Raw genomic sequence first — 57,671 nt, 5'->3', positions numbered from 1 at the left:
GCTATGGACAGATATGAGGAACACTGCGCAAATTTAAAAGAGGCAGTCAGAGGCTTTGTAAAGGAAGATGTGGCGCTTGCTTTTTCCGGAGGAGTGGACAGCAGCCTGCTCTTAAAGCTTCTGTGCCTTGCGGCAGAGAAAACCGGGAAAAAGGTGGCGGCATTTACGATGGTGACAAAACTTCACCCGTCTGGGGATGCCAAAATTGCGGAGAGAGTTGCCGGGGAAGCGGGAGCCGTTCACCGTGTCATTCATGTGGATGAACTTTCCCATGCGGGGATCATGGACAATCCGGAAAACAGGTGTTATCTGTGCAAGAGATATCTGTATACAAAACTGCTGAAATCGGCGAAAGCGTTGGGGATACAGACTGTACTGGAAGGAACCAATGCGGATGACCTGAACGCCTACCGTCCGGGAATCCGGGCAGTAAAAGAGCTGGGAATTCTCAGTCCTCTTGTGCAGGCCGGGATGACCAAAGCCGATATCCGCAGGATGGCATCGGAATATGGGATTTCTGTGGCAGAGCGGCCGGCAAGTCCCTGTCTTGCCACGAGATTTCCCTATGGGACCAGACTGTCTTGGGAGAAAATGAAGATGGCAGAGGAAGGGGAGAAGTTTCTGAGAACATTGGGCTTTTACAATGTTCGTGTCCGTATTCACGGAGATACGGCGAGGATCGAAGTGGACGAGAAAGATCTTCCCGGTCTGGTCAAAAACAGAGCGGCTGCGGTAAAGCGGCTGAAAGAAATAGGCTTTACATACATTACGGTGGATCTGGAGGGATTCAGGTCCGGCAGCATGGACACTCACTTGAAACAGGGAAAGGAGAAATAGGATATGCATATGGCAGATGCGCTTGTGGCCCCTGCGGTGGCAGGCACCATGTATGCCTGTTCTGCGGCGGCAGCAGGATGGGCGGTAAAAAAAGTACAGGAGGAAGATGACCCGAAAAAAGTTCCGCTGATGGGGGTCATGGGAGCCTTTGTGTTCGCAGGACAGATGATCAATTTTACGATCCCGGGAACAGGTTCTTCCGGGCACCTGTGCGGAGGAATGCTCGCGTCGGCAGTACTGGGACCATTTGCGGGATTCCTGACCATGATCGGGGTACTGCTGATCCAGTGCCTTCTTTTTGCGGACGGAGGGCTTCTCGCACTTGGATGCAACATTTGGAACATGGCGTTTTACGGCTGTTTTATAGGAGCCGGGCTTCTCTGGAGGCGGTTCATGAAAAACGGACCGGATAAAAGGAAAATTACATATGCATCCGTTATCGGATGTATCCTTACCTTACAGCTGGGAGCACTTTCCGTGACAGCAGAGACACTTGCTTCGGGCATTACAGAGCTGCCTTTTGGAGTGTTTGCAGCTGCTATGCAGCCGATCCATCTGGCCATCGGACTGGTGGAAGGACTGATCACTGCTGCGGTGCTCTGTTTCCTGTACGAGGCCAGGCCGGAGCTTATCTGGACCGGAGACTCCGGGAAATCTGCGGCAGGCGCAAAGAAGCCGAAGCTCTCTTTCCGAAAAGTGCTGCTTGCACTTGCAGGCGCATTTGTACTGATCGGAGGCGCATTATCCCTGGCTGCATCCTCAAATCCGGACGGGCTTGAATGGTCTATACAAAAAATCACAGGATCCGCGGAGCTTGCGGCTTCCGGTCCGATTCACGCTGCGGCCGAAAGGATTCAGGGCCTGACCTCCCTCCTGCCGGATTATTCTATCCCGGATCGGGAGACGATGCTTGGAACTTCTCTGTCAGGCATCTTCGGAGGAATCGCGGTGATCGTGTTATGCACAGCCGTCTGTTACCTGTTCGGCCTGTTTAGGAAGAAAGGGAAACATGAGCAGAATCAATGAGGCAGTACATGAAATACACCATCTGGATGCCATGGCCCAAAGAGAGGGGCGGATCAACAGGATTCATCCTCTGAGTAAGCTTCTCGTGACGGTCTGGTATATCGCTTTTACCATGTTATTTCCGGCCTGTGACCTGAGCGGAACCTTTTGTATGATCCTGTATCCCGCAGTAATCATGCGGGCAGGAAACATTTCTGTGGTCAGAAGCATAAGAAAATTAGGTCCGGTTCTTCTGCTCGTCTGTGCGGTGGGGATCGCGAATCCGTTTTTTGACCGGGCCGTACTCTTTCGGGCAGGACCTTTGCCTGTAACTGGCGGCATGATCTCCATGGCGACGCTGATGCTCAAAGGAGTTTTTGCGGTGCTGGCGTCTTACCTGCTGATCCTGACAACGTCCATGGAGAGCATCTGTTATGCTCTGCGTCTCCTGCATGTGCCGAAGATCATGGTGACCATGGTGCTTCTGATCTATCGGTATGTGATCGTGCTGCTGAAAGAAGCCGAACGGATCTCCCAGGCGTACTCATTGAGAGCGCCGGCTCAGAAGGGAATCCATTACCGGGCATGGGGGACCCTGCTGGGACAGCTGATGTTAAGAAGCATCGACCGGGCCCAGACGGTCTATGAGAGCATGCTGCTCCGGGGCTTTGACGGAAGCTTTCATCTGTCAAAGAAACAGAAAATGGACCCGGGCAGTGCCGTTTATCTGGCAGGCTGGCTGGGTATCGTTGTCTTGCTGCGGTATGTTTCTGTTTTTAAACTTGCCGGAAGCCTGCTAAAATAAAATACGGAGGAAGTATGAACAAAATAGAAGTAAACGGTCTCACTTTTTCTTATGAAAAAAGAGCTTCATCAGGCAGAATAAATGTGCTTTCCGATTTAAGCTTTACGGCAGCGGAGGGAGAGCGCATCGGCCTGATCGGGGCTAACGGAGCGGGGAAGTCTACACTGCTCAAACTCATGGTAGGGCTTCTGACAGATTATGAAGGAGATATGAGAATCGGCGGGGTCAGTGTGGAGAAAGATTCTCTGGCGGATATCCGAAGAAGGATGGGATATGTATTTCAGGACTCGGAAAGCCAGCTTTTTATGTCTACGGTATACGAGGATGTGGCTTTTGCGCCGCGCAATTACGGGCTCTCTGAGGAGGAAACAAGAGAGAGGACGATGAGAGCACTGGAGAGTGTCCATATGGAGCAGATGAAAGACAGGCATATCTACCGGCTGTCCGGAGGAGAGAAAAAAAGGGCATCCATCGCATCAATCCTGTCCATGGAGCCGGAGGTGATCCTTATGGATGAGCCGTCGGCGGCTCTGGACCCGAAAAACAGGCGCAGCCTGATTCATCTCCTGAACGGACTTTCCGGGACGAAAATCATTGCGTCCCATGACCTGGATTTCATCTATGATACGTGTGAGAGGACTATCCTGATCGCAGACGGAAGACTTGCAGCAGACGGACCTACGGGAGAAATATTAAGGGATCAAACACTTTTGGAAGACAATGGGATGGAACTGCCGCTGTCATTTTCCAGGACTTTGAATTGAATGGAGGAATGTATTTTGACGATCGCAGAAGTGAGTAAGAAGTATGACATAACCGCAGATACGCTGAGATATTATGAAAGGATTGGGCTGATACCCGCTGTCCCGAGGAAGCCGAACGGCATCCGGGACTATGACCAGGCATCCTGCCAGTGGGTGGAACTGATGAAGTGCATGCGGAAAGCCGGGGTGCAGATCGAGGCACTGATCGAATACGTAGCGCTGTTTCGTCAGGGTGACGAAACGATGGATGCCCGGAAAACGATTCTCATTGAACAGAGAAAACGTCTGGTACGGAAAATGCAGGATATACAGGAAACACTGGAACGCCTGGATTATAAAATAGAGATGTATGAGCAGGGGAAAATGACAAGTGACTATCAGCTGCATATCAAAGACTGCCAAAAATGATTCTGTTTCACATTTAATTGAGCTGCCGGTCCCGGCAGCTCTTTTGGATGATCATAAAGATTCTGTTCTTCTGCAGATGCACATGTAAGAAAAACTGTCTGTACTTCCGTTTATCGGGCTGGCTTCCAGTGATATAGCGAATGATTCTTTCTGAGGAAAATGTATGTTGACAGAAGCCTTAAATTCTGAATTTTTTTTCATAGCTTTTAAAAGGTCCTGTCTTATCTGTCTTAGATTTTCAGGATACACGGTATCGTTGTAAAAACGGGTTCTGACATACTGGTCCAATGATTCTGCCGTATAGCCATATTCCGCAAAAAAGCCCTCAGAGAGCAGCCTGAATTCAATTCTGCCTTCTCTTATTCGAAGCAGGAAAATACTTTCCGGAAGATGGACAAACAGATGGCTCATTCGGTTTCGGAGATTGACAGTCTCTGTAATGTCCGTGATGATCCCCTGTAAAAACTGCCGGCCCTGATACTCCATATACCTGCTTTGATCTATGACCCAGATGTATCCGTTTTTGCTGAGCATACGGTATTCAAAATTGACTATCACATCCTGCCGCTCAAGTTCTTCTACTCCGGCTGACACCAGGTGTCTGTCGTCAGGGTGGACCATGTTCATAAACTTATTGCCGAAGCGGTCCTTTATCTCCTGTCTGGTAAAGCCAAAGATCTGGAGGAATCGGTCACTTATATAGAGAAAATCATAATCCGGAGTGTCTTCACACCGGTGATAGCCTCCGGGCATATCATTGTTCAGGAATGCCAGCTCCTGGGATTTACGCATCAGTATGGCATTGCGCTCCGCCAGCTGCTGCTGGACGCTCATCGGTTCAGAAATATCAGTGCAGGCACTGACGATAGCAAAGCGGCCGTCTTCTGCTTCTATGACCTTTCCTTTGTCCAGGGACCAGAACCAGGAACCGTCTTTTTTGGGCATCCGGTATGTAGTCGTATACTCAAGCCCGGCGTAGTATTCCGGCCCGATATCTTTTGCCACCTGTTCCCTGTCATCCGGATGAATGGTATTGATGACTCTGCCGTCTATGGCCTGCTCGAATTCTTCAAAGGAACCGTAGCCCAAAAGCCGGACCATTTCATGGTTGGCGAAATAGAGAGGGAAACCGTCTTCACAGTAGCCGCCGATCATTCCTCCCGGCGACATCTGGGCGAAGATGGAGGCAGCAGTCCTGCGGTTTTCTTCCGTAAGTTTCATAAAGGACGGATCTTTTTCCGAGATATGGACAACAGCAGACAGAGCCCGCTGGGATGCATTCAGCCTCTGTTCTCTCTGTTTCTGCTCAGTCACGTCACTGATGGAACCATAGTAGAGTTTATCCCCTCCCTGTTTCTTCAGAAGGTACACATGCATATGAATCCAGATGGTGCTCCCGTCATCTTTAAGACGCCGGACGTCCGCTTCGGCTCCGTTTAAAATACTGCGGTCAGCGCTGTCGAATAAATCAAAGACTGTCTGATGATCTTCTTCATAAATATTTTCCAGGATGATTCTGCGCTGTTCTTCCAGATCAACGGCATTGGAACCCGTAACTTTAAAATATTGTTCATTACAGCGCACAAGTTCGATTTCACGTCCATGGATTTTATAAAAAGCTACACCGCCCATAATATTATTCAGCATTGCCTCACTGACAATATTCTCATTTAGCAGCTCTTTAATATGGAGACGTTCCAGCTGGCGTGCCTTGATGCCTCTGAGATCGAGATTGTTCTTATCGGCCAGTAAAGGCTCAAACACGCTGATGGGCATAGGATGGTAGAAGTAGTAGCCCTGTCCATAGGTACAGCCCATATTTAAAAGATAATCCATCTGTTCCTTTGTCTCAACGCCTTCGGCTATGATTTTCATACCCATGAAACGGGCCATGCTGATAATGGCTTCCAAAATGCCGTATCCTTTTTCAGCGCTCTGTTCATCCATCTCCAAAAATTTCATATCAATTTTTAAGACATCTACGTTGACGTCTTTCAGCATGTTCAGGGAAGAGTAACCGCTTCCGAAGTCATCCATCAGGACAGTAAATCCAGAGGCTCTGAGTTTTTCAATCGTATCGTTGATGAGCTCGTATTCTTCCGTATAAGCGCTCTCTGTAATTTCGATCTCGATCAGATGCGGTTCCAGACGGTATTTTTCTGTAAGATCCTTAAAAGTCTGTACGATGTCCAGTGAATAAACATCTACCCTGGAAACATTGACAGAGATCGGAATGGCTCTGTGGCCCCGGTCAATCCAGTCTCTGACCGAACGGCACACCCTGTCCCACACATAAAGATCCAGATTTGTAATAAATCCGTTGCTTTCCAGAAGCGGGATAAATTCTCCCGGAGATATCATGCCGCGTTTTGGGTGATTCCAGCGGACCAGAGATTCCAGACCGATGATCTTTCCGGTAGCCATGTTGCACTTCGGCTGAGCATAAAACGTAAATTCTTCCTGTTCCAGGGCATGCTGGACTTCCGACAGGAGAATATGGTTATTCTTCATTTTCTGCATCATGCCGCTGCCATAAATACAGGACCTCTTTGTGTAATTTCCTTTGACAGAAGACATGGCAATGGCTGCACGGTCATACATGGTCTGAATGGGTACGCCGCAGTCTTCGATCATATATAAACCAAAGGCAGGCAGAAACCCTACATTGCCCTGATAGTGCCTGATATAACCCATGATCTTTTGCTGGAGAGAAGAAATAACTGCCTGATCGTTGGGGAGAATAATACAGAAATCATCGTCTCCCATATAGCCGGCGATCCCTTCGTGCTCCTCCTGTGCCTTTTTCAGATGGAGGCCGATGTCTATGAGAAACTGGTCACCCGCCTCCTGTCCGTACCATTCATTGAAAAGCTTGAAATGTTCTATGTCAATGACCATGAGACAGTGCTCATGTGTTCCTGATGTCTGCAGCAGCCGGACTGCTTTCTGAACGAATATATTTTTTCGGTAAAGTCCTGTCAGAGGGTCAATAGAAGTGGAAGGAAGCGGCTTATGTTCCTTGATTTCCAGGCTTTTTTCCTTCTGCTCATGAATGTCCTGAACAAAACACATAATGATCTGGTCATCATCTCTGCTCTGGCGGACAGCCACGGCAGTCTGGGCAACCCAGCAGTAGCTGCCGTCTTTTTTTGCTTTCCGGAACTGGCCTAAAAGAAACGGAGACGGAGACGCGCTGCTGAGCCGTTCCATGATCGTATCCAGATTCCAGAAGTCAAGATAGTCCGCAATATCATCGGGATGAACTAATTCCCGGGATATAACTTCTGCCATCATCGTGGATAAAGATCCCTCTTCTGAGGGAATAATATATTTGTCAGAAAGATGAAATAAAACTTTGAAGGAATCTTTTGTGAGATTCAGTTCAAATAATTCGTCATAGGCAGAGAGATTCGTGAGGTTATAAAATAAATTTTTATTGCCCTCATAGATGGCTTTGGACAGGACAACGTGACAGAGCCCTTTCCCCGGCCAGTCTATCGTGCCGGTGCTCACATCGATCCACTGATGAATCTTCTTATTATAAAAGAGCGTGCTTTCATTCTCAGATACATGAAGAGGACAGCCGCCGCACGGTGCTTTCTCCCCGCAGAAGACTTCATAGCATATATCGCCGCAGCAGATCTGTGGAAAGACCTGCTGAAGCTCCCTGTTGAAATGCACGATCCTGTAATGATCGTCAATGATATAAATACTCGTTTCCGAAGTAAAATTATTAGAATTCATATGTATATTCCTGTCAGGCGGATTTACTATATAGTACTTTATTATTATAGTATTTTTTGTGTAAATCAGTCAATCACAAGAGAGGAAATATAGAAAAAGAGAAAAATAAATTGACAAGACAGACAAAACTGAACTATAATGATCCAAAAAGCGTAGATTGAGAAAAGTAGCATAAATTATCGCTTCCAGTGAGCGGGAGACAGTGGGAACTCCGCAGAGTGAATTTATGTGAAGAACACTCAGGAGCTGTAATCTGAACATCCTAAGGATTAGTAGGTGCGCCGCAGGCTGTGCGTTATTCAGCATACCAGAGAGGCTGCAGGGCAGCAAATCAGGTGGTACCGCGGAACTTGTACAGTTGTCCGTCCTGAATGATTTTTTAGGATAGACGACTTTTTTTATTACAAAAAAGTTTATCACGATGAAAGTAAAAGGAGAAAAAGAAATGTCAGATATGTACCGCAGCAAGACTATGGATAAGATTTCTGAGAGTGATATCGGGTCCCAGTTAAAGATTGCCGGGTGGGTGGAAAATATCCGAGACCACGGCGGAGTTTCATTTATTGATTTAAGAGATATGTACGGCGTCATGCAGGTCGTGTTAAGGGATGCAAGTCTTTTAAATGAAGTGAGAAAAGAAGAATGCCTTTCCATCGAAGGGATCATTGAGCACAGGGACGAAGAGACTTACAATCCGAAAATTCCTACGGGAACCATCGAACTGGAAGCCCATAAGATTACAGTGCTCGGCAAGGTATATACTGACCTTCCGTTTGAAGTATCAGGTTCCAAAGAGATCCGTGAGGATGTCCGCTTAAAATATCGGTATTTGGATTTGAGAAACCGCAAAGTAAAGGACAATATCAAATTCCGCTCCGAAGTCATCAGTTTCCTGAGAAGAAAGATGGATGACCTTGGATTTATGGAGATTCAGACACCGATCCTCTGCGCATCTTCACCGGAAGGGGCGAGAGACTATATCGTGCCGTCCAGAAAATACAAAGGGAAGTTTTATGCCCTCCCTCAGGCTCCGCAGCAGTACAAACAGCTTTTGATGGTATCCGGCATCGACAAATACTATCAGGTTGCGCCTTGTTTCAGAGATGAGGACGCCCGCGCCGACCGTTCTCCGGGAGAGTTTTATCAGCTGGACTTTGAAATGAGTTTTGCCACACAGGAAGATGTCTTTAAAATCGGTGAGGAAGTGCTGGCAGAGACTTTTAAGAAATTTGCGCCGGAAGGGTCTGTTGTGACAGACACGCCATTCCCGGTGATCAGTTATCAGCAGGCAATGCTGGAATTCGGAACGGACAAACCGGATTTAAGGAATCCTTTAAGGATCGTGGACGTGACAGACTTTTTCCAGAGATGTACCTTCAAGCCGTTTCATGACAAGACGGTAAGGGCCGTGAAAGTTCACGCAAATCTCTCAAAAGGATTCCATGAAAAGCTTCTTAAATTTGCACAGTCCATCGGCATGGCCGGACTCGGATATCTGGAAGTAAAAGAAGATATGTCCTACAAGGGACCGATCGACAAGTTTATCCCGGAAGATATGAAGAGTGAGCTTGCCGAGAAAGCACATCTTGAGGCTGGGGACGTGATCTTCTTTATCGCAGCCAGTGAAAAACCTGCCTGTCTGTTTGCGGGACAGATCAGGGACGAACTTGCCGCGCGCCTGGATCTCTGTGAAAAAAATGCCTATCGTTTCTGCTACATCAACGATTTCCCGATGTATGAGACAGACGAGGAGACAGGTCAGGTGACCTTTACACACAACCCGTTCTCCATGCCGCAGGGAGGACTGAAAGCGCTGAATGAAAAAGATCCTCTGGATATCCTCGCATACCAGTACGATATCGTCTGCAACGGAGTGGAACTTTCCTCCGGTGCGGTGAGAAACCATGATCTGGACGTCATGGTCAAGGCATTTGAAGTCGCAGGATACGACGAAGAGACATTAAAAGAAAAATTTGGAGCGCTATATAACGCATTCCAGTTCGGTGCCCCTCCTCATGCAGGAATGGCGCCGGGAATCGACCGTATGATCATGCTCCTTAGAAATGAAGAAAATATCCGCGAAGTAATCGCCTTCCCTATGAGCGGAACTGCACAGGATCTTATGTGCGGGGCTCCTGGAGAAGTGTCAGAGCTTCAGTTAAGAGAGACACACATCAAAGTAAGAGATTAATAGTTAAAAAAGCCGTACATTCAGAAATGAATGGGCGGCTTTTTGCATATATATGGTAAATAATAAAGTTTGCACAGGGGGAAGGCCTTTTGGGTACGCTTCTTCAGATTGTTTTTATCAACCTTGTCGTGTCTCTGGATAATATCGGCGTCATCGCCATGGCAACCAGGGGGCTTTCAAAGCGCCGGGCCAAAGCGGCCCGAGATCTGGGCGTCTGGCTGTCTATCTTTCTTAAGATGATCTTTGTGGGGATCATCGGATTTTTGTTCAGGATTCCATGGCTTCACATCAGAATACTGGGAGGTGTGATGCTTTTATATGTCACTTTCACGATGATGATGGAAAGCGGAACGGGAAGTGAAAAGCGTGAACAGACAGGACGGAAGGACAGCTTCTGGTTTGCAATCATTTCGATCGTGGCAGCAGATGTGAGTATGAGTTTTGACAACGTGCTGGCTATCCTCGGAGTCGTGTCTGCGGACGGCGGCGGTCTGCATATGAGAGAATTTCTGCTGATCTTCGGCGGCCTGGCATTTTGTGTGCCGCTGCTTCTCTGGTTCAGCGGAACCATTGCAGAGTGGATGGAAGAGTTTCCGGTCCTAAACGATATCTGCGCCGGATACCTTGTCTACACAGCAGTCAAGATGATGATGGAAGATGAGTTCGTATCTCTATTCCTTCAGGAAATCAATTTTTCCATCGCGGCACCGTGTGCGGCACTGGCCGGTATCCTTGTGGCCTGCTTTAAAGTCTATTCGGAGGGAAGAGATTTTCAATATCACAGCGGGAAGATTCTCGTGGCCTGTGTCACGGCTCTGTCCTGCTATGCGGTCATGGACATGGCAGTGCTCTCGTACCTGAGCACCGGGCCTTCTCCAAAGGGATACCAGCTGAGTCTGGAAGCTCTTTACGGATTTCTTCCAAAAGGGATCAATGCGGTCCATCTCACCTCCATGTCCTCCGGAATCCTGGAACTATGCGTGGCAGTTTATACAGCAGATGTGATGAGGCGGAGGGAGCCGTCCTCATTTTTCTGGAAATACATAAAAGTAGAAAATACGATGGCAAGGCTTTTGCTGTTTCAGACAGCGCTCTATGTCATAGGGCTGACGCTTAACTTTGGGCTTGGAAAGCCGGATGTGTGGATGTTCATCCTGGAACTGCTCTTTGAATTCCTGCTGATGAGTGTCTATGCGGCAGTCTTCGGGCTTTTGTGCTTTTCTTTTAAAAACGGGGGATTGGGACTGGGGATGAGCCTTTTGTTCCTTCTGCTGGAAGCAGTCATATCTTCTGTGCTGATGCTCGACGAGACCAGCGTGCTGGCGGGAATGTTCCCGAATTATTATCTGGAGAACCTGGAAAGTCATATGCACGATATGATCTTTGTCATGAGAGGGGTCTTTATGTCGGCAATTTATATACTGCCTGCGTTGATGATTGGGGAGAGAAAAATGAATTGATAACCACGTATTTACGTGGCATACTATACAGTATAGAAGCTCTGGTATAATGGCTGCAAAAAATTGGACAAAAGGATATGGAAAGGGAAAGAATGATTGATATAAAAGATCTAAATAAATACGAGCGTGATTTTTCTACTTATTATGGAGGGAGAAGTGGGTCTAAATATGCGATTATAATTGACGGAGAACGATGGATGATAAAGTTCCCAGAGAGTACAAAGGATTTTATGGGAAGACAAAAAAAGAACGCCCACTTTCCATCCTATACAGCCAGTCCATTGAGTGAATATTGGTTCTCAGATTTACCAATCATTAGGTATTCCTGTGCATGAGACAATGTTAGGAATAAGAGATAACAAATTAGTTGTGGCATGTAAAGATTTTGATCCTTTACACAGGCTGGTAGAATATGGACAGATAAAAAACTCATTGACAGACACAGAGATAGAATCGGTGCATAGTTCATCAGGCCAGCAGAGAGAAGCTTTGATGGATGTACTGAATGTTATTTCCACAGCGCCGGTTTTTCAAAAGACTCCTGGGGTGAAAGAAAGATTTTGGGATATGTTTATTGCAGATGCCTTTATTCGGAATAATGACCGCGATAACGGAAACTGGGGCATTTTTATTAATGCAGACGGAACAGGAAAATTGGCACCTGTTTATGACAATGGAAATTGTCTGTTTAATAAATGCAATCCTTCTGTGGCAGAAAGGAGAATTGCAAATGAAAGAGATATCTATCAGGATGCCCTTGGTACCGGTGTTTCTTATTTTACAGATAAAAACGATAAAAATATTCATCCATTTCAGTATATCGAAAGCGCTGAAAATCCTGACTGTACAGCTGCATTATTAAGGTTTGTAAAGCATTTGGATGTAAGAGAAATTGATAGGATTGTCGAAGAGATTCCTGAGAATTTTCAAGATATACAGATTATAACAGCGATACAAAAAGAACATTATAAAGCGGTATTCCATATGATGCTGAACAAGAGCATTTTTCCTGCAGCAAATAATTTTGAAAAAAACCTGATAAAATAAGGCTTTAAAGCACCTTTATTCATAGGAATAGAAGTTAAAAAATTGAGCAAAAAACAACTTATGTAATGGGAGTTAAGTTGTTTTTTGCTCAATTTTTATAATGATACCACTTACAGAGAGATTTTCCCATTAACACACTATGTTGGCATGGTTTTTGCTTTCTATTTTGTCATATCAACGGAACAAAAAGGAGGTACGTGTATGGTAACAGAGCAGGAGTTAAGAGAACTTACTGATTTTGCGCAGGAAATCAGGATCTGGACAATACGGCAGATGGCAGAGAGAGGGTTCGGACACATGGGAGGGGCTATGAGTATCTGCGATCTGCTGAGTGTGTTATACGGGAAACGGATGAAGGTTTGTCCTGAGGACCCTTCCTTTGAAGAGAGGGACTGGCTGGTATGTTCCAAAGGACATGCAGGGCCGGCGGTGTATGCGGCACTGGCATTAAAGGGATTCTTCCCGAAGGAGTGGCTGTGTACGCTGAACCAGCCGGGCACAAGGCTGCCGAGCCACTGCGACGCGGGAAAGACACCGGGGATCGATGTGACGACCGGTTCTCTGGGACAGGGGCTCTCAGCAGCCTGCGGCGTGGCTTTGGCAAAGAAACTGGACGAAAGGAAAGAACGGGTCTACTGTATCATCGGCGACGGCGAGAGCCAGGAAGGACAGAACTGGGAGGCTGCAATGTTTGCGGCACAGAACCGTCTGGGGAACCTGACTCTGTTTGTGGATAACAATAAAAAACAGCTGGACAATGACACAGAAAAAATCTGTGACATGGAGGATTTTGAAGAGAAATTCAAAAGTTTCGGCTGGCATACAGTCCGGGTAAACGGACATGACTGCAGAGCCATAGACGATGCGGTTGGCCAGGCTATACAGGAACAGGAGCGGCCCACAGCGGTGATTCTTGATACACTGAAAGGAAAAGGATGTAAGTTTGCGGAAACTATATGGAATCATCATATCAATGTGACCGGAGAGCAGGCCAAAGAAGCGATCGAAGCCTTAATGGCGTAAGGAGGGAGAATATGAGCGTAGTAATATCCAATACACATGAAAACGGAGAGAGATCCATGGCGGAGGTCTACTCAGAGACCATGATGGAACAGATGAAAGAAAACCGGGACATTGTGGAGCTGGAGGCGGACCTGGGATTCTGCCTGATGGGAAACCAGATGAATGAACTGGCAGAGGAAGTTCCGGGACAGATCATTGACTGCGGAATTCAGGAGGCAAACATGACAGGGGTTGCCTGCGGCCTGTCTTTTGCCGGGAAAATCCCGTTTGCCCATTCTTTTGCGCCGTTTATTTCCAGGAGGGCCAATGATCAGATTTTTATTTCCGGATGTTATGCGGGTGCCAATGTAAAACTTGTGGGATCTGATCCGGGGATCATGGCAGCATACAATGGCGGAACTCACATGCCTTTTGAAGATGTGGCAGTTTTAAGGGCATTTCCCGGGATGACCATTGTTGAGCCGACGGATCATGTGATGTTAAAAGATCTGGTAAAGCAGCTGGCAGAGAAGAAAGGAATGTGCTACATACGCTGTGCGAGAAAAAATGTACCCAGGATTTATGAACAAGGTTCCGAGTTTGAAATAGGAAAAGGAAATATCGTGAAAGACGGAACGGATGCATCTGTAATCGCCAGCGGCATCATGGTGGCAGAAGCGCTGAAAGCAGCCCACATATTAGAGAAGGAGGGTATTTCCATAAGAGTCGTGGATATGTTTACGATTAAACCGCTGGACTGTGGACTGACAGTGCGCTGTGCACAGGAGACGAAGGCTGTCGTGACGGCGGAAAACCATAATATCCACGGAGGACTGTATGGTGCAGTTTGTGAGGTGCTGGCAAAGACAAATCCTGTCCCGGTGGAGGCCGTGGGAATAAAAGATGAGTTCGGTGAAGTGGGAGATATGGAGTATCTGAAAAAACGGTTTGGCCTCACGGCAGATGATATCGCTCAGAAAGTTAGAAAAGCCATAGAGAGAAAGCGGGTGGAGAGATGAAACGCAGGATTGCAAAGCTGACCGGACCAAAAACATTTGAGTTTTTTGAAGAAGACCTGCCGGAGCTGAAATCAGACGAAATACTGCTCAAAATGGTCAGCGCGGGACTTTGTCATTCTGACATTCCAGCGTATATGGGCACCAGCGCCATGGGAAGAAATCCTCTTGGATATGAAGATGTGGTTAAACCTCATTATCCTATAGGAATCGGCCACGAACCGACCGCTGTGGTGGAAGCCGTGGGAAATGCTGTGACAAAATTCAAACCGGGCGACCAGGTGACTGGAGTGACATCAGAGTGTATGGCGACACACAAGATCATCAGGGAGGAGGAGAGAATCATCAGAGTGCCGGAAATGGATAAACCTTTTGAATGTTGTCTTGGAGAGCCGATGATGTGTGTGGCAAATATCGTTCAGGCTGCCAAACCGGCATTCGGTGACCATGTGGCGGTGATCGGATGCGGGTTCATGGGCCTTTTGACCATCGCCGGACTGAAGAATGACCGTCTGGGAAGTCTAACGGCTGTTGATCTGATGGACGGACGGCTGGCTGTGGCAGGAGAATATGGAGCGGACCATACGGTGAATCCGGCAAAAGAGTCTTTAGAGGAAACCATGATGAAGATTACAAGAGGAAAGGGATTTGACGTCATCGTGGAAATCACAGGAAGTCTAAGAGGACTGGCTTCTGCCCTGTCTATTTCCAGGATCAGCGGAAGAGGAAAGATCCTTCTCCCGTCTATGTATACGAGGAATGAAGTGTTTACGCAGAAAATGGCCTATCATATGATGTATCGCTCTCCGATCCTCCATGTGGTACATCCGTGGTACTGCGAAGACTATATGGACACACTGGAAAAAGCAGTGAGTGCCTACAAAAAAGGAATCTTCCCCACGGACCGGCTGATCACCCACAGAATTCCGTTTGAGGAGATTTCCCGGGGATTTGAACTGCTTGAAAATAATCCTGAAGAATATGTAAAAGGAATTATAGTATTTGACTGACGGAAGATAATGGAAGAAGCCCTTTCTTGAGTTTATGTACTTCATTCGGTACAATAGTCATAAGAAAACCAGGACGCCAAAGAGAGAGCAGGGAGAGAGCGTATGAACCGGAAGGAGAAAATATTTCAGTATTTATCAGAATATGCAAGAATACAGACAGACAGCGGCTTTGAGCCGGAGGCGGACTCAGGCTATATTGCAGAAAGGCTGGGACTCGACCGGAGCAATGTGAGCAGAGATCTGAACGAACTTGCGCGGGAGGGATTGACAGTGAAGCTGGACGGAAGACCGGTCAAATTTGTTCCCGCAGAATTTTACCGGAAACCGGAGCCTGAGAAGAGGGAATCGAAAGAATTTGCTTTTATGATCGGGGAGGACGGATCGCTGAAAACGCAGATTCAACAGGGGAAGTCTGCGGTGCTGTATCCGCCCAATGGTCTGCACACGCTGCTGGCAGGTCCGACTGGAACAGGTAAGACTACATTTGCGGAGAAACTGTACCAGTATGCCAAAGCCATGAAGGTGATGAAGGAAGATGCCGGATTTATTGTCTTTAACTGCGCGGAGTATGCCCAGAATCAGGAACTGATTCTTTCCCAGCTGTTTGGCCACAAAAAAGGCGCTTTTACCGGAGCTGAAAAGGACAAACCCGGACTGGTGGAAAAGGCAGACGGAGGCATTTTGTTTCTGGATGAGATCCACCGCCTGCCTCCCTATGGACAGGAAATGCTGTTTCTCCTCATGGATAAGGGATGCTACCGGAGGCTCGGCGAGACAGAGGAAGTGAGAAAGGCGAGTGTCCTGATCATCGGCGCTACGACGGAAAATCTGAATACGACCCTCCTTAAGACCTTCCTTCGGAGAATGCCGGTGGTCATTCATCTGCCATCGCTGGAAAAGCGGCCGCTCATCGAGCGGCTTCGGCTGATTGAGGAGTTTTTTTCGGCAGAACAGAAAAAGATCGGGGCGCCCATCCAGGTATATAAAGATGTGGTCATTGCCCTTCTTTTGTATTCCTGTCCGGGGAACATCGGGCAGCTTTCTGCCGATATCCAGCTCTTATGCGCCAGAGCATTTCTGGAATTCAAGGTAGAACAGAAGGAAGTGGTGGAGATCAACTTTGAAATCCTGCCGTCCTATATACAGAACGGACGCCTGGAATCTTCAAAGAAAAAGAGCGATCTGATCGAATTTTTGCAGTACTCCGAAGATTATCATATGTTTCTGGACAGCGAGGCTGACGGTGAGCCGGGAACCGAGAATCTATACATGGAGATTTCCAAAAAGTACGAAAAATTCCTGGAGCAGGGAAGATCCGGCGGTGAGATCAGCGATATCATCGAGGATGATCTGGAGCAGTATATGAATGCGCTGCTCAAAAAGTATGATATGAAGAAGGAACACTATGAAAAGAAAAATCTTCTCAAGATTATTGACGCAAAAGTGTATTACGCGGTGGAGGACATCCTGCAGTTTGCGGAGATAAAACTTGGAAGGAAGATGCCGGAGCGGATCAAGGTCGGAATTGCCATGCATGTCAATGCCATGACCGAGAGGATTTCCAAAGGGATCATGCTTAAGGAAAAAGAATTAAATGACATTGTCCTGAATCATCCCCAGGAATTTCAGACAGCAAAGGTCATGTTAAGGCTCCTGGAAGAAGAACTCGGGATACAGGTTCCAAAGCAGGAGATCGGATATTTTACCATGTTTCTGTGTGCCATGGATGAGGAGGCGATCTATCCGAAAATAGCGGTCATCGTCATGGCCCATGGGGAGAGCACAGCCAGCAGTATGGCAGAGGTAGCAAATAAGCTTTTAAAGACTGGACACTGCCATGCCATCGACATGCCTCTGGATGTGCCTGCGGAGGAGGCACTGGAAAAGGCGGTGGTGTTGGCAAAAGAAACAGATGAAGGCAGAGGAGTGCTTGTGCTTGCAGATATGGGCTCCCTTCTCATGTTCCCGGAAATGATCGAGAAACGGACCGGAATCCCTGTGAAAACAGTTCCCATGGTGTCCACCATCATGGTCATTGAGGCGGTAAGAAAAGCGATGCTCAGGGGTGCGGACATCGACCGGCTTGCGAAGGAGATGAGACAGATCGGAAAGGTGTTTGACCAAAAGCATGGAGAACAAAGTATCCATACAATCCTGGTCACATGTTTTACAGGGCAGGGAACGGCATTGAAGCTTTCCGAAATTATCAGGGATATGATCCCGGCAGAGCAGCAGAGCCGGTTTAAGATCCGCTGTATGGATTTTGAAGGGATGGATGCGGTAAAGGAAGCAGAAGGGCAGGAAGATCTGTCCGGGGCAGATGCAGTGGTCGGTACGGTTGATTTGAAACTTCCCAATGTCCCGTTTATCTCCGTGGACGAGTTCGTTGTAGGAGACGGAATGGCAAGGCTCAGCGAGATGATACAGGGACAGGCTGAAACTGTCTGTGAGACAAAAGATGAAGCAGTCATGGATGAAAAGCTTTTGACCGGAACTCTGGAACAGCTTTTATATTTTCTGAATCCTAAAAAAATGGCAGGCCAGGCCATGGAATGCTTAAAGGAATCTGTCAGGGCATTACATATGGAAGTGACAAGAGAACTGGCTGTGCGGTATGTGATTCATCTGTGCTGTATGCTGGAGCGCCTGATCCAGGAGGAAGTTCTGCCTCACCAGGAAACGGAAATTTTAAAGGAGAAATATAAACATATATTTGAAACGGTAAAAAGGAGCCTTCGGCCTCTGGAGGACTGTCTGCATATGAAGATACCGGATTCTGAGACCGCTTATCTTGTAGAGATGCTTTTGGAAGAGAAGGAATCCTGCTGATTGGACTAACTTTTTTTTGGAACCGTCTCACCTGATATAAAAACTCGAAGTGGTAAAAAATCAGGGGGAATACAGAGATGAAGAAGAAAAGACGCATTTGGATATTGGCCGCAGTGTTAGCTGTGGCGGCAGTACAGGGAACTGTTTTTGCAGAGGACCAGGAGTCCGGTAGTACAGCAGAAGCTGTGACAGAAACAACAACAGAGGCTGACAAACTTCTGAAGACGGAAGTGCTCATGGAAACTGCCAGAGAGCAGATTTCAGATGAAAAGCAGGAGCAGCCCAAGATCAAAAAGACTGGGAAGAAACAAATCATGCAGATGCAGAAGCCCATAAAAAAGGCGGCAGACGGGCAGACCTTATTGGATGTAAGCAAAGGAAACATCAGCATTACAAGCGCCGGAGCGACCGGGGGGGGGGGTACAAGCAGTGAGACATCTTTGAACCCCAAAGGCTACCGGATTACAGGTACAACCACTTCGAATATTATAAAAGTAGAACCGAACGTTACGACGGACATTACTCTGGATAATGTCAGTGTAACCAGCAGCGGAACTAAAAATTGCATGGACGTGTCCCATGCCAATGTAACGATTACACTGGTGGGGAATAACCTTTTGTCCTGCGGAGCGACAGCTTATGGCGCTTTGGTCAAGGACGGAATGGACGATTCCAGATTAATCATTCAGTGTGAACATGCAACGGCAATCGGAAATATTACTTCAAACCGGACCATTGGCTCAGAAGCGGGATTTTCTAATCTGACCATCAGAGGCGGTATTGTGGAAGCACAGGCAGGAGGCCACAACTGTGCGATTGGAGCAGCCTGCGGAAGTTATACACACAATTCTGCAACGGATCAGAATAAATATGCCAAAAATATCAGGATCGAAGGAGGAGTCGTAACAGCCAGAGGAGGGAAAGACTGTGCCGGGCTTGGAGGCGGCAGAGCCACTCCGGTGGACGGCATTTATATTACGGGAGGGACGGTGTATGCATCCGGAGGTGCCCATTCTCCGGGGATCGGTTCAGGAGGGATCAGTTCAGACGCAGGCGGTGCTGACATGAATGATCCTGAGTCGATGAATGCGTCAAATATTGAGATCACAGGAGGAAATACCCTCGTCATAGCCGTCGGTGATAAAGATACCGCTATGCCGGGAATTGGCTGCGGCCGGAAGTATGACAATAAAGTGAGAGGTACGGCAGTGAATATTACTGCAGAACCGGATGCAGGATATCAGGGATATATTCAGGACGGCATTTCTGAGACAGAGTATAATTTTACAGCAGAATCTCCGTTCCAGACAAAGCAGGATATTAAGGTGGATAAATATTTTACCATGGTTTATTTCGGCCCGTTCCGGGATGAAAATAAAATAAACTCAGAGACAAAAGAACAGCTGGGGGCCAATCATCTGATCAGCAAGACCGGAGGAAAAGGCTTTTCCGAGCAGCAGATCAAAGAGCTGGTGAAGGCAAACGGCAAGGACAAGGACGGAAATCCATTTGATACTAATGATTTTACCCTGCCGGACAAGGATCAGATGAATGCCATCAATAAGGCCAAAGAAAAAGGAGAAGTTGGAGATTATCAGCTGACCATTGCCACAGAAAACGGAACTCAGGTAACGGTCACGGTATCTTTAAGAGGAAACGGTACAGATGCTGCAGTGCCAGGGAGTGATACAGATTCCGGAATGATAGGAGCCAATGATGTAGAAAAAGAGACCGGAGGAAAAGGCTTTGAGATACAAGAGATTAAGGAACTGTGCGGGATCAAAGGAAAAGATAAAGATGGAAATAATCTGAAACTGGAAGATTTTAAGATTAATGAAGATCAGTTTCATGCAATCAATGAGGCAAAGACTTCAAAGAAGACCGGAAAGTTTCCGCTGACCTACGAGACGTCGGAGGGAGAGATGGTAACGGTGGAAGTACTGCTCACCGGAACAGTGGAGAGTTCATTTGACACTGGAGGAGGAACGAAGGCTCCGGAGATGCAGAGCATAGACAGCGGCCAAACAGTGGAAAAACCAACGGACCCGGCAAGAGAGGGATATGTTTTTGAAGGATGGTATTATACAGATAGAGAAGGGAATGAAGTCCCGTGGGATTTTGAAGAACCTGTTTATGAAAACATGACTTTGAAAGCCAGATGGAAAGAAGAACCGAAGCCAGAAGTCACAGAGCAAAATCAGGTTACCACAGAAACACCGGTAAATTCAGAACAGCCAGTTAAAACCGAACAGCCGGTGCCGAACTGGGAGTACAGCAAAAGAAAAAAGACAGAGCAATCTGAGGAGAAAACAGTCAAAACCGGAGACGAAAAGGGAAGTCTGTTTTTCCTGATTCTCTTTGGAGGTTCATTGGCAGGAGCAGGAATTTTATTAAACAAGAAGATAAGATAAAACACATACCGGAACGCTATTCAGAATAGTGTTCCGGTTTTTTGACAGATGTCCACAATAAAAGATAAGATATATAACAGCAAGTGAAATCAAGCCGAAGCCAGTCTATTTCTTTATAATAAATTTAGGGTGGTTGAAACGAGGTGAACAGACGAATGTATGAGTGGCAGAGGCAGATCCAGACGATCGTTGATGAGATCGACAGATGTATTAAAAACTACAATGATGAAGCGCTGACACTGTGCTTTCTTTCCCGAAGGCTGGGTTATTCAGAGTTTTATACAACAAGAAAGTTTAAAGAAATATCGGGGATTCCGTTCAGGGATTATCTGCGGCTCAGAAAATTGGCCTTTGCGCTGAAAGAAGTGCGGGACAGTGGGAAAAGCATTTTGGATATTGCGTTTGATTATGGATTTTCGTCACATGAAGCTTTTACGAGAGCCTTTAAGAGAACATACGGCGTGACTCCGAGTGAATACCGGAAAAGGCCGAAGCCAGTCGTTCTTCGTACAAAAATCACTCCGTTTGACCGCTACTTTTTTGGATTAGGAGAAATCGGCATGAAGAAATCTGAAGATGATATTAAAATTTATTTTGTAACGATTCCCGCACACAAATATTTGCATATTAAGAATTATGAGAGCAATGGGTATTGGGATTTTTGGCAGAAACAAAATCTCATTCCCGGGCAGGACTATGAGACAATCTGCGGTCTGCTTGACAGCATCAAGGGAAAACTGGATGACGATGGCGGGAGTGAGCCTAACAGCGGCAGCGGCCAGATTATGGCATATATCAATGATCCGGACGGCAGACTCTGTGACTGGGGTTTTCTGCGCACGGAGTCTCATGGTGTGCGTCTTCCGGCGGATTACACCGGCGAGGTACCGCCTCAGATGCAGCTGATGGATGTTCCCGAAGCCGAGTATGTAGTATTCGAGCACGGTCCGTTCGATTATGAGCAGGAAAACCGAAGTGTGGAGGAAAAGATTGAAAAGGCAATGGCAGAATTTGATTTTGAAGGAACCGGATATCGCTATGACCTGACTCCCGGCAGAATCATTTATTTTTATTTCAATCCGGAAAAACATTTTAAATATATCCGGCCGGTGCGAAAAGAAAAAAACTGATGACATTTTCCACACGATTTCCGTTCGGCTCTTAGAATGCCTCACTACAATCGTGTAGAAAATGGACGTAGTGTCTGCTGGATAAGAATAGTGGCTAAACAGAAGGTGCCATTTTTCGAAAATATCGCGCAAAGCGCGTTCACCCGAAGGATATAAAACACGGTGTACCCTGTGGGTATACAGCATCAGGCAGCGAAAATTTATTTTTGCTGCCTGGTTTTCTTTTCCTCTTGCAAACTAACTTTTTTATAAAGAGTGAGTACCTGATATAAAAACTCGAAGTGGGAAAATTTTAAAACAGGGGGATAAAGAAAAGATGAAAAAGAAAAGACAAATCTGGATATTCGCTGTGGCATTGGTCATGGCTGCAGTTCAGGGAACTGTTTTTGCAGGAACTCAGGATGTAGAGAGTTCAGTGGAAGGCATAACAGAAACAACAGAAGCTGATCAGAGGTTGGATACAGTAGTACTTATGAAAACTGTAAAAGAGCAGATTCCGAATGAACAGCAGGAAGAACATGAGATTAAAAGGAGCAGAATCAGTCAGATAGAGAAGCCTGTAAAAAAACGGCTGACGGCCAGACATTATTGGATGTAAGCAAAGGAAGTGCTATTATTAAAAGTACCGGAGCGACCGGGGGGGGGGGTACAAGCAGTGAGACATCTTTAAACCCTCTGGGCTACCGGATTATCGGAAAAACCACTTCATATTATATAAAAGTCGAAGCAGGAGTCACGACAGATATTACATTGGACAATGTCAGTGTCACCAGCAACAGCGGAAGCAAAAACTGCATGGACGTTTCACATGCCAATGTGACAATTACATTGGTGGGGAACAACATGCTTTCTTGTGGTGTACAGAACTATGGAGCCTTAGTGAAAGAAGGCATGGATAAAACTGAGCTTATCATTCAGTGTGAACATGCAGGAGAGAAGGGGCATCAGTGCGATAAAGACACCTGTGGTTCTTTGGAGGCAAAAGGAACCAAAATGCATACAACGGCCATCGGAAATATCATTGCAAACAGAACAGTAAAGGAAGAATCCGGATTTTCCAATCTGACCATCAAAGGCGGTATTGTTAATGCACAGGCAGGAGAACATAACTGTGCCATCGGCGCAGCCTGCGGAAGTTATGCCAATGGGGGAACCGATACAAAACAATATGCAGAAAATATTCGCATAGAGGGAGGTATCATCACTGCGAAAGGGGGAACCCTCTGCGCAGGCATCGGAGGAGGAAAGGTAACTCCGGTAGACGGAATCTATATTACGGGAGGAACAGTTTATGCGTCCGGAGGGAAATATTCTCCCGGTATCGGGTCCGGTGGTGCTGAGACGACGGAGTCAGAATGGGAGAAAACACCGGAGGGCTTCAATGTTTCCAACATCGTTATCAGCGGAGGCAGCACGCTGGTCAAAGCTGTCGGTGACAAGAATACATCTATGCCGGGAATCGGATGCGGTAAATACGGTACGAAGACACCAGGTACTGCGACAAACATATGCGCAGTCCCGGACTCTGGCTATCAGGGCTACATCCAGGACGGGACTTCTGAGAACAGAGTATGATTTTACAGAGGAATCCCCATTTCAGGAGCAGCAGGATATTAAGGTAGATAAATATTTTACGATGGTTTACTTTGGTCCATTCCGGGATGAAAATAAAATTGATCTGGACAGCAGAGAACAGCTGGGTGCGAACCATGTGATCAGCAAAACCGGCGGTGAAGGGTTTACTGACGAACAAATCAAAGAACTGACGAAAGCAAACGGGAAAGACAAGGACGGCATTCCATTTGATCTGGAAGATTTTACACTGCCCGACAGGGATCAGATCAATGTCATCAATGAGGCCAAGAAAAACGGAGAGATTGGTGACTATCCTCTGACAATCGCAACAGAACAGGGCACTCAGGTAGTCATTACAGTCTCTTTGAGAGGAAATGGAACGGATGTGACGGCTCCGGACAGCGGAACTGCATCCGGCATGGTAGGGGCTAATAATGTGGAAAAAGAGACCGGAGGAGAAGGTTTCGGAGTAGAAGAAATAAAAGAGCTGTGCGGTGTAAAGGGCAAAGACAAGGATGGGAATAATTTAAAGCTGGAAGATTTTAAGATAGACGAAGAACAGCTGAAAGCCATCAACCAGGCAAAAACATCAAAGAATACAGGGAAATTTCTATTGACCTATGAGACACCGGAAGGGGAAAAAGTGACAGTGGAAATCTTGCTTACTGGAACAGTGGAAGTATCCTTTGACACAGATGGAGGCAGCGAACCGCCCCAAATGCAGACCGCGGACAGCGGAAAGAAGGTACAAAAACCTGAAGATCCGGTAAAAGCGGGTTATGTATTAGAAGGCTGGTATTATACAGACAAGGATGGAAACGAAACAGAATGGAACTTTGGAGATCCGGTGTATGAAAATATGACGCTGAAAGCAAAATGGAAAGAAGAGCCTAAGAGAACAGAATCAACATCGGAGGAATCTGGGACAACTGCGGAGAATGGGTTTGAGACAGAAGAAAACGAAGACAGGACAGTAAAGAAACAGGCACCTAAATGGGAGTATCAAAAAAGAGTAAGAAAGAAGACAGAGCCTATGGCAAAGACCGGAGATTCGGCAGATATACAATTCTTGATTCTGATTCTTGGAATTTCATTGGTGGGCATTCAGGTAATAAAGAGAAGCAGGGAATAGAATTATAAATAACAGGCAGCAAATTTTTAGAATTTTGCTGCCTGTTTCCAAAATAAAAATTTATTACTGCCGTTTATGCCGCGCATTTGTTTGATAGGTGCTTATCCAGCAGATATTACGTCCATTTTCTGCATGATTGGAGTGAGGCATTATAAGTGCCGAACGGAAATTATGTAGAAATTGCCATTATTCCATAACTCCCACTTCATCAGGCACGATCACATCAGCCTCTGTGCAGGCGAGAATGTCTTCCACCGTATAGCCGGGAGCTAATTCTCTGAGGACCAGCCCCTCGTCCGTCACCTCAAAATAACACCGTTCGGTTACGATGTCAGTGACACATTTAGCTCCGGTCAGAGGAAGAGTGCACTTTTTTAGGATCTTAGAAGCGCCGCTCTTTTCACAGTGATCAGTAGCAACAATAATCTTTTTTACACCGGCGCAGAGATCCATTGCGCCGCCCATGCCCGGGGCAAGTTTGCCGGGAATGGTCCAGTTGGCTATATTTCCTTCCTGATCTACCTGCAGCGTTCCGAGTACGGTTGCGTCAACATGGCCGCCGCGGATGAAAGCAAAAGAAGTCGTGTGGTCACAAATACTGCCTCCTTTGATGATGGAAGCAGGCTGGCCTCCCGCATCAATAATATCCGGATCTGCATCCTCCCACTTTGGTGTGGAACCGCAGCCGACAATGCCGATCTCGGCCTCCAGCCAAAGTTCTACACCCTCCGGCAGATAGTTGACACACATCATGGGAACCCCGATTCCTAAATTAACAAAATCTCCGTCTTTAAAAAATCTCGCACAACGGGATGCGATCAGTGCACGTCCAGTAAGTCCTGCCATTACTTTCCACCTCCTTCTGCTTTTGCTCTCGCACGCTGCCACATCGGACAGAAAGGTTTCTTTTCGCCGGTTCTTACGTAAACCATATCGATGATTGGAGCAGGCACATCAATATCATCAGGACCTAATTCTCCTACTTCAACCAATTCTTCAACCTCGACAATGACGATATCTGCTGCAAAAGCCATGTAGCTGTTAGTGGCTCTTCCGGTGTATCGGAAAGCGATATTTCCGATCGTATCGGCTTTCCATGCCTTGATCAGAGCAACATCTGCGTGGAGCGGAAGCTCCAGGAGATATTCTTTCCCATCAATGGTCAGTTTCTGTTTTCCTTTCTCGATATCTGTTCCCACGCCTGTGGGAGTAAGGCAGCCGCCCAGACCTGCTCCGCCGCAGCGGATGCGTTCTGCAAAAGTACCCTGTGGAACAAATTCTACATTTAACTCACCCGCAAACATTTGATCACGGGCTTCCGGATTCAGACCGATGTGGGTTGTAATCAGATCCTTTACCAGCTTTTCGTGGATCAGCCTTCCGAGTCCCTGGTCAGGCATACCGCCGGATACAGCGATAGCGGAAATGTCTTTTACCCCTTTTTCCAGCATTCCGGTAATCAGCTCTTCTGCAGAGTGCTCTCCATGCCAGTCGCCAAACATGATCGTCTGGCCGTCATGGAATTTTGCGATTGCTTCTTCTTTAGACACTACTTTTGAGATCAATATCGTTACCTCCTTTCAGTGTGCTGCCTATTTTCCCTGGAACTCAGGTTTCCGTTTTTCCATGAATGCAGAACAGCCTTCTTTGAAGTCTTCTGTATTGGAACACTCATGCTGCGTTGGGATTTCCACATCATCCAGATAGCGTTCGTAATCAGAGAATGCCGCAGCATAGATCTGTTTCTTGATATTTTTATAGGATACCTGTGGTCCGGATGCTAATCTTTTGGCAAATTTGTAAACTTCCGCATCCAGATCTTCTTTTGCAGTGACTTTATAAACAAAACCAAGGTCTTTGGCCTCCTGGGCATCTACAGGACGTCCGGTGGCACACAGTTCCATCGTCTTTTTTTCGCCGATCTCTTTTGCAAGAAGATAAGCACCGCCGGTATCCGGAACGAGCCCGATGTTTACAAATGCCATAATAAACTTTGCGTTGTCTGCCGCAATGATGAAATCGCCGGAAAGAGCAAGACTGAAACCTGCACCTGCCGCAGCGCCGCTGACTGCTACAATGACCATCTTACTCATGGATTTCAGGCCATTTGTAACCTTTCCAACTTTGCCGATGAGTCCGTCCATATTGATGTCGCCGCCGCTTTTGATCAGGTCATAAAAATAGCCGATATCACCGCCGGCCGAAAATGCTTTCGGTGCGCCCTTTAATACCACAACCCTGGCATCCGGATCTGACTCAGCCTTTTCTACGGCATAAATCAGTTCATCTGCCATCTGTTCGTCGATGGCATTTAAGTTTTTCGGATAGTCCATTGTTATAGTCGCAATTCCGTCTGCCACATCATAATGCAGTTTCTGAAGTTCCATCGCAGTCCCTCCTTTTTGGGGTATAAAATTGTATGGATACGATCGACAAAATCCTCCTTTCCAATGTCTTTATAGTCCGTTCTTAATATGAGTTGATAACTATATTTTACTCCTAATGACAGATAAAAACAAGAATAATCAGACTTTTTAATGGCATAAATATGGAGAAAAAGCGGTTGTTTTACGGATATAAAGCGGTTATAATTTAAGTGTGGTGTATGCGGCATTGAAGGAGGGGTTCTATGACGATGGAAGAAATGAAACAAAGGAAAATAGAATTAGGGTATTCTTACGAGCAGATTTCAGTATTGTCGGGAGTACCTGTAGGCACAGTGCAGAAAATCTTCGGGGGAGTCACAAAATCTCCCAGATATGAGACACTGAGAGCGCTGGAAAAAGTCCTTAACAGGGAATCCGAAGCAGAACTGGGAGAATCGGCAGATTATATTTCGGGCAGTACTGCGGAAAACTGCACCATTTCAGATTATGATGCTATTTCTGCGGACAGAAGGATCGAACTGATTGACGGGATTATCTACGACATGGGAGCTCCGACCTATGTCCACCAGATGATCGCCGGACAGCTGTACCGCAGAATATATGATTTTATTGACAGGCAGGGAGGAGACTGTATCCCCCTCCAGGCACCCCTTGACGTACAGCTGGATTGTGATGACAAGACAGTCGTACAGCCGGACATTATGATCGTATGCAGCCGCGATAAGTTCAGAGAGGGCAGAATTTTAGGAGCACCGGACTTCGTCGCCGAGATATTGTCGGAGTCAACAAAAAAGAAGGATCTGACGATCAAGTTAGGAAAATACACAGAGGCCGGAGTGAGAGAGTATTGGATCATAGATCCGGATAAAAAAAGGATACTGGTTTACGATTTAAAACAGGACGCAGACCTGAGCATCTATGGATTTGATGAAACAGTTCCGATGGGGATCTTTCAGGGACTCTGTGAGATAGATTTTACAAAAATCCATGAGGCCATCAAGATATTTAAATAAGAAAAGAAGACAGGCAGAACAAAGGGCCGGAACATGCAGCAGTGTTCCGGTCCTTTGTCGTATAATTAGAGAATTTATTTTTATTAAAAAGACCACAAATAAAAATAAAGAACACCCTCCCTGGCAGATATTACGTCCATTTTCATCAGTTCGAATGCAAGCCGCAGAACTGGTGAAAATGTCATAACACACTAAGTTGGCATGGTTTTTGCTCTATATATAAATGACAAACACGAAACGGAGGTGAACTTATGATTGGAGTACTATTGGTAACCCATGGAAACTTCAGCGAGGCGATTATCAAGAGCATGGAGCTTGTCTTTGGCAGGCAGGAAAAGCTTGAAGCGCTCACGCTGAATCATGGGGATGATGTGGAGGAATTGACGCGACAGGTGAAAGAAAGAGCAAAAGAGCTGGACGACGGCGAAGGAGTCCTTGTATTGGTGGACTTGCTCGGAGGCAGTCCGTGTAACGTGACGGCGTCCTGTTTGAAGCAGGAAGGCCTTGAGTGTGTCACAGGATTAAATCTTCCTATGCTTATCTCAGTCCTGGAAGAACGGGAAGACGGCACCCTCCGCAGCATGCCAAAAGTAGCTATGGAAGCTGGTAAGACAGGTATTGTCAATGTGAAACAGCTCATCGGATGATAGAAAGGAAGCTGTGATCGATATGAAATATTTTCGGGTGGATGAGAGGCTGATCCATGGGCAGGTTCTGCTGAAATGGCTAAAGAAGACAGGATGTGAGAGGCTTTTTATCGTGGACAACCAGGTGGCAGCAGATCCTGTGATCCAAAGTGTGCTGAAGATGTCGGTGCCGGGGAATGTGAAAGCGGAATTTTTGACGGTAATTGAAGGACGGACGAAGATCAGAGAGGATACAGAAGACATTTTTATACTGATCAAAGAACTGGAGACAGTGTGCAGACTGGCCGATGCGGGAATTTTGACAGAATCCGTCAACATTGGCCGGCTCCCTTATATGAGGGGGAAGAAAAAAATTTGTGACAATGTTTTTATCGGAGAAAAGGAGGGGGAAGAGATGATGCGGCTGCTGGACCAGGGAACGAAAATATTTGTTCAGATGGTCCCGGACAGTGAACCTGTCAGTCTGACAAGAGAGATGATTCGAGGTGAAGTATGACAAAACTATTGCTTTTGACCCACGGGTGCTGGGGTGAAGAATTGATAAAGTCGGCGGAACTGGTCGTGGGAGAGATCCGCGATGCAGAGGCATTTGCCCTGGAACCGGAGGATGCGCTGGCTGACTACATGGAAAAGATCAGGGTGGTGATTGAAAAGAGCAAAGGGCAGGATATCCTGCTGATCTCGGACTTAAATGGGGGAACAACTTCTAACGTGGCGGCTGTTTTCAGCAAGACCTATGAAAATGTACATGCCCTCTGCGGTCTGGGAATGGAAATGCTCATAGCGGCCGAAGAACTCAGGGAAGAACTGAGCGGGAAGAAACTTGCAAAAGAGGTGCTTTCCTGGGGCAGGGAAAAGAACAGAGACTTAGAGGAATAAGGAGGAAGAAAAGAATATCATGCAGAACTTCAGATTTATCTGTCCGACGGATTTTATCTTCGGAAAAGACACAGAGAACAGCGTGGGGGAAGAAATTAAAAAGTACGGCAAAAGGATCCTGCTTCACTATGGAGGAGGACATATCAAAAAAAATGGCCTGTATGACAGGATCATCCGTTCTTTGAAGGCAAATGAGATTGAATACGTGGAACTGGGCGGCGTGAAAGCCAATCCGGATGTGGAAATGGTGAGAGAGGGCATCAGGCTTTGCAGGGAAGAGAAACTGGACTTTATCCTGGCGGCAGGCGGAGGGAGCGTTATTGATTCCGCAAAGGCCATTGCCATGGGAGTTTCTTATCCGGGGGACGTGTGGGATTTCTTTGTGGGAAAAGCACAGATTGAAGAGGCACTGCCTGTCGGAGTGATCCTCACGATCCCAGCGACAGGAAGCGAGGCCAGCAATACAACGGTTGTCACGAACTCTGAGGGAGGACATTCCAAGAGGGCCGCATCCGGAGACAACATTAAACCGGTGTTTGCCATCATGAATCCGGAACTTACCTATTCTCTGCCGGCTTACCAGACAGCGGCAGGAGGGGTGGATATTTTCTCACACGTGGCAGAGCGGTACTTTACACTGGAGCCGGACTGCGGTTTCACAGACAGGCTTTGCGAGGCCACGATGAAGACAGTGATCGGCTGTCTCCCGGAAGTGCTTAGCCACCCTCAGGAATATGCGGGCCGGGCAGAAATCATGTGGACCGGGACCATTGCCCACAACGGGATTTTGGGAGTGGGAAGAAGCGAGGACTGGGGCAGCCATATGCTTGGACACGAAATTACGGCTTTCTATGGTCTGACACACGGAGCTACCTTATCCATCATCATCCCGAACTGGATGGAGTATGTGTACAAGACAGATGTGACCCGTTTTGTGAAATATGCGGTGAATGTCTGGAACGTGGAAAACAACATGGATCATCCTGAAAAGACGGCTCTGGAAGGCATCAGAAGGACACGGGATTTTTTCCGGTCTGTGGGTATGCCGGTAACATTGGAAGAAGCAGGAATCGACGGTGACAGAATCGAAGAAATGGCAGAGAACTGCACGAAATACGGTCCGGTGGGAGGCTTTGTAACACTTAGGAAAGAGGACTGCATGGCAATCTATGAAAAATCAAAATAGGAGGGATAGCATATGGCGAAGATATCATTGGTAAGGATTGACAGCAGACTGATCCACGGACAAGTAATCACCAAATGGCGCAAGATACATAAGGTGACAAAAATTATTATCGTAGACAATGAACTGGCAAAAGATGATTTTATGATCCACATCTATGAGGCGTCCGCGCCTAAAGATGTAAAAGTAAAAATCTATGACATCCCGAAAGCCGTAAGGCTCTGGGAAAAGAACCAGTATAAAGATGGAGAAGTGATGCTTCTGTTTAAGGACATTAAAACATGTCTGGAACTGTACAAACAGGGTGTGCCGATGGAATATGTCCAGCTGGGCGGACTGCCCAAGGCATCGGATAAAAAGGTGATCCTGAGAGCGGTTTCGCTGGGAGAAGAAGATATCTCTCTGCTCCGGGAATTTGATCAGAGCGGGGTGGAAGTTGCGGTCCATATCGTGCCGGAGGAAGTGAAAATGCCGTTTGCCGAGATTGAGAAAAAATACAGAGAAAGTTAGGAGGGAAAGATATGAATTTTGTAATTGCCGTTTTTGTGGGTATATGGTTTTGGTTTGCGGGAGGAGCACCGGGCTATACCTTTCATTATGTGCTGAAACAGCCTTTGGTTATGGCACTTCCTATCGGCCTGCTGATGGGAGATGTGCCTCAGGCCATGATGATCGGTGCCGCCATTGAACTTGTATATGTAGGAATCATCTCCCCGGGAGCAAATGTTCCGGCGGATGAATGTCTGGCGGGTGTGATCGCTATACCCATCGCCATGAAAATCGGCGCTGATCCGGCTACTGCGGTAGTATTGGCCGTGCCGTTTGGGGTTCTGGGAGTTTTCCTGGACCAGTTAAGAAGAACCGTCAATGCACGGTGGGCCCATGTCGCCGATAAATATGCCCTGGCAGGGGATGAAAAAGGACTGTTCCGGTGTGCTGTTATTTATCCGATGGCAGTGGGATTCCTGATGAGATTCCCGCCAGTGTTCATCGCCAACTATTTCGGAGCGGACGTTGTGGAGAAATTCCTGAATGCCATGCCTCAGTGGATCATCCACGGTATCTCAGTAACAGGAGGCGTGCTGCCTGCCCTTGGTTTTGCGATCATTTTGTTCGTCATCGGGCAGAGATCCCTGCTTCCGTTCTACTTCATGGGATACTTTGCAGTTCAGTATTTAAAGATCAACACGATGGCAGCCGCGGTTTTTGGAATCTGTATTGCGCTGGTTATTTTATTTATGAAGAACGACGGACAGGAAGAGATCATGCAGCGGGTGAAGAAACTTCAGATCTGTGACGACGATGACGAATAGGGAGGAGGTACCTATGGAAAACAAAGAAATCACCAAAAAGGATATAAGGAAAGCGTATCTGCGCTGGTACAATACTGTGGAAGTGTCCAATTCCTATGAACGTATGCAGACCGTGGCGTTCTGCTATTCAATCTCAGGAATCTTAAAGAAACTCTATGACAAAAAAGAAGATTATGTGAAAGCTCTTCAGCGGCACCTGAACTTCTTTAATACCCAGGGTATCTGGGGTTCTCCGCTGCTGGGAATCTCCATTGCTATGGAGGAGCAGAAGGCAAAGGGCAGCGAAGTGGCAGACGAGGCCATCACAGGTATCAAGACAGGGCTGATGGGGCCTTTGGCCGGCATCGGCGATACCATTGACTGGGGAACATGGAAGCCGCTGATCTTTTCCCTGGCAGCAGGCTTCAGTGCAAAAGGAGGAATTGCAGGATTTTTCATATGTTTCATGTTTGCAGTCATCCCGTTTATGGAAGGATTTTACCTGACCAACCTTGGATATAAACTCGGAAGAAACGCGGTATCCATGCTGCTGGAGTCCGGATGGATCAAACAGCTGATCACAGGTTCCAGTATTCTCGGACTGTTTATGATGGGAGCGTTGTCAGCCAGTACAGTAAAATTGGAAATTCCGATCAAGTTTGCCATGGGAGGTTCCACGACCACGGTACAGGCCATTTTAGACAGTATTCTGCCGGGACTGCTTCCGCTGCTTTTAATCGTAGGGATCTACATATTCTTTAGGAAAAAAGGACAGAAATTCGGAAGAGTGGTATTTGCTCTTCTTGGATTGTGTCTGCTTGGTTCAGCAATCGGATTATTTTAAATTAGGAGGAGATAAAACATGATCATTTCAATGGCGGATATTTTAAAGAAAGCAAAACAGGAACATTACGGCGTGGCTGCGCCCAATGTATTTAACGATAAGACAATAGAAGCTGCATTTCAGACTTCCGCAGAATTCAAAGCGCCGGTTATTCTAGACGGCGCCGGATGCCATGGGATTGAGGAACTGGCTTATATCAGCAGATTTTATGAGAGAAGATACCCGGAGGCGTGCGTGGCGCTGAATCTGGACCACGGCGGGGCGTATGAGGAGATCATGCTCGCCATCCGAAGCGGATTTAGTTCCGTTATGGTAGACCGCTCCGAACTTCCTTACGATGAGAATGTACGGGAAGTAAAAGAAATCGTCAAGGCAGCCCATGCGGTGGGTGTCTCTGTGGAAGCGGAACTTGGGCATGTGGGACAGGGATTTGAATATGAATCAACCAGAGACTCCGGGCTTACAGACAAAAAAGAAGCATTAAGTTTTATTGAAGAGACAGGAGTTGACTGCCTGGCTGTGGCTGTGGGGACTTCTCATGGAGTATATAAAGGGACTCCGCATCTGGAATTTGAGCTCTTGAAAGAGCTGAGTGAGAGCATTGAGATTCCATTAGTGCTTCACGGCGGTTCCGGCACCGGAGATGAGAATTTGAAAAAAGCAGTAGAGACAGGAATCCAGAAAGTCAATCTGTTTACAGATTTGAGTGCGGAGGGAGTCGTTTCCCTGAAATCTTATCTCGGAGTGAACTTTGACCACATACCGAAGGATGCTGAAAAGGGAGAGTTTGGAAATTTGAATGCTAACCTGTACGATGCCATCGTGGAAGGGACAAAGGGCTGGAAGACGGCGCTGAAACATTATGTAGAATTATTCGGAGGAACGGACCGGCTGTAAAGGAGGATATCAATGAGTATAGAACAGATGAAGTTTGCGTATTTAAAAGAAAAAGGATGCGCCCTGACAGGAGTGAGGAAGATCCCGGATATGGGTCCTGATGATGTGCTCGTAAAACAGCTGGTCTGCAACATTTGTACCACAGACTACGGGCAATGGCTGGGACTCAGGGAACATCAGGGCTATCCAATGGCCGGGGGCCATGAAGGCTCCGGTATCGTCGAGGCGGTTGGAAGCGGTGTGAAGGATTTAAAACCGGGAGATCATGTGGCTGTCGCATATAACTCATGCGGGAAATGCGAGGCCTGCCGGAGGGGCCATGAGGGCCAGTGTACCAGCGCGGATTACAAAAACCTGACGGAAGACGGATACAGGGGAAATTTCGGATTTGCAGATTACAATGTGAGGAGCGCCAGAAATCTTGTGAAAATGAACCCGGAACTTCCTCCCTCAGAAGCAGCTTTTCTGGAACCACTGGCAACCGTGTGCAAAGGAATCTCCAAACTGCGGCTGGAACCTCAGGAGACGGTAGTTGTCATCGGAGCGGGGACTATGGGGCTCGTCAATGCGCAGGCTGCCAAGGCCAAAAATTGCAGGGTCATTGTGACGGAACTGATGGAAAAGAAGCTTCAGGCAGCCAGAGATATGGGATTTGAAGTCATCGATGTGAGCAAAGAAGACCCGGTGGAAAAGGTAAAAGAACTGACGGATCAAAAGGGAGCGGACGCTGTGATCGTGGCCGTGGGAAACACAAAGGCAAACACCCAGGCAGCAGAGCTTGTGAAGGAGCTGGACGGACGGATTCTCATGTTTGCCGCAGGCTATCCCGCTCCGGAGATCGAACTGGATTCCAATGTGATCCATTACCGCAGAATGGAATTGATCGGCACCTTTGGAGCGGACATGAAAGACTTTTTCAAGGCGGCCGAACTTTTAAATACCGGAGCTGTGGATGTATCCAAGCTGGTGGAACCGGAGAAGTTTCTTCTGGATGATATACAGAAGGCATATGAACATGCATCTGTTCCGGGAATGTACAGAGTCAGTGTTTTATTGAATGAAGAATAGATTGTAGCAGATAAAAATATAGGTGTTCTTTTGATTAAGAATGCCTGTATTTTTATGTTATAAAACTTAATCAACAAGCAATGCCTTTGCACAATCCACATCCATAATCAGGATATTTGCAAAATTTCCCCTGATACAGCTTTTTACCGCAGCGGCGTTTCCCGCCCCGCCTGTGATCAGCAGCTTATGTTCTACATTTTTATAGGCTTCTGCCGAGATTCCTGCAATCTTGCGGTTATATTCATCAAAAGGCTCTGTATTTCCATTTTGGTCAAGGAATCGAAGGATAAGATTGCAGACGGCACCGTTTTTCTTGAATCTGTCCAGCTGATCATCGGAGACATATCCCAGCTTTTTCACAGTCTCATACATGGAACTGGCAATATTCATACCGGAAATGACAATATCTAATTTTTCAAAGTAATCAAAGATAAAGCGTACCGCTTCCCCTTTTAAAAATTCGTTCATCAGATTTTCATTAGAGAAGACTGCGGGAGAAAAGAAAGACACATAGTTTCCGCCATATTTTTCGGCCAAAGCTTCCGCCACCTGATTGGACTGTACCTCTTCCATCCCGGTAGTATGCTGGCTGATGCCTCCGACCAGAGGAACAAAGGTGCAGTTTCTATGAAACGCTTCATGGCTCGTTTTTGCCAGATTCCTAATACTGGATCCCACAGATACTCCGACATAATCGCCGTCTTTTAACAGACGGTTCAGATAGTCAGCTGCCCGTTCGTTCAGTTTTGAGATACGCTCTGTCTTGGAATCCAGAGGGCTGCTTTCTGCTACGACAACATCTTTTAAGTGATATTTCTTTTTTAATTCTTCTTCCAGATCCTCATACATATATTGTGCCAGATGGCGTACTTTTATTTCCACTATTTCAAGTTCGCGTCCGGTTTGAAGCATTCTTGAGACAGAGGATTTTGAAATTCCCAGGTGTTTTGCAATCTGACTTTGTCCCATATGTTCTTCGTAGTAAAGACTGCAGCACTGGTAGATTAATCTTTCATCGTCTATGATTTTTCTCATGATTGAACCCCGCAAAGCTAAATAAGACCGAGTTTTTTGCAGCCGTTATAGATTCCATTTTCCGCAACAGTATCCGTTGTAAATGCCGCATAAGGATCCAATCCTTTGTAGTGACGTCCCATGACAATTCCCGTTCCCACAGTTTTTATCATGGAGACATCGTTATCACCGTCTCCGAATGCGTAAGTTGATTGAATTGGAATTCCTAAAGCATCCATCATGGTACGGATGCCGGAACCTTTATCGACCCCGACCGGTGTGGCATCTGTAAAATGATACCGGATATGTTTTGCCAATTCAAACCGGGAGGAAAGGTGTGCTTTCAGGAAATCATAGTCTTCATCATGATCATAAAAAAAGGTCAGTTTATTAATCCGGCATTTCTCTTTGGTATCCCACGGCAGCACCCAATGGTCTTTGACATCAAACACATATTTAAAAAACTGATAGCTTTCCTGCTCCATGCCGTCGCAATAGGATTGTGTTTCTCCATCCATCAGAAGCACGATATTTCTCGGTGCACAAATCTGCCTCAGATTCTCGATTTCAGATTCTGTGATCTCTATGCTCTGAATGACCTCTCCGTCAATCTCTACATAGGCACCCACTCCGGTTACATAACCATTGAAGTATTCTTTTACATCTTCGGAAAATTGCTTTGTTCTGCCTGTACAGATACAGACAGCGTATCCGTTTTCTCTCAGCTTTGTTAAAGCTTCTTTTGTGGAATCGGGCATCTGAAAAATACCGTCCACTTCATCAATCAATGTTCCGTCGTAATCAAAAAATACAATTCCTTTATAATCTTTCACTATCTTTCCTTTCTCCGCAGGTTATCATAGAATTTTTTTAGAAATCAGAATCTGAGGCGTTGGGTATTTCTGCAAACAAATGAGTTTGATTATTTGACGCTGATTTTTGCTCCGTTTTTAATACATGTCTCGGGATATCCAATACCTGAAAGCATGATAGAATCCGGTGTTGCCGGTGTGTGTTTTTCTGAAAAATTCATCGTGCAGGTACCGCGTGTCTGTAATTTTTCGTTTACATTTGCACCGAGACCTACGATACGGAATGAACTGCTGCCAATTTCTATCCTGTCACCCTTTTTTAGATCTTCTGACGGACGGCCTTCATATGACACAGAATAATCTGCTAAATCAGTGGGTCTATCGTTCGGTCTGAAATCAACCTGATTTGAAGCCCTTAATAATCCCATTACTTCTGAACCTGTTTCTGTTATGACTGCATTCCACTTCATAATTTCATACCTCTTTTCTATATACTTTGATGTTATAGTTTCAGGTAATCCATCTTCCGGAAGTTTTTGAATTACTTTATAATTGTATTTTATTATCTCACAATCTTTAGAACAAGTGATTTTGTTGAAATTATGCTTAAGTGGGATTTGGGGAACTGGAGAATAGAAATTAATTTCTATTGAAGAAAGAGAAGGGAGATGATGGAAATGGATACATACCAAGTTTTAAGCCTTTTATTTTTAGGCGGTACGTTCCTGATCGCATGCTGACCTACATTGATAGGAATAAAAAGCGAAAAATCAAAGTTGGCCTGCCCGCTTTGCGCGCCACATACAATTTGCCGAAGGCAAATTGTATCCTTATGCATCTGTGTGCATTTCGCAAAGTGTTTTTTATTTATAGAGAGGATTTTTAATTTTCTCTATAAATAAAAAATACCTACCCTGTCGGCAAACGGGATTGGCGCGTCCTTTTATAGGACGTAAAAAACCCTAAAGGCTTCCACTTTGTGGGCGGCGGCTCTTTTCTTATAATTTATTGTATATGATATTTTTTACGCAAAAAGGAATGTAATTGTTTGATGGAAAGGAGACTATCTAACTTTTTATCATGTCCGGATTTCTTATAAAGTCAAAGAAAAATGAAATGTCCAAAAGAAAGTACACTTGAGGACGTAAAAAGAAAGGACGGAGAGAACAATGAAAAAGCAATGGATAAGATGTCTGGCCGCAGTTTCTCTGATCGTGACCATAGGGACCGGAGCAGGAACTGTTCTGAAAGCCCATGGAGAGGAAATGGCTGGAAAATCCGGGGGGGGGTATTTCCAGAATTGAGGAGCTGACCCCGGAAGAGCAAGTGGGAAGCGAGGCCGGTACAGCCACAGAGCAAAGCAGTACAGAAGAGGAAAAACCGAAGGAAATCCAAGCTTCCGGTAAAACTGCCGCGGCTAAAAAGAAAACCAAAGGGAATCTTAAAAAGCAGCTGGCAGATAACGGACAGACCTTCCTTGATGTGAGCAAGGGAGATGTCCGTATTACATTAAGTGGAGCGACGGGAGGCGGACTTCAGCAAAGTGAATCAAGCTTGAATCCGAAGGGATACTGGATCACCGGGACTACGACCTCCAATAACATTGAAGTATCAGAAGGGGTAAAAACAGATATTACTCTGGAGGATGTAAGTATTACCATAGGTAAGGCAGATACAACAACAACGAAAAGAGACTGTATCAATGTATCTCATGCAGACATAACGTTGACCTTGATCGGGGATAACAAGCTAATATGCAATACGGGTTCATCTGTAACCGGGTTCTTTGTAAATACCGGAAATGCTCTGACAAAGGATGGGATGGACGGTAGTCTGACACTCCAGTGTGAACACGCAAATGAAAAAGGACATAAATGTGACAAGTCATGCGGTTCTCTGCTTGCTAAAGGGAATCCTGAATTATGGCATGTGGGAGCAATCGGAAGTACACTGCGGAATATGCAGAAAGCAAAAGAGAGCGGATTTGCCAATTTCACAATTCGGGGAGGCAATATTGAAGCCTTGGCAGGTATCCATTCTCCAGGCATCGGTTCTGCATGTCTTTCCGAGAATTCGAGCGGAGTCTATATTTCAGGCGGAAGAGTAGAAGTTTACGGAGGAGGACATGCTCCTGGAATTGGAGCGTCAAATGATGGAAGAAGCAGAGAAACAAAAAATATTGAGATCAGCGGAGGGGATACAGTCGTCATTGCGGTGGGTGACAAAGAAACCGGGATGCCGGGCATCGGAGCCGCAAGCGGAAATGATTATGTCTCCAATGTGACAGCAGCTCCGGACTTTGGATATCAGGGTTATATCCAGGATGGTATTTCCGAGACAGAATATACATTTGCGGACGGAACTCCATTTAAAGAAAAGACGGATATCCGGGTAGGACAATTTTACACGATGGTCTATTTCGGACCGTTCCGTGATACCAATGAAATAGAAAAGAATACGAAGGATCAGATTGGAGCTAACCACGTGATCAGTAAAACCGGGGGAAAAGGTTTTACGAAAGAACAGTTAAAAGGATTGACGAAGGTAACAGGGAAAAATGAAAATGGAATCGATTTTAATACATCAGATTTAACCTTTACCAGAGAAGATCAGATCCAGGCGATCAATGCGGCAAAGACTTCAGGAAAAACCGGAGAGTTTCCTCTGACCTTTGCAACACCAAATGGGACAGAGACGACGGTCACGATATATCTGAAAGCGGACGGGACTGATTCCGCTTTGATGGACCCGGAACAGCCTGAGCCAACGATCGGGGCAGACGATTTTTGTCAGGATACCGGCGGAGAAGCACTCAGTGAGGAGGATGTCAGGAAGCTTGCATCGGTGCAGGGAAAGAACTCTGATGGAACGACCTATCCGTTGGACGAGTTTACAGCAGATGCCGGTCAATTAGAATTGATCAATCATGCCAAGACAGCAGGAGAAAGCGGAAGTTTTGAACTGACCTTTACTTCTCCGGATGGAAAAAAAGCCACTGTGGAAGTAGTATTGAAAACTTATGATGAGATCACAGTTAATGAGACGACCGGAGAGCAGATCAAAGGACTGGATATCATTGGAAAGACCGGGGGAAAAGCCTTTACAAAAGAACAGCTGATAAAGCTTTCGGATGCCACGGCCCTAAATGGAGACGGTTCTGCCATTGCAGGAACAGAATTAGTAATTCCGGATGAGAAACAGGTCAAAGCAATCAATGGAGCCAAGACTAATGGGAAAACCGGAGATTTTCCGCTGACCATAGAGACGCCGGGCGGGACAGGAATTACGATCCGGGTGTATCTGAGAGACAGCGGAACGGATGAGACAAAAAATGGAGAGCAGCGAGGAAGTCTCGGCGCTAATGATACTGCACAGCTTACCGGAGGAATTGGCTTCAGTGAGGAGGAAATTACAAAACTTTGCAAAGCCAAAGGGAAAAATAAATACGGTAATAATGCAGCAGTGATCGTGGATAAAGGACAGCTGGGAACAATTAATGAGATCAAGAAAGCAGGAAAGACCGGAGACTTTCCACTTACCTTTTCTCTGGAGGACGGTACGAAAGCGGAGGTAACCGTTACTTTGACGGGAAATCACACAGTAATATTTGATTCAAACGGAGGAGATTATCACCCGGACGACCAGATTGTTGCAGGCGGCAGTCCTGCGGCAGAACCGAGAGAGCCGAAAAAAGAAGGGTATGTGTTTGAAGGCTGGTATTATACGGATGAAGACGGCGGGCAGAAGAGATGGGATTTTGCAGATCCGGTGAACAGCAGTATGACCCTGAAGGCCAGATGGAAAAAGATTCCCGAAGCTGCTTCAGGGGAGGAAAAGGATTCCACAGCAAGTCAAGACAGGACAGGATCAGAGAATCATGATAAGGACAAGTGGAAGTACGGCGAAGTTAAGGGAAATAAAGAGACAGACAAAAACAGAGGTGCGGATACAGCAAAGACAGGAGAGGACGGGAAACTGATTTGGCTCCTTGGTTGTACAGCAGGCAGTTGTATCTTTGGGTGGAAAAAGAAAAAAGCAGGTTTATCATAAATATAGTGGAAAAGGGGCAGAGCAGTTTTTAGTTCTGCCTTTTTAAATCTTTGTCTAACCATCTGTGAGATATGATTTTCTTATAAAGGTTAAACAAATAAAATATGCCTGGAAAGCGCGCAAAGGGCATGAGAAAGGACGGAGAGAGAATGAAGAAACCATGGATGAAACGATTGGCGGCTGTTTCTTTGACTTTAGCTTTAGAAACAGGGGCAGGAACACTGCTCAGAGCATATGAAGAGGAAATATCTAGAAAAACCGGGGGGGGGGTATTTGTGAAATACAGGAAATAGCCCCGGAAAGTGAAACACAAGATACAGGAGGGGAAACTTCTGGAACCACAGAGACCCCAGAACAGACACAGCCGGGAAGTACGGAGAATACGGAAGAACAGCCAGCAGTAAAGGAAGAGACAGACAGCACGGAGACAGAGAAAGAAACTGTTTCGGTGAAAAATCCAGTCAAAAAAGCGGTACAGAAAAAGAAGCTTGCTCAGAACGGACAGACCCTTCTCGATGTAGGACAGGGAGATATCCGGATCACGGAACACGGAGCCGAGGGCGGAGGACTGCCGGAAAATGAGACAGCCCTGAACCCGAAGGGATACTGGATTACGGGAACAACGACTCAATATAATGTAATAGTGGAAAAGGATGTCACTGTTGATCTTACTTTAGACAATGTTGACATCTCTTGTGATACCAAAAAAATGGACTGCATCAACGTTTCCCATGCGAATGTCACGATAACACTCAGAGGGAAAAATCAGCTTTTGTGTAATTCCGGCGGAAACGGAAATGGTTTAGAGGGCTGCGCGCTGGCAAAAGACGGCATGGACGGAAGCCTGACCATACAGTGTGAATTGGCAGACAGAAAAGGGCATAAGTGTGATTTGTCCTGCGGTTCATTGTCAGCCAAAGGAAATTCCAGTATTAAGCATGCGGGATCTATCGGAAGTACCGTACGAAATACATATCGTTCTGGTACAACCAAAGAAGAGATGGGGTTTGCAAACTTTACGATCAAAGGAGGAAACATAGAGGCCTCCGGCGGAGATCACTGTCCGGGCATCGGCTGTGCCTGTGTCAGTGAATATTACAGCAGCGGCTATGGATATACAAAGAATATCAGAATATCCGGAGGAAATGTTACTGCCACAGGTACTGCTTATGGTTCAGGCATTGGTTCTGGCTATGGAAGCAAGGTTGAGAGAGTTTATATTACCGGGGGAACTGTTATGGCCAGGGGAGGTTATCGGGCTCCGGGAATTGGGGCATCAGATTGTGGCATTTACACCCAATCCGCAGAGACTGTGGATCTTGAGATCAGCGGTGGAGATACAGTGGTAACAGCGGTCGGTGACCAGTCTACGGATATGCCCGGAATTGGAGCTGCATTGGGACTGGATTACGTAAAGAATGCAAAGGTTATTCCAAAAGAAGGGTCTCAGGGTTATATTCAGGATGGAGAGTCAGAAGATAATTACTTATTTTCAAATGATACTCCATTTTCAGAAAAATCAGAGATTAAAGTTAAAAAGTTTTTCACAATGGTATATTTTGGTCCTTACCGGGATTCCAATGGAATCGATCAGGATACAAAAGAGCAGCTGGGAGCCAATCATGTGATCAGCAAATCGGGAGGCGATGGATTTACCCAGGAACAGATAAAAGCATTGACCAAGGTGACGGGGAAACATGCAGATGGTTCTACGATCCCTGGCAGTGAGATACTCTTTGATGATCCAAGCCAGCTGGAAACAATCAATCAGGCAAAAAAGGCGGGAAAGACTGGGGAATACCCGCTGACATTTTCCACAGAAAACGGCACGAAAGTGACGGTTACCATTTATCTCCGGAGCGAGGGGACAGATTCAGCAGAATTGGATGTGCAGAATCCGTCTTCTGTGATCGGTGCAAACAGTTTCCAGTCAGAATCCGGAGGACCGGCTTTTACAGAGCAGGAGGTCAAAGAACTCGGTAAGCTGAAAGGGAAAGATAAGGACGGAAACAATATACCTTTTGATGACATAAAACTTTCCAAGGAGCAGCTGGATCAGATCAATGATGCCAAGACAGCCAATAAAAACGGGTCATTTACACTTACCTTTGAAACTCCGGATGGCAAAAAGGCAGAAATCACAGTCACTTTGACCGGAGGGCGCGACGTGACAAACGTGACAGAGAGCGGGGATAAGATCATGGCGAATCATGTGATCAGCAGTACAGGGGGAAAAGGTTTTACAGAAGCCCAGATAAAGGTTCTCACTGACCTGGCAGGAAGCAAAGATGACGGTACGCCGTACACGATAGATGAACTGAGTTTTTCTGATGCTAAACAGTTGGAAAAGATCAATAAAGCTAAGACATCAGGCAAGACCGGAGACTACCCATTGTCTTTTCAGACACCCCAGGGGACAGAGATTACCGTTACGGTATATCTGAGAAAAGAGGGCAGTGATAATGCCGAATACCGTCTGGAAGCTCCTTCGGCATCCATCGGAGCAAATGACACGGTCCAGCCGACCGGAGGCAAAGCTTTTACCGAGGATGAGATCATAAACCTGTGCGGTGCAAAGGGAAAGGATAAAGATGGGGTCGATGCCCGGATCACTGTCAATAAAGAACAGCTGGATGTGATCAATGGAGTGAAAGCAGAGGGAAAAACGGGAAGTTTTGATCTGACTTTTTCTATGCCGGATGGTACAGGGGTAACAGTTAAGGTAACCCTGACAGGGGAACATAAGGTATCTTTTGATTCAAACGGAGGAAGCTATACCCCGGATGTCCAGAAGATAGAAGGAGGAAAGCAGGCAGCCAAACCCAAAGATCCGAAGAAAAGAGGATATACTTTTGAGGGCTGGTTTTATACAGATGAAAATGGAATTGAGACTGTATGGGATTTCAGCACACCGGTACATCAGGATATGACATTGAAGGCCAGGTGGAAAAAAGCAGCGGAACAATCAAATGTACAGGAGATGGGGGAAACATCAGGAGACAAAAAAACGAAAAACAAAAAGGATGAAAGCTGGAATTATAAAGAGCTCACTAAGAACGGCACAGAAACGGCATCATCGGCAAAGACCGGGGATGAGAACAGAGTGCTGTGGCTGTCCGGATGTATAGCCGGTGCAGCTGGTATTTTATTCTGGAAGAGCAGCCGGAGGCGGAAGAGAAAGTAAAATTATAGAAGGGGATAACTTATGGTATTATCTGTAAGTTATTCCTCTTTTGTATATACAAGAATAGTAAAAATATGGTAAAAATAGATGTGCGGATATATAGGTCAGCAGATATATTATTTTTGTAATATCAAATAAAGGAGGTATTACAATGCCATCAGTAGAAAAAATAATTAGTGATATAATATGTGCTGAAAAAAACAGCAATATTAAGTTTAGAGATTTGCAAAGGGTGCTTGACGTTATGGGTTTTAGATGTAGAATAAAAGGAGACCACTTTATATATTATAAAGACGGAATTAATGAAATTATTAATATACAGCCAAAAGGAAATAAGGCAAAACCTTACCAAGTAAAGCAAATTAGAAACTTGATTCTGAAATATAAGTTGGAGGTATAGCTAATGTTTAAATATGAAATTATTATATACTGGAGTAAAGATGATGATTGTTATATAGCCGAAGTGCCGGAACTTCCCGGATGTATGGCTGATGGAAAAACACAGGAGGATGCACTGTACAATGCCCAGATCGTGATCAAAGAATGGATTGAAACGGCAAAAGAAATGGGCAGGGAAATTCCGGAGCCTCAGGGGAAACTGATGTATGCTTAGCAGAATCATGACTGCTTATTATATTTGTGTTTAACTCTTGCAAAATATTTCTATAAGGGGCTGTAAAATAAGCCCTTAATTAAGAATCGCCAGTTCCGGCAGATGTCGGAACTGGCGATTCTTCGCTTTCATATTCACTATTTAACGAAATTCTTGATTATAAAAATGTCTATCCCGCCGTAATCTCTCCGCAGATAAGCTGGAAGCTTTCCGTCACCATTCCCAGGTAGTCTTCCTCCACCAGGACAACTAGCGTATCGCCGGAGTGTACCACGGTGCTTCCTTTGGCGATGATCTCTTCCTTGCCCCGGCTGATGGTGACGATCAGGCAGTGTTCCGGCCAGGCCACATCTTTGATTTTTTTCCCTACAGCAAGGCAGGTTGTTCCGACAACAAAACTTGAGAGTACTTTACCCTCTGCGGCATCCGTTGTTTTTAATCCCTTTTTTGCGAGAATGCGGCCCAGAAGACTCTCGTAGATCGGCTCGCTTTTCAGAAGATGGGCAATCACATAGGCAGTCAGTGACACAACGGCCAGGGAAAGAAAGTGTTCAAATGTCCCTGTCATTTCCGCAATCAGAATGACGCCGGTGATCGGGGCCCTGACGATGGCAGTGAAAAATCCGGCCATAGCAAGGATAATAAAGTTGATGATGTAATCCTGACTGATGCCTGTAAGTCCTGTGACGGAGGTTCCATAGATGGAACCAATGTAGGCACCAAGGATCAGGAGAGGGAAGAAGATGCCTCCCGGTGCTCCGGAGCCAAAGCTGACTGCCGAAAACAGAAACTTTCCAAGGAGAAGAAGCACCATAGACCCGATCAGGAGATGGCCGCTCTCCAGGCGTGTAATCATGGCATGGCCTCCTGCGAGTACGGAAGGAAGGCAGTAGCACAGCACACCCGATACTAGGAACGGGATTACGGTCCTGTACTCCGGTTTCAGGAAGGAAAGTTTTTTGTAAATATCCTGACCCTTCAGCATGACACAGTTGTATAAGGCCCCGGCAGCGCCGAGGATGATCCCGAGCAGGATCAAAAGGCCGTAGTATTTAAGCGGAAGGGCAGATTTCAGCTGAAACTCAAACACCGGAGACAATCCGAATACATTTTTAGAGATAAAATCCGAGGTCAGGGCACCGGCGGTGACACAGACCAGCATGGAACTGTTAAAGTTCTTCTGAATTTCTTCCAGAGCAAACATAATGCCTGCCAGAGGCGCGTTAAAAGCAGCGGCCAGACCCGCGCCGGAACCGCAGACTTCCATGATCCTTTCTTTTGTCTTGCTCTTTCCTGTGATCTTTGCAAGTCCTTTGGCGGCCATAGCGCCCAGCTGGACAGAGGGGCCCTCGCGTCCAAGGGACAGACCGCCGAGGATCGAGAGAGTGCCGCCTGTGATCTTTGTGATCAGTACGCTGACCCAGTTTTGACTTATGTATCCTTTCATCTCCCCCTGTACCTGGGGGATACCGCTTCCGGAGCACATTTCATCCCATTTGACCAGTCTTCCTACGATCAGACCCAGGATAATCAGAACGGCAAACCAGCCTGCAATATAGAAGGCGTTTCCCTTTGTAAAGTCTATGATGCGGAATAAAAGAGACTCCGCGTGATTTAATAAAATACGGTAGATGACGGCAATACAGCCGGCAAATATCCCCACCAGGAGTCCGTCGAATACAATCGAGATGGACAGAGAGTGGGGATTTTCCATTTTTGAAGTTTTCATATGCGACAATCCTCCTTTGTCATATTTATCTTATCACAAGATGTGCCAAAGAAAAAGGAATCTGCGCATTTCTTGGGTTTGCAAAACAGGGCCTGATAGTTTATAATACACACGTATATTATAAAGAAATTTAAGGAACAGATTGGAGAACAGAGTATGCCACCGATTACAAATGACTGGGCTGAGCATCTGAAAGAAGAATACAAAAAGCCGTATTATAAAAAGCTGTATCAGACAGTGACGGCTGAGTACGCACAGAAGAACATCTTTCCGCCGGCGGATGATATTTTTAACGCGTTCCACCTGACGCCTTTGAGCAGGGTAAAGGTGGTCATCTTAGGCCAGGACCCATACCACAATGTAGGACAGGCCCACGGGCTTTCTTTTTCCGTAAAGCCGGGAGTACAGACGCCGCCGTCCCTGGTCAACATTTACCAGGAACTGCACGAGGATCTGGGCTGCTACATACCAAACAACGGATATCTGACCAAATGGGCCGAACAGGGAGTTCTGCTGTTAAATACAGTACTGACCGTCCAGGCGCACAAGGCCAATTCCCACAAGGATATCGGATGGGAAGAGTTTACGGACGCCGCGATCCGCATATTAAATGAGCAGGACCGTCCGATCGTCTATCTTCTGTGGGGACGGAATGCCCAGAATAAAAAATGGATGCTTACCAATCCGAAGCATCTGGTACTTGAAGCGCCTCACCCGAGTCCTTTTTCTGCGTCCAGAGGGTTTTTCGGATGCCGTCATTTCAGCAGAACCAATGAATTTCTGAAAGAGCACGGCATTGAACCGGTGGACTGGCAGATCGAGAATATATAGGAGTGAAGCATGAATAAAATTGTATTTTTAGACATCGACGGCACTCTGTACTGTGACGGGATTGGTATTCCGGAGTCCGCTCAGAGAGCCGTGGCTGAGCTGATGGACAAAGGCTGCAAAGTAGTGCTCTGTACCGGAAGGGCTTACGGCATGGTGCCGGAATCCTATATGGAACAGGGCTTTCACGGAATGATCGCTGCGGCAGGAGCCCATGTGATCTGTGAAGGCAGGGAATTGTGCAATCAGAAGGTTTCCGGTGAGAATCTCCAAAAGGTCATTGATTACGGACAAAACAGCAGGATCGGGATTATTTTGGAAGGCGTCAAAGGAAGTTACTATGACCCGGATAATCAGGATGATTTATATCTGAAGGTGGTAGAGAGGCTGAGAGAGACTACGACCCCTTATGTCTATCCGTTATCACAGGCAGAGGAAGTCAACAAATGGACATATCACCACATGGATTTCGCACAGAAGGACTTTGTAGAGGAGATGACCGGGGGAGTCATGACCGGGATCATACATAAAGAGGTAAACTCCGTAGAGTTTATTCCTTCAGGAATTAATAAAGCCACCGGTATTAAAATGGTGCTGGATCACTTTGGAATCGACCGGAAAGACAGCTACGCATTTGGAGACAGCGCCAATGACATTGAGATGTTAAATTATGTTCAATACGGGGTTGCCATGGGAAATGCAGTCCCTGAACTGCTTGAGCAGGCCAAATACAAAACGGAGCCTGCGGACCGGGATGGCCTGGCGCTGGGACTGAAACGCCTGGGGCTGATCGGGTAGGAGCTGCCTATGAAAAAAGTCCTGAAAGCATTTGCATCTGTCCTTCTGCTGGTACTGGTCTTTACGCTGCCCAATATGGTGTCATCGATCCAGAGCCGCATTCACCAGAAGGAACAAAAGAAGATTGTCACAGAGGTAAAAAAGACCCACAAAGACCTGTTTGAGACCAAGTACGGTTATCAGAGCCTCTCAAAAGAGGGCAAAAGGGTTTACAGCCTCATGTACTACGGGATTTTCAACAGAAAAAAAGAGATCGAGATTGAACAGGTTACCACAAAGCGGATGGAGGACATTTTAAAACAGATGGAATCCGACTGTCCTGAACTGTTCTGGTTCGACTTTACCGGAAATATCAAATGGAAGACATCGGGAACGAAGAAAAACGTCGTGTTCCTGCCCCATTATATTTTTACAAAAGAGCAGACCAAACAGTACGATAAGAAACTGAAGAAAAATCTTGCATTGTATCTTTCCTATGCAGACAAAAAAGAGACGGAATATGAGAAGGCCTATACGGTTTATGAGCATCTGACCAGGAGGATCTCCTACCGGGAGGGCAGCAAATATAATCAAAACCTGATCAGCGGCATGGTCAATGAAGAGACCGTCTGTACAGGATATGCCAAGAGTCTTCAGTATATTTATCAGAAGATGGGCATCCCGTGCCGGATGGTGTACGGAAGGGCCAATGGACAGAATCATGCGTGGAATCTGGTACAGATCGAAGGTGCTGACTGTTATGTAGACCCTACCTGGGGAAGCAATAATCAGAAGATGTCCAAAGGGTTTTTTGGGATGACAGAGGAGGAACTTCTTCGGGGGCACACGCTGGATCAGGGACTCAAGGTGCCCAAATGCAGTTCAAAGAAGAACAATTATTATGTGAGACAGAATCATTACTACAGGCAGTTTGAATTGGGGAAGATCTATAACCAGCTCTGTGAACAGAAAAATCAGGGGCAGATCAGTTTTCAGATGGGCAGCCGGACGGAATATGAGAAGGCACACCGGCAGCTGATCGCCGACAGAAAGATTTTTGATCTGCTGAAAAGAGTGCCCGGTTTCGGGGCAAAAAAGATGGAAGTGACTTACTATACGGACCGCCAGCTATACATTATGACATTTAATTTCAAATAAGAATCATGAGGAAAAACATATGAAAAAATTTGTAAAACGATTACTGGTGATGCTCACTGCAGCTGTACTGGTGACAGCAGGGACCGTGCCGGCGAAGGCGGCAGAGAGAGGACTTGCGACAAAGGAAGACACAAACGCCGATAAGCCGTCGATCAACGGAGTCTGCGGAATACTGATGGATGCCAAGACCGGAAAGATCCTATATGCAAAAAACATTGACAAGAAAAGCTATCCGGCCAGCATCACTAAGATTCTTACGACCCTGGTGGCGATAGAAAATAACGATGATCTGTACTCCACGGTCAAATTCTCCAGACATGCCGTAAACAGCATTGAGCCTGGAAGCACTCACATCGGCATCAAGGCCGGCGAGGAGATCCCGCTCATGGACGTTCTGTACGGTATCATGCTGGAATCCGCAAATGAAGCCTGCAATGGTGTAGCGGAGCATACAAGCGGCAGTATCGAAAAATTTGCAGACCTGATGAATAAGAAAGCGAAAGAGATCGGCTGCAAGGGGTCTCATTTTATGAATCCCAACGGCCTTCACAATGATAAGCACTATGTCACTGCCAGGGATATGGCGCTGATCACGAAAGCGGCTCTTCAAAATCCAATGTTCCGCAAGATCGCATGTTCTTCCCATTATTTTATGTCAGGAACCAACAAGGAGAAAAAGGGCAGAGAATTATGGAACCACCACAAGATGGTAAAACAGACGATGTTTTTATACAAAGGCGTGGAGGGCGGAAAGACCGGATATACGACCAGAGCCGGCGGTACTCTCGTAACTTTTGCAAAGCGCGGGGAAACGGAGCTGATCTCTGTGATCCTGCGGGGAAACGGATATGAATTGTACAGGGATACGATTAAACTGTTTGACTATGGCTTTAAGAATTATAAATCCGTGGCGCCTTTTGCGGGATTAAACTGCGACCTCTCTGAAAATCAGGAAAATCCGGTCACTCAGATGGCATGCAAACTCTCTCCGTACCAGCTTCCGCTGGGCGGCAGCTTAAGTGACTTTTCTGTTCTGCTGACCAAGGATCAGGACTCTGCCGAGCTGAAAGTATACACCGAGAACAATAAAATCTATGCCTCTTATGGGGATGAAGATCTGGGATCAACCAAGATCAGTTATTAAAAAATATCTAATGCCGGAAAAGTCTTTTCTAAAGATTTTTCCGGCATTATTTTAAGAATGTTCAGCTCTTTTGTAAATAATCGGATTGTCATATCCAAAAGTTTTCTTTCCGTTTACTTCCATTATTTCAGAAACTTCTAAATACTCTTCAGAAAAGCGTTCAAATAAGGTGAATTTCAGCACAGGGGAAAACATGCTTGTGCTGCCGCCTTCCCATATATTGTCCTTTTCCGTATACAGTGCCGGTGTGAATTTTTCTGATGGTTTCAGATCCTTGAAATCAACAGGGGTTAAATTTTCATAGGTAAATGTGTCTTTTTTATATCCATCGGGAGTCTCATAAGAAGTCAGTTTCACTCCGTCAGCTCTCTCGGTAAATAAAAACAGGTGGGGTGATGCGTGCGTTTTTCCGTCCGATGTATAGTAAGTTTCTTCAAGCATGAAGACTCCTTTGAAAGCTGGAGGCAGATTCCTGATTTTATCATTGCAGACCGTATTTACGTGTTCAGCAAAAGGAAATTCAATTCCATTCTTTTTCATAGTTTCATATTGTTCAGAGTTATGAAATCTGCCCGTTAAAAGGCTGATAAATTTGTTTAACTGTTCCATGTCAGAACCTCCCATCTTCCGAAAATGCTATTTTCTTCATCAGTTCCATTAAATTTTGTTTTTCATTGTCCGAGAGAGGATTTAAGATAACGCTGTCCCACTCCCAGAATAAATTATGGCTCATTTCAAAGGCTTCCCGGCCTTTCGGAGTCAGACTTATGATATTGGCCCGTTTGTCTTTGGTACTTTTCTTTTGCTTGAGCAGGCCGTTTTCTATGAGTTTTGAAAGTGTTCTGTTCAGATGGCCCGCATCCAGCTTTAAGGCAAGGGATATTTCTTTGGGCGAACATGTTTCTTTCTTGCCGACAAAAATAAGAATAAACAGCTGTCCGTAAGTTACATTGATCTCTGCGAGTTTTTCCGTACAATACTGCGTAAAACACTTACGGAGAACTGACACATAAAAAGCAAATGATTCTGTCATTCATGATTTCCTCCATTTATTTGACTAAGTCAAATATAATTCAAAAGATTGACTTTGTCAAGTAATATAAGATAGTAAAAAAACCGGTATCCCAACCGTCAGATTTTTGATCTGGTGTTTGGGAACCGGTTTATGAAGCTGTCTGGTTTTTATATCTGAGATCACTGTGGATCCTGTCTCTGCACAAGGATATTTAACGCTTCCGGAACGATAGAAATCCTTACAGGGAGCCCTTCGCTCAAAATCTCACCGTCGTAGTCAATGGCGATCTCGTTGTCTGTGGATGCCTGTTCGATAAAGATTTCTTTCGTCTGAAAATACTCGATGGACGGGTGATTTTGGTGGCTGCCCTGGAGCCATTTGACGATCAGATCCGGAGTTGTTAAAAACTCGATCTTTTTAAGGATCAGGACGTCCAGATAGCCGTCTGACACAGAAGCCAGCGGTGCGGCAGTCGGGAAACCTCCAACACTTTTTGAATTGGCCACTAAAAAGACCATGGTTTCCGTGGTCTCTGAAAATTCACTGCTGGTATACTTTAATACCATGTTTTTGGAAAACTGCTTTGGAAGTTCTTTGATGCCTTCCAGATAATACGCCATCTTCCCGAGGACTGCCTTCTTGTCTTTCGGAACTTTATAAGCAATATCGGTGAGCAGGCCGCCGGCAAGGACATTGATAAAATATTCATCATTGACCTTTCCGATATCTACTTTCTTCGTCTGGAAATTCTTTATCATGCTGCAGAATTCCCTGGCTGTTTGAGGCAGGTTCATATAAGTGGCAAAGTCATTGACAGTTCCTGCGGAGATGATAGCCAGGGGGATATTACTCTGGCTGACTACAAGTCCGTTGGACACTTCGTTTAAAGTACCGTCGCCGCCTACAGAGACAACATAGTCGTATTCTCCGGGCTTTAAGGCTGCCGCCCGGTGTTTTGCATCATCTTTTTTCTTTGTATAAAAAACATCAATGTGCGGAGTGATTTGTTTTAAAATCAAAGTCGACATGATTTCCTGCAGTGTGGCTTCAATATTTTGTTTCCCCGAAGAGGGATTGATGATAAATAAGGCTTTCATGAGATCCTCCTTGTTATATTCCATTCTCCGCGATTATGTACGGAAGATTATTTTACTTAGAGTTTACCATAGAAAAGTTACTGCCGCAATGTACAAAAAACTTGCTGTTACAATGAATTCCTTTTGTATTTATGAAAAATCTATTTTATAGTGAGAATGAACGAAGGAGAAAGGATAAGGAGAGATGAGGGACGGGAACTTCTATAAAAATCTTTGTCCGTATGTGAAGAGGGCAAAGCAGGGAGATGAGAGAGCATATGAATATCTGTATCGGCAGACATACGACCAGGCCAGACTGTTTGTATTGAATTTCTGCGGAAATGCCACTGAGGCAGAGGATATTTTACAGGATGTTTTTATCGAGATTTACAGGAATCTTCCTGCTCTGAAAGATAATATGGCGTTTTGTGCATGGCAGCGGCAGATTGCATACCGGTGCTGTCTTAGGAATGCCAAAAAGAACAGTCAGACCGACATACTTGGAAACGAAGTGGTGGATTTTATCCAGAGTATGTCTTCTAAGGAGCCGGAACCTCAGAAGTTTATTTTGGAGGATGAGAAGACAAGAATCCTCCATGAGTGCATAAAGAATCTTCCGGAGAAGCAGAGAGCCGCGATTATCCTGAGTGCTCTGGAACAGCTGAAGATGAAAGAGATCGCCCAGATCATGGACTGTAATGTAAACGCGGTGAAAAACTTTTTGTTCCATGGACGGAAAAATCTGAAAAAACAGATCGAAAGCCTTCCGAAAGCAGACAGAGAGGCTTTGAAAATCAGGGGATTTGGTTTCTTTGCTTTATATCCGATTCTCAGGGGGTCTTTGTATACTGCGGGAAGCAATACGGGAAAAGGAGTGGTGGCCATGAAAAAGGCGGCCCTCGGAGCAGCAATTGCGGTCGGAGCCGGTACAGCCGGTTTTGTGATGCTTCATGAAGATCCTCTTCCGGCAGTTGATTTCGGAGGCTTCGAGACTCCTCAGGTGCAGATGGAGACAAAAAATCTGGAAGGGATCAAGATTCCCCAAAAGCCCAAACCGAAGCCTGAACCAAAAAAGATTACCCCGGCTTCTATACTCCAGGCAAAGGTGGAAAAGAAGGGCGGACGTTTGGCGATCTATGTGGACGGGGATGTGGATTACGTGAAGACTTATGCCCTCGGAAAATCCGGAAAGAAAGTCGCAGGACTCACCTGTGACACGAGCCGGGAGATCTTCTATGTACCGCCTAAGACAGAGGACTTTAAATTATATTTGATGGACAAGGCAGGAGATCAAAGAATATTTGAATTTAACAGGGAGTAAAAGAGGCTTTTAAAGGCCTTTTTTTCTAACCTTTTTCAGAATAGAAGTTTCTTATAAAGTCAAAAAATCACCCAAGAAAGAGTGCACTTGAGGGCAAAAAAGGACGGATAGAACAATGAAAAAGCAATGGATGAGATGTCTGGCTGCAGTTTCTCTGATCACAGTCATGGGAACAGGAAATGGCTGGAAAACCGGGGGGGGGGATGAGGCTTTTACAGAAAAACAGTTAAAAGGGCTTTCCATAGTGACAGGCAAGCAGGAGAATGATTCAGACTTTCCTTATGATAATCTGACCTATGCGGATAAGACTCAGCCGAAATACCAGATGATAAATGGAGGTGAGAAGGCCGAAGAACCGGGAGCACCAAAAAGGGCCGGCTACACCTTCGGCGGATGGTATTATATTGATGAAAACGGAAAAGAAACAGAGTGGGATTTTAATAAACCGGTGAACGGTAATATGAGACTGACAGCGAAATGGGATCCGGTGCCAAAAGAACCCTCATCAGAAGAAAAGAAGCCGGCGGAAAAGAAGAAAATAAAAACAGAGAGAAAAAAGAAAATACCGCAGAAATGGAAGTACAGAGAGGTAAAAGAAGAAAGAAAAATCCGTGTTGTAAGAACCGGTGGGGCTGAGTATGTTGTGCTCTGCCCTGAAATATCCAGGGAGGAATTCCACAGCAGGGTGTCAGCGCTGAGGAGGGAAACCGAGCACAACGAGGAACTGAATATTTCCATCGGAGCAGTCTGGGATGCGGGAAGACGGGGAGTCAAAGAGCAGGTCAGCTATGCAGAAGACTTAATGTACATCGAAAAGCAGTCATACTACAAAAAAACCTTGAACGCAGAATACAACCGCAGATCGGCAGTTGCCAAGAAACTCTTAAGAGACATTGAACAGGGAAGGTTTGTTGTACATCTTCAGCCTAAGGTTGAAATTGAGACAGGAAGGATCATAGGTGCAGAGGCTCTTGTGAGAAAAATACAAAAGGACGGCAGTCTGATTATGCCGGATGCATTTATTCCGATCTATGAATTGGAAAATGTCATCTGCCACGTTGATTTATATGTACTGGAGGAAGTCTGCAGGATTCTCAGACAGTGGGAGCAGACGGGTTCTGACTCCCTTACCATTTCCGTTAACCTCTCGCGGGTTACTTTAATGGAGAAAGATGTCGCAAACAGAATTCTGAATGTCTGCCGGAAGTATGACGTGGACCCTTCCCAAATATGTATAGAGATCACAGAGAGCTCGTCCAAGATCCGGCTGGAAGAGCTGAGCCGGAAGGCAGAAGAATTTATTGGAGCGGGATTTAAGATTTCCCTGGACGATTACGGAACCAAATATTCAAATCTGGCCATACTGTCTGCCATTGATTTTAATGAGATTAAGCTGGACAAGAGCCTGATTGACGGTTTGGAGAAGAATGAAAAGTCGCAGGTGCTCGTCCGGTATGTGATTCAGATGTGCCGGACCTTGAACCAGATGATTCCGATCGCGGAGGGAATCGAAACTGAAGGGTAGATCAATATACTGAAAAATCTGGGCTGTGACTTCGGACAGGGATATTATTTTTCAAAACCAATATCGGTCAAAGATTTCTTTAACAGATATATGGAGGCAGAAGTAAAGGCAAATTGAATCTTTCGGTGGGATGAGCAGGATATGCAAAGACACGGTGACATCGCTTACAAAGAGTGGTAAAATAAAAGCAGAACAATCGGAACATCAAACAGAGAGATGGGGTGACTGCTGTGAAGAAATTAATCCGATATACAAACCGTTTCATGAGACATGCAGACTGGAAGGATCTCGTAATGATTAAGCTCTGTGCCTGCGCTGCCGGAGTCATGTGGGGACTGGCACTTCCGAAGAAGCTGCACAAAGCGGCGGCCTTTACAGTGACGGCACTGTTTACCGCCACATATCTGCCGGAGATCATGAAATTTTTTAAAGTGAACAGATTATAAGGACGATGATTAGACAGCCGGGATATTAAATTCGGCTGTCTATTTTTCGGTCATAAGTCCCTTTAATCCCCATCTGTTCCCTGTATTTAGCCACGGTCCTCCGTGAAATAGAAAATCCCTTTTCTTTCAGAAGCAGCGATAGTTTCTGATCACTGAATGGCTTCTTCGGATCTTCCCGGGACACCATTTCTTTTAATATCCCTTTGATATCTACCGCACTGACCTGGGCACCAGCAGCAGGGGAGGAGCCGGAAAATAATGATTTCATAGAGATGATGCCGCAGGGAAACTGCAGGTATTTTCCTTTGACACCCCTGCTCACCGTGGAAACATGCATTCCAATATCCTCTGCCACTTCGTTCATTGTCATAGGTCTCAGAAAGCCGTGATTTTTTAAAAACTCCGGCTGTCTTGAGAGAATGGATTCGGTGATCCTGATCATCGTATTTCTGCGCTGTTCAATGCTTGCGATGATAAAACGGCATCGCTCATATTTCTGCTGGAAATATTCTTTCAGCTGGGGGTCTTTTGTGCCTCTGAGCATACGGACATAATAATCATTCAGAGAATAATTCCCCACCCAGTCGTCATTGAGCCGGATATCCCACTGATTCCCCTGACAGGTCACGATGATGTCCGGGGTGATGTATTCGATTTTTTCTGTGGAAAATCCCTGAAGAGGCTTGGAATTCAGGTTCCGGATCACGGCGATATGCTTTCGGACCTCTGCTGTGCTGATATGAAGGCTTCTGGAGACGGTGCTGATGTGTCCGAGGGCGATATCGTCCAGGTGATTTTGTATAATCTTTTCCATGACCGGCGTTCTTTTTCCGAGGAAATCAAGCTGCCGTAAGAGGCACTCCGGAAGGCTGCGGGAAAAAATGCCCACGGGCTCCAGGCCGGACAAAGTTTCATAGCACGTTTTTATCTCTTCCAAAGGAATTGCCAGAAGGGCCGAGACTTCTTCAAAAGAAATCCTGAAAAATCCGCCGGAGTCCAGGCAGTCAATCATAAAGTTCATTGTCCGCCATTCACTTTCTGTGTAATCATTTTGGTTCAGCTGATCCAAAAGATATGTCTTAACCATGTCGGTGGCTTCTTCCGGAATATCAAAATCCTGTGTTTCTGATACAGTGAAAGAAGAACCGGAAGGTGTATGGTCGAGAATCGGGTTTTCTATGTATTCATTCTGCAGAAATTCAGAAAGCTCTCCGTTATCCAGTGACAGAATATGCAGCGACTGGATCTGAGACTGAGACATCTGCTGTTTCTGGTGAAGCTCTAAAGCGGAGCGGTAAGACGGGGCCAAAAAATCTCCTCCTTTCCTGCGGTTTGATCCGTGAGGAACTTAAAATGTGTCACAGGCAGGGCACGCCTGATCTAAGAGCAGATTGCAGTAGCAGATCTGCTCCCTGGAATTGTCCACGGCTGTTTCCAACGCCTTTTTTGTGTCTGGGGCATTCAGACAGGAGACCAGTTCAAAGAGCAGCGGAAGATTGACTCCTGCGATCAGGTGGATATTTTTCTGTGACAGATATTTCATAAACTCATTGTTGACACTGCCGCCGAAAATATCGGTGGCAATAATCAGTTCTTCGTCCGGACCCAGTCCGTCTATGATCTCCCTGACCGGAGTTTCCACTTCTGACATATCGTCTGTATAGGCACAGAGTGTGGAAACAGAGTCCTGCCTTCCGGTCACCAGTTCCATTGCATTTCTAATTCCGTCAGCAAATGTGCTGTGGGTTGCGATCAATAATCTTTTTTTCATGTTTCTTTCACCTCGTTGAATGATAGTATATTTGCCTGGGCATAACACTGATTTACAACTGTATATAGAGCAAATTCCGTGCCAAGAACTAGTGTCAAAAGAAATTTGAATCTGAGAAATCATCTTGCGGAATGCCTTGATTGACAAATGGCAGGAAGCTGGCATAATGAAAATAAATTATGCAGTACAAATGAGATGAGGTAGAGGGATATGCTGAAGGAAAAGTTATTGTCATATATAAAAGAACAAACAAAACAGGCTGATTTTGATCATGTGGATAAGTCCTGCACGGCGGATGAGATGTCGGGGATCTTTACGGTGAAACGGAATACAGTCAGTCACTATCTAAACAAAGAAGTGGGGAAATCTTTATTTAAGGTCAATACAAGGCCTGTTTTGTTTTTTGATGCCAAAGTGTTTGAAGAGCGGTTTTTTAAACCTGAGAAACCGGTCTATGCAAGTCTCGAGGAACTTTTTATGGAACATACAGAGGCAGAGAGAAAGTCCCGGGAGGCTGACGATCCGCTGGAAAGTATGATTGGGGCCCGGGGAAGTCTTAAAAAGGCTATCGAGCAGATCAAGACTTCCGTATTTTATCCGAATACAAGCCTGCCGGTATTTCTCCACGGGGA

Annotated in this window: 56 protein-coding genes and 1 other annotated feature (2 of these 57 cut by a window edge); of the genes, 43 read left to right on the top strand and 13 right to left on the bottom strand. The window is 45.9% G+C overall.

Translation table 11 applies throughout. The annotated features are described in order from the left end of the window. The 6 genes in view from larC to DWV34_RS00485 are tightly spaced (at most 14 nt apart) and all read left to right on the top strand, a layout consistent with a single transcriptional unit that may run on beyond the window. Positions 1-17, top strand: the 3' portion of a protein-coding gene (gene larC / locus DWV34_RS00510) for a nickel pincer cofactor biosynthesis protein LarC (RefSeq protein WP_009289238.1). The gene continues 1,246 nt to the left of window position 1, outside the view; the window shows 17 of its 1,263 coding nt (coding positions 1,247-1,263); the start codon falls outside the window, past its left edge; the stop codon is at positions 15-17. Next, positions 4-837, top strand: a complete 834-nt coding sequence (gene larE / locus DWV34_RS00505; protein WP_022261189.1) for an ATP-dependent sacrificial sulfur transferase LarE — start codon at positions 4-6, stop codon at positions 835-837. Before larC ends, larE begins: the two co-directional genes overlap by 14 nt. A gap of 3 nt (positions 838-840) precedes the next feature. After that, entirely contained in the window at positions 841-1,863 is a 1,023-nt protein-coding gene (locus DWV34_RS00500; protein WP_009289235.1) for an energy-coupling factor ABC transporter permease, read from the top strand. Next, positions 1,847-2,647, top strand: coding sequence for a cobalt ECF transporter T component CbiQ (cbiQ, locus tag DWV34_RS00495; RefSeq protein ID WP_009289234.1), 801 nt, complete (start codon positions 1,847-1,849; stop codon positions 2,645-2,647). The genes DWV34_RS00500 and cbiQ overlap by 17 nt, the downstream gene beginning before the upstream one ends. Positions 2,648-2,661: 14 nt before the next feature. Then, positions 2,662-3,411 carry an energy-coupling factor ABC transporter ATP-binding protein gene (locus DWV34_RS00490; protein ID WP_009289233.1) on the top strand — a complete coding sequence of 250 codons (750 nt, stop codon included), beginning with the start codon at positions 2,662-2,664 and terminating at the stop codon, positions 3,409-3,411. Then, positions 3,412-3,819 (top strand): MerR family transcriptional regulator, encoded by a 408-nt coding sequence (locus DWV34_RS00485; protein ID WP_009289232.1) that lies wholly within the window; start codon positions 3,412-3,414, stop codon positions 3,817-3,819. Positions 3,820-3,870: 51 nt separating this feature from the next. Here the strand turns inward: DWV34_RS00485 and DWV34_RS00480 are convergent, their stop codons facing one another. After that, entirely contained in the window at positions 3,871-7,563 is a 3,693-nt protein-coding gene (locus DWV34_RS00480) for an EAL domain-containing protein (protein ID WP_227032252.1), read from the bottom strand. 144 nt (positions 7,564-7,707) lie between these two features. After that, positions 7,708-7,936 (top strand) — a binding site (T-box leader). Positions 7,937-8,008: 72 nt separating this feature from the next. Here DWV34_RS00480 and aspS point away from each other — a divergent pair. The 12 genes from aspS to DWV34_RS17935 all read left to right on the top strand — a co-directional run bounded on the left by aspS (position 8,009) and on the right by DWV34_RS17935 (position 24,366). Continuing rightward, the gene (gene aspS, locus DWV34_RS00475) at positions 8,009-9,754 is read left to right on the top strand and encodes an aspartate--tRNA ligase (RefSeq protein ID WP_022261188.1); all 1,746 of its coding nucleotides are present in this window, start codon (positions 8,009-8,011) and stop codon (positions 9,752-9,754) included. Between the two features lie 89 nt (positions 9,755-9,843). Then, entirely contained in the window at positions 9,844-11,214 is a 1,371-nt protein-coding gene (locus DWV34_RS00470; protein WP_009289229.1) for a YjbE family putative metal transport protein, read from the top strand. A gap of 285 nt (positions 11,215-11,499) precedes the next feature. Next, positions 11,500-12,261 (top strand): hypothetical protein, encoded by a 762-nt coding sequence (locus tag DWV34_RS00465; protein ID WP_009289228.1) that lies wholly within the window; start codon positions 11,500-11,502, stop codon positions 12,259-12,261. 201 nt (positions 12,262-12,462) lie between these two features. Beyond that, positions 12,463-13,284: a transketolase gene (locus DWV34_RS00460; protein WP_009289227.1), complete on the top strand. Its 822-nt coding sequence runs from the start codon at positions 12,463-12,465 to the stop codon at positions 13,282-13,284. Between the two features lie 11 nt (positions 13,285-13,295). Further along, complete coding sequence (locus DWV34_RS00455) at positions 13,296-14,282, top strand: transketolase family protein (protein WP_118475048.1); 987 nt, start codon at positions 13,296-13,298, stop codon at positions 14,280-14,282. Further along, entirely contained in the window at positions 14,279-15,289 is a 1,011-nt protein-coding gene (locus tag DWV34_RS00450; protein ID WP_009289225.1) for a zinc-dependent alcohol dehydrogenase, read from the top strand. The genes DWV34_RS00455 and DWV34_RS00450 overlap by 4 nt, the downstream gene beginning before the upstream one ends. 102 nt (positions 15,290-15,391) lie before the next feature. Next, a complete protein-coding gene (locus DWV34_RS00445; RefSeq protein WP_118475046.1) occupies positions 15,392-18,118 on the top strand; it encodes a sigma 54-interacting transcriptional regulator in 2,727 nt (908 codons plus the stop codon). Between the two features lie 77 nt (positions 18,119-18,195). Beyond that, positions 18,196-20,529 (top strand): InlB B-repeat-containing protein, encoded by a 2,334-nt coding sequence (locus tag DWV34_RS00435; RefSeq protein WP_243000794.1) that lies wholly within the window; start codon positions 18,196-18,198, stop codon positions 20,527-20,529. Between the two features lie 155 nt (positions 20,530-20,684). Then, complete coding sequence (locus DWV34_RS00430; protein ID WP_022261184.1) at positions 20,685-21,659, top strand: helix-turn-helix transcriptional regulator; 975 nt, start codon at positions 20,685-20,687, stop codon at positions 21,657-21,659. Positions 21,660-21,975: 316 nt separating this feature from the next. Further along, positions 21,976-22,257 (top strand): hypothetical protein, encoded by a 282-nt coding sequence (locus DWV34_RS00425; RefSeq protein ID WP_009289221.1) that lies wholly within the window; start codon positions 21,976-21,978, stop codon positions 22,255-22,257. Further along, positions 22,248-23,234 carry a hypothetical protein gene (locus DWV34_RS17485; RefSeq protein ID WP_243000793.1) on the top strand — a complete coding sequence of 329 codons (987 nt, stop codon included), beginning with the start codon at positions 22,248-22,250 and terminating at the stop codon, positions 23,232-23,234. Before DWV34_RS00425 ends, DWV34_RS17485 begins: the two co-directional genes overlap by 10 nt. Before the next feature lie 61 nt (positions 23,235-23,295). Further along, positions 23,296-24,366 (top strand): InlB B-repeat-containing protein, encoded by a 1,071-nt coding sequence (locus DWV34_RS17935; protein WP_006568738.1) that lies wholly within the window; start codon positions 23,296-23,298, stop codon positions 24,364-24,366. A 186-nt stretch (positions 24,367-24,552) separates the two neighbouring features. Here DWV34_RS17935 and DWV34_RS00415 read toward each other — a convergent pair whose 3' ends face one another. The 3 genes from DWV34_RS00415 to DWV34_RS00405 are packed head-to-tail and all read right to left on the bottom strand — an operon-like array spanning position 24,553 to position 26,753. Further along, complete coding sequence (locus tag DWV34_RS00415) at positions 24,553-25,212, bottom strand: CoA transferase subunit B (RefSeq protein ID WP_006568737.1); 660 nt, start codon at positions 25,210-25,212, stop codon at positions 24,553-24,555. After that, the gene (locus DWV34_RS00410) at positions 25,212-25,931 is read right to left on the bottom strand and encodes a 3-oxoacid CoA-transferase subunit A (protein WP_009289219.1); all 720 of its coding nucleotides are present in this window, start codon (positions 25,929-25,931) and stop codon (positions 25,212-25,214) included. Before DWV34_RS00410 ends, DWV34_RS00415 begins: the two co-directional genes overlap by 1 nt. Positions 25,932-25,958: 27 nt before the next feature. Continuing rightward, the gene (locus DWV34_RS00405; protein WP_006568735.1) at positions 25,959-26,753 is read right to left on the bottom strand and encodes an enoyl-CoA hydratase/isomerase family protein; all 795 of its coding nucleotides are present in this window, start codon (positions 26,751-26,753) and stop codon (positions 25,959-25,961) included. A 242-nt stretch (positions 26,754-26,995) separates the two neighbouring features. On the opposite strand from DWV34_RS00405, the gene DWV34_RS00400 reads away from it, so the two are divergent. From DWV34_RS00400 to DWV34_RS00355, 10 genes are all read left to right on the top strand, one after another. Continuing rightward, positions 26,996-27,766, top strand: coding sequence for a Uma2 family endonuclease (locus DWV34_RS00400; protein ID WP_006568734.1), 771 nt, complete (start codon positions 26,996-26,998; stop codon positions 27,764-27,766). Positions 27,767-28,017: 251 nt separating this feature from the next. Then, entirely contained in the window at positions 28,018-28,413 is a 396-nt protein-coding gene (locus tag DWV34_RS00395) for a PTS sugar transporter subunit IIA (RefSeq protein WP_006568732.1), read from the top strand. A 22-nt stretch (positions 28,414-28,435) separates the two neighbouring features. Further along, the gene (locus DWV34_RS00390) at positions 28,436-28,909 is read left to right on the top strand and encodes a PTS sugar transporter subunit IIB (RefSeq protein WP_006568731.1); all 474 of its coding nucleotides are present in this window, start codon (positions 28,436-28,438) and stop codon (positions 28,907-28,909) included. Further along, complete coding sequence (locus DWV34_RS00385; protein ID WP_006568730.1) at positions 28,906-29,292, top strand: PTS sugar transporter subunit IIA; 387 nt, start codon at positions 28,906-28,908, stop codon at positions 29,290-29,292. Before DWV34_RS00390 ends, DWV34_RS00385 begins: the two co-directional genes overlap by 4 nt. A 19-nt stretch (positions 29,293-29,311) precedes the next feature. Next, positions 29,312-30,478, top strand: a complete 1,167-nt coding sequence (locus DWV34_RS00380; protein ID WP_006568729.1) for an iron-containing alcohol dehydrogenase — start codon at positions 29,312-29,314, stop codon at positions 30,476-30,478. Positions 30,479-30,490: 12 nt separating this feature from the next. Next, positions 30,491-30,985 carry a PTS sugar transporter subunit IIB gene (locus DWV34_RS00375; protein WP_006568728.1) on the top strand — a complete coding sequence of 165 codons (495 nt, stop codon included), beginning with the start codon at positions 30,491-30,493 and terminating at the stop codon, positions 30,983-30,985. A gap of 11 nt (positions 30,986-30,996) precedes the next feature. Further along, the gene (locus DWV34_RS00370) at positions 30,997-31,788 is read left to right on the top strand and encodes a PTS mannose/fructose/sorbose/N-acetylgalactosamine transporter subunit IIC (RefSeq protein WP_006568727.1); all 792 of its coding nucleotides are present in this window, start codon (positions 30,997-30,999) and stop codon (positions 31,786-31,788) included. A 13-nt stretch (positions 31,789-31,801) separates the two neighbouring features. Further along, on the top strand, positions 31,802-32,611 hold the full coding sequence (locus DWV34_RS00365) for a PTS system mannose/fructose/sorbose family transporter subunit IID (RefSeq protein WP_022261182.1): 810 nt from the start codon (positions 31,802-31,804) through the stop codon (positions 32,609-32,611). A gap of 18 nt (positions 32,612-32,629) precedes the next feature. Then, complete coding sequence (locus tag DWV34_RS00360) at positions 32,630-33,508, top strand: class II fructose-bisphosphate aldolase (RefSeq protein ID WP_006568725.1); 879 nt, start codon at positions 32,630-32,632, stop codon at positions 33,506-33,508. 12 nt (positions 33,509-33,520) lie between these two features. Continuing rightward, positions 33,521-34,576 carry a zinc-dependent alcohol dehydrogenase gene (locus tag DWV34_RS00355; RefSeq protein ID WP_006568724.1) on the top strand — a complete coding sequence of 352 codons (1,056 nt, stop codon included), beginning with the start codon at positions 33,521-33,523 and terminating at the stop codon, positions 34,574-34,576. A gap of 66 nt (positions 34,577-34,642) precedes the next feature. Here the strand turns inward: DWV34_RS00355 and DWV34_RS00350 are convergent, their stop codons facing one another. The 3 genes from DWV34_RS00350 to DWV34_RS17310 form a co-directional block, all read right to left on the bottom strand. Further along, complete coding sequence (locus DWV34_RS00350; protein WP_118475043.1) at positions 34,643-35,611, bottom strand: sugar-binding transcriptional regulator; 969 nt, start codon at positions 35,609-35,611, stop codon at positions 34,643-34,645. A 17-nt stretch (positions 35,612-35,628) separates the two neighbouring features. Beyond that, the gene (locus DWV34_RS00345; RefSeq protein WP_006568722.1) at positions 35,629-36,423 is read right to left on the bottom strand and encodes an HAD-IIB family hydrolase; all 795 of its coding nucleotides are present in this window, start codon (positions 36,421-36,423) and stop codon (positions 35,629-35,631) included. An 89-nt stretch (positions 36,424-36,512) separates the two neighbouring features. Further along, the gene (locus DWV34_RS17310) at positions 36,513-36,872 is read right to left on the bottom strand and encodes a PTS glucitol/sorbitol transporter subunit IIA (RefSeq protein ID WP_006568721.1); all 360 of its coding nucleotides are present in this window, start codon (positions 36,870-36,872) and stop codon (positions 36,513-36,515) included. 198 nt (positions 36,873-37,070) lie between these two features. Here DWV34_RS17310 and DWV34_RS18055 point away from each other — a divergent pair, with 198 nt between their 5' ends. The 7 genes from DWV34_RS18055 to DWV34_RS00315 all read left to right on the top strand — a co-directional run bounded on the left by DWV34_RS18055 (position 37,071) and on the right by DWV34_RS00315 (position 44,249). Beyond that, positions 37,071-37,142 (top strand): putative holin-like toxin, encoded by a 72-nt coding sequence (locus DWV34_RS18055; protein ID WP_429757425.1) that lies wholly within the window; start codon positions 37,071-37,073, stop codon positions 37,140-37,142. A 429-nt stretch (positions 37,143-37,571) separates the two neighbouring features. Beyond that, positions 37,572-37,706 carry a hypothetical protein gene (locus tag DWV34_RS17825; protein WP_022261181.1) on the top strand — a complete coding sequence of 45 codons (135 nt, stop codon included), beginning with the start codon at positions 37,572-37,574 and terminating at the stop codon, positions 37,704-37,706. Continuing rightward, entirely contained in the window at positions 37,657-40,452 is a 2,796-nt protein-coding gene (locus DWV34_RS00330) for an InlB B-repeat-containing protein (RefSeq protein ID WP_022261180.1), read from the top strand. The genes DWV34_RS17825 and DWV34_RS00330 overlap by 50 nt, the downstream gene beginning before the upstream one ends. A 149-nt stretch (positions 40,453-40,601) precedes the next feature. Beyond that, positions 40,602-40,745, top strand: a complete 144-nt coding sequence (locus DWV34_RS17475) for a hypothetical protein (protein ID WP_227032275.1) — start codon at positions 40,602-40,604, stop codon at positions 40,743-40,745. A gap of 155 nt (positions 40,746-40,900) precedes the next feature. Continuing rightward, positions 40,901-43,636 carry an InlB B-repeat-containing protein gene (locus tag DWV34_RS00325; RefSeq protein ID WP_227032278.1) on the top strand — a complete coding sequence of 912 codons (2,736 nt, stop codon included), beginning with the start codon at positions 40,901-40,903 and terminating at the stop codon, positions 43,634-43,636. A gap of 151 nt (positions 43,637-43,787) precedes the next feature. Further along, complete coding sequence (locus DWV34_RS00320) at positions 43,788-44,036, top strand: type II toxin-antitoxin system HicA family toxin (RefSeq protein ID WP_006568716.1); 249 nt, start codon at positions 43,788-43,790, stop codon at positions 44,034-44,036. A gap of 3 nt (positions 44,037-44,039) precedes the next feature. Further along, positions 44,040-44,249: a type II toxin-antitoxin system HicB family antitoxin gene (locus DWV34_RS00315; protein ID WP_006568715.1), complete on the top strand. Its 210-nt coding sequence runs from the start codon at positions 44,040-44,042 to the stop codon at positions 44,247-44,249. A 169-nt stretch (positions 44,250-44,418) separates the two neighbouring features. Here the strand turns inward: DWV34_RS00315 and DWV34_RS00310 are convergent, their stop codons facing one another. Then, positions 44,419-45,978, bottom strand: coding sequence for a ClC family H(+)/Cl(-) exchange transporter (locus DWV34_RS00310; RefSeq protein ID WP_006568714.1), 1,560 nt, complete (start codon positions 45,976-45,978; stop codon positions 44,419-44,421). Positions 45,979-46,134: 156 nt separating this feature from the next. Here DWV34_RS00310 and ung point away from each other — a divergent pair, with 156 nt between their 5' ends. Genes ung through DWV34_RS00290 form a run of 4 tightly spaced genes read left to right on the top strand, consistent with a single transcriptional unit; the run spans position 46,135 to position 49,885 of the window. Further along, positions 46,135-46,809 carry a uracil-DNA glycosylase gene (gene ung, locus DWV34_RS00305; protein ID WP_006568712.1) on the top strand — a complete coding sequence of 225 codons (675 nt, stop codon included), beginning with the start codon at positions 46,135-46,137 and terminating at the stop codon, positions 46,807-46,809. Positions 46,810-46,818: 9 nt separating this feature from the next. Next, entirely contained in the window at positions 46,819-47,604 is a 786-nt protein-coding gene (locus tag DWV34_RS00300) for a Cof-type HAD-IIB family hydrolase (RefSeq protein WP_006568711.1), read from the top strand. 9 nt (positions 47,605-47,613) lie between these two features. Continuing rightward, positions 47,614-48,741: a transglutaminase domain-containing protein gene (locus DWV34_RS00295; RefSeq protein WP_006568710.1), complete on the top strand. Its 1,128-nt coding sequence runs from the start codon at positions 47,614-47,616 to the stop codon at positions 48,739-48,741. Positions 48,742-48,760: 19 nt separating this feature from the next. Continuing rightward, the gene (locus DWV34_RS00290) at positions 48,761-49,885 is read left to right on the top strand and encodes a D-alanyl-D-alanine carboxypeptidase family protein (RefSeq protein WP_009289213.1); all 1,125 of its coding nucleotides are present in this window, start codon (positions 48,761-48,763) and stop codon (positions 49,883-49,885) included. A 51-nt stretch (positions 49,886-49,936) separates the two neighbouring features. Here the strand turns inward: DWV34_RS00290 and DWV34_RS00285 are convergent, their stop codons facing one another. From DWV34_RS00285 to DWV34_RS00275, 3 genes are all read right to left on the bottom strand, one after another. Then, positions 49,937-50,494: a hypothetical protein gene (locus DWV34_RS00285; RefSeq protein WP_009289212.1), complete on the bottom strand. Its 558-nt coding sequence runs from the start codon at positions 50,492-50,494 to the stop codon at positions 49,937-49,939. Position 50,495: 1 nt separating this feature from the next. Beyond that, complete coding sequence (gene bilQ / locus DWV34_RS00280) at positions 50,496-50,918, bottom strand: bilirubin utilization transcriptional regulator BilQ (protein WP_118475041.1); 423 nt, start codon at positions 50,916-50,918, stop codon at positions 50,496-50,498. Positions 50,919-51,079: 161 nt separating this feature from the next. Then, complete coding sequence (locus DWV34_RS00275; RefSeq protein ID WP_009289211.1) at positions 51,080-51,997, bottom strand: diacylglycerol/lipid kinase family protein; 918 nt, start codon at positions 51,995-51,997, stop codon at positions 51,080-51,082. A gap of 184 nt (positions 51,998-52,181) precedes the next feature. On the opposite strand from DWV34_RS00275, the gene DWV34_RS00270 reads away from it, so the two are divergent. The 3 genes from DWV34_RS00270 (at position 52,182) to DWV34_RS00260 (ending at position 55,268) form a co-directional block, all read left to right on the top strand. Beyond that, positions 52,182-53,297, top strand: a complete 1,116-nt coding sequence (locus tag DWV34_RS00270) for an RNA polymerase sigma factor (RefSeq protein ID WP_118475039.1) — start codon at positions 52,182-52,184, stop codon at positions 53,295-53,297. A 115-nt stretch (positions 53,298-53,412) separates the two neighbouring features. Further along, positions 53,413-54,822 (top strand): EAL domain-containing protein, encoded by a 1,410-nt coding sequence (locus DWV34_RS00265; protein ID WP_243000792.1) that lies wholly within the window; start codon positions 53,413-53,415, stop codon positions 54,820-54,822. 230 nt (positions 54,823-55,052) lie between these two features. Further along, entirely contained in the window at positions 55,053-55,268 is a 216-nt protein-coding gene (locus tag DWV34_RS00260; protein WP_225103648.1) for a hypothetical protein, read from the top strand. A gap of 25 nt (positions 55,269-55,293) precedes the next feature. Here DWV34_RS00260 and rpoN read toward each other — a convergent pair whose 3' ends face one another. Further along, positions 55,294-56,577 (bottom strand): RNA polymerase factor sigma-54, encoded by a 1,284-nt coding sequence (gene rpoN, locus DWV34_RS00255; protein WP_009289208.1) that lies wholly within the window; start codon positions 56,575-56,577, stop codon positions 55,294-55,296. Positions 56,578-56,616: 39 nt separating this feature from the next. Beyond that, positions 56,617-57,039, bottom strand: coding sequence for a PTS sugar transporter subunit IIA (locus DWV34_RS00250; RefSeq protein ID WP_006568699.1), 423 nt, complete (start codon positions 57,037-57,039; stop codon positions 56,617-56,619). 210 nt (positions 57,040-57,249) lie between these two features. On the opposite strand from DWV34_RS00250, the gene DWV34_RS00245 reads away from it, so the two are divergent. Then, on the top strand, positions 57,250-57,671 hold the start of the coding sequence (locus tag DWV34_RS00245; RefSeq protein WP_009289207.1) for a sigma 54-interacting transcriptional regulator. The gene runs 2,341 nt beyond the window's last position; the window shows 422 of its 2,763 coding nt (coding positions 1-422); the start codon lies at positions 57,250-57,252; its stop codon lies off the right edge, out of view.

The sequence above is a fragment of the Anaerostipes sp. AF04-45 genome, from assembly GCF_003461725.1.
Lineage (GTDB): Bacteria > Bacillota > Clostridia > Lachnospirales > Lachnospiraceae > Anaerostipes > Anaerostipes caccae.
The sequence above is the reverse complement of the archived record's forward strand: the minus strand, read 5'-3'. Positions and strand labels throughout refer to the sequence as shown.

Bases quoted from the DNA above. Each gene is read 5' to 3' on its own strand.
- DWV34_RS00395 (WP_006568732.1), top strand. From the start codon at position 28,018: ATGATTGGAGTACTATTGGTAACCCATGGAAACTTCAGCGAGGCGATT.
- DWV34_RS00370 (WP_006568727.1), top strand. From the start codon at position 30,997: ATGAATTTTGTAATTGCCGTTTTTGTGGGTATATGGTTTTGGTTTGCG.
- DWV34_RS00490 (WP_009289233.1), top strand. From the start codon at position 2,662: ATGAACAAAATAGAAGTAAACGGTCTCACTTTTTCTTATGAAAAAAGA.
- DWV34_RS00320 (WP_006568716.1), top strand. From the start codon at position 43,788: ATGCCATCAGTAGAAAAAATAATTAGTGATATAATATGTGCTGAAAAA.
- DWV34_RS00250 (WP_006568699.1), bottom strand. From the start codon at position 57,039: ATGAAAAAAAGATTATTGATCGCAACCCACAGCACATTTGCTGACGGA.
- DWV34_RS00500 (WP_009289235.1), top strand. From the start codon at position 841: ATGCATATGGCAGATGCGCTTGTGGCCCCTGCGGTGGCAGGCACCATG.
- DWV34_RS00300 (WP_006568711.1), top strand. From the start codon at position 46,819: ATGAATAAAATTGTATTTTTAGACATCGACGGCACTCTGTACTGTGAC.
- DWV34_RS00390 (WP_006568731.1), top strand. From the start codon at position 28,436: ATGAAATATTTTCGGGTGGATGAGAGGCTGATCCATGGGCAGGTTCTG.
- DWV34_RS00290 (WP_009289213.1), top strand. From the start codon at position 48,761: ATGAAAAAATTTGTAAAACGATTACTGGTGATGCTCACTGCAGCTGTA.
- ung (WP_006568712.1), top strand. From the start codon at position 46,135: ATGCCACCGATTACAAATGACTGGGCTGAGCATCTGAAAGAAGAATAC.
- DWV34_RS17475 (WP_227032275.1), top strand. From the start codon at position 40,602: ATGAAGAAACCATGGATGAAACGATTGGCGGCTGTTTCTTTGACTTTA.
- bilQ (WP_118475041.1), bottom strand. From the start codon at position 50,918: ATGACAGAATCATTTGCTTTTTATGTGTCAGTTCTCCGTAAGTGTTTT.
- DWV34_RS00275 (WP_009289211.1), bottom strand. From the start codon at position 51,997: ATGAAAGCCTTATTTATCATCAATCCCTCTTCGGGGAAACAAAATATT.
- DWV34_RS00460 (WP_009289227.1), top strand. From the start codon at position 12,463: ATGGTAACAGAGCAGGAGTTAAGAGAACTTACTGATTTTGCGCAGGAA.
- DWV34_RS00315 (WP_006568715.1), top strand. From the start codon at position 44,040: ATGTTTAAATATGAAATTATTATATACTGGAGTAAAGATGATGATTGT.
- DWV34_RS00445 (WP_118475046.1), top strand. From the start codon at position 15,392: ATGAACCGGAAGGAGAAAATATTTCAGTATTTATCAGAATATGCAAGA.
- DWV34_RS17935 (WP_006568738.1), top strand. From the start codon at position 23,296: ATGGTTTACTTTGGTCCATTCCGGGATGAAAATAAAATTGATCTGGAC.
- DWV34_RS17310 (WP_006568721.1), bottom strand. From the start codon at position 36,872: ATGAAGTGGAATGCAGTCATAACAGAAACAGGTTCAGAAGTAATGGGA.
- DWV34_RS17825 (WP_022261181.1), top strand. From the start codon at position 37,572: ATGAAAAAGCAATGGATAAGATGTCTGGCCGCAGTTTCTCTGATCGTG.
- DWV34_RS00355 (WP_006568724.1), top strand. From the start codon at position 33,521: ATGAGTATAGAACAGATGAAGTTTGCGTATTTAAAAGAAAAAGGATGC.
- aspS (WP_022261188.1), top strand. From the start codon at position 8,009: ATGTCAGATATGTACCGCAGCAAGACTATGGATAAGATTTCTGAGAGT.
- DWV34_RS00350 (WP_118475043.1), bottom strand. From the start codon at position 35,611: ATGAGAAAAATCATAGACGATGAAAGATTAATCTACCAGTGCTGCAGT.
- larE (WP_022261189.1), top strand. From the start codon at position 4: ATGGACAGATATGAGGAACACTGCGCAAATTTAAAAGAGGCAGTCAGA.
- DWV34_RS00285 (WP_009289212.1), bottom strand. From the start codon at position 50,494: ATGGAACAGTTAAACAAATTTATCAGCCTTTTAACGGGCAGATTTCAT.
- DWV34_RS00430 (WP_022261184.1), top strand. From the start codon at position 20,685: ATGTATGAGTGGCAGAGGCAGATCCAGACGATCGTTGATGAGATCGAC.
- DWV34_RS00375 (WP_006568728.1), top strand. From the start codon at position 30,491: ATGGCGAAGATATCATTGGTAAGGATTGACAGCAGACTGATCCACGGA.
- DWV34_RS00265 (WP_243000792.1), top strand. From the start codon at position 53,413: ATGAAAAAGCAATGGATGAGATGTCTGGCTGCAGTTTCTCTGATCACA.
- DWV34_RS00415 (WP_006568737.1), bottom strand. From the start codon at position 25,212: ATGGCAGGACTTACTGGACGTGCACTGATCGCATCCCGTTGTGCGAGA.
- DWV34_RS00385 (WP_006568730.1), top strand. From the start codon at position 28,906: ATGACAAAACTATTGCTTTTGACCCACGGGTGCTGGGGTGAAGAATTG.
- DWV34_RS00480 (WP_227032252.1), bottom strand. From the start codon at position 7,563: ATGAATTCTAATAATTTTACTTCGGAAACGAGTATTTATATCATTGAC.
- DWV34_RS00405 (WP_006568735.1), bottom strand. From the start codon at position 26,753: ATGGAACTTCAGAAACTGCATTATGATGTGGCAGACGGAATTGCGACT.
- DWV34_RS00360 (WP_006568725.1), top strand. From the start codon at position 32,630: ATGATCATTTCAATGGCGGATATTTTAAAGAAAGCAAAACAGGAACAT.
- DWV34_RS00310 (WP_006568714.1), bottom strand. From the start codon at position 45,978: ATGAAAACTTCAAAAATGGAAAATCCCCACTCTCTGTCCATCTCGATT.
- DWV34_RS00455 (WP_118475048.1), top strand. From the start codon at position 13,296: ATGAGCGTAGTAATATCCAATACACATGAAAACGGAGAGAGATCCATG.
- DWV34_RS00295 (WP_006568710.1), top strand. From the start codon at position 47,614: ATGAAAAAAGTCCTGAAAGCATTTGCATCTGTCCTTCTGCTGGTACTG.
- DWV34_RS00435 (WP_243000794.1), top strand. From the start codon at position 18,196: ATGAAGAAGAAAAGACGCATTTGGATATTGGCCGCAGTGTTAGCTGTG.
- DWV34_RS00365 (WP_022261182.1), top strand. From the start codon at position 31,802: ATGGAAAACAAAGAAATCACCAAAAAGGATATAAGGAAAGCGTATCTG.
- DWV34_RS00485 (WP_009289232.1), top strand. From the start codon at position 3,412: ATGGAGGAATGTATTTTGACGATCGCAGAAGTGAGTAAGAAGTATGAC.
- cbiQ (WP_009289234.1), top strand. From the start codon at position 1,847: ATGAGCAGAATCAATGAGGCAGTACATGAAATACACCATCTGGATGCC.
- DWV34_RS00400 (WP_006568734.1), top strand. From the start codon at position 26,996: ATGACGATGGAAGAAATGAAACAAAGGAAAATAGAATTAGGGTATTCT.
- DWV34_RS00270 (WP_118475039.1), top strand. From the start codon at position 52,182: ATGAGGGACGGGAACTTCTATAAAAATCTTTGTCCGTATGTGAAGAGG.
- DWV34_RS00380 (WP_006568729.1), top strand. From the start codon at position 29,312: ATGCAGAACTTCAGATTTATCTGTCCGACGGATTTTATCTTCGGAAAA.
- DWV34_RS00450 (WP_009289225.1), top strand. From the start codon at position 14,279: ATGAAACGCAGGATTGCAAAGCTGACCGGACCAAAAACATTTGAGTTT.
- DWV34_RS00330 (WP_022261180.1), top strand. From the start codon at position 37,657: ATGGAGAGGAAATGGCTGGAAAATCCGGGGGGGGGTATTTCCAGAATT.
- DWV34_RS00425 (WP_009289221.1), top strand. From the start codon at position 21,976: ATGAAAAAGAAAAGACAAATCTGGATATTCGCTGTGGCATTGGTCATG.